47 protein-coding genes and 2 pseudogenes (2 of these 49 cut by a window edge) are annotated in these 57,325 nt (G+C 73.4%); 27 read left to right on the forward strand and 22 right to left on the reverse strand.

Going from position 1 to position 57,325, the window contains the following annotated elements; translation table 11 throughout:
- Both ACWDX7_RS19580 and ACWDX7_RS19585 read left to right on the forward strand, forming a co-directional pair.
- Positions 1-9: the 3' portion of a DUF5685 family protein gene (locus ACWDX7_RS19580; protein WP_451492291.1), read on the forward strand. 1,281 nt of this gene lie to the left of the window's left edge; only the last 9 of its 1,290 coding nucleotides appear in the window; the start codon falls outside the window, past its left edge; its stop codon occupies positions 7-9.
- Between the two features lie 495 nt (positions 10-504).
- Positions 505-1,389: a S1 family peptidase gene (locus ACWDX7_RS19585; protein ID WP_451492290.1), complete on the forward strand. Its 885-nt coding sequence runs from the start codon at positions 505-507 to the stop codon at positions 1,387-1,389.
- Positions 1,390-1,590: 201 nt separating this feature from the next.
- Here the strand turns inward: ACWDX7_RS19585 and ACWDX7_RS19590 are convergent, their stop codons facing one another.
- A complete protein-coding gene (locus ACWDX7_RS19590) occupies positions 1,591-2,727 on the reverse strand; it encodes a DUF3533 domain-containing protein (RefSeq protein ID WP_451492289.1) in 1,137 nt (378 codons plus the stop codon).
- A 179-nt stretch (positions 2,728-2,906) separates the two neighbouring features.
- Between ACWDX7_RS19590 and ACWDX7_RS19595 the strand changes: the two genes are divergently transcribed.
- From ACWDX7_RS19595 to ACWDX7_RS19605, 3 genes are all read left to right on the forward strand, one after another.
- The gene (locus ACWDX7_RS19595) at positions 2,907-6,656 is read left to right on the forward strand and encodes a DNA polymerase III subunit alpha (protein WP_451492288.1); all 3,750 of its coding nucleotides are present in this window, start codon (positions 2,907-2,909) and stop codon (positions 6,654-6,656) included.
- An 89-nt stretch (positions 6,657-6,745) separates the two neighbouring features.
- Complete coding sequence (locus ACWDX7_RS19600) at positions 6,746-7,753, forward strand: DNA polymerase Y family protein (protein WP_451492306.1); 1,008 nt, start codon at positions 6,746-6,748, stop codon at positions 7,751-7,753.
- Positions 7,754-7,917: 164 nt separating this feature from the next.
- Positions 7,918-8,811, forward strand: a complete 894-nt coding sequence (locus ACWDX7_RS19605) for an esterase/lipase family protein (protein ID WP_451492287.1) — start codon at positions 7,918-7,920, stop codon at positions 8,809-8,811.
- A gap of 65 nt (positions 8,812-8,876) precedes the next feature.
- Here the strand turns inward: ACWDX7_RS19605 and ACWDX7_RS19610 are convergent, their stop codons facing one another.
- From ACWDX7_RS19610 to ACWDX7_RS19620, 3 genes and pseudogenes are all read right to left on the reverse strand, one after another.
- A complete protein-coding gene (locus ACWDX7_RS19610; protein WP_451492286.1) occupies positions 8,877-9,941 on the reverse strand; it encodes a lytic polysaccharide monooxygenase auxiliary activity family 9 protein in 1,065 nt (354 codons plus the stop codon).
- Positions 9,942-10,111: 170 nt separating this feature from the next.
- Positions 10,112-10,621, reverse strand: a complete 510-nt coding sequence (locus tag ACWDX7_RS19615; protein ID WP_451751172.1) for a DUF402 domain-containing protein — start codon at positions 10,619-10,621, stop codon at positions 10,112-10,114.
- A gap of 75 nt (positions 10,622-10,696) precedes the next feature.
- A pseudogene (locus ACWDX7_RS19620) lies at positions 10,697-11,626 on the reverse strand (N-acetyltransferase family protein); the annotation flags it as partial.
- Positions 11,627-11,699: 73 nt separating this feature from the next.
- Between ACWDX7_RS19620 and ACWDX7_RS19625 the strand changes: the two are divergent.
- Positions 11,700-12,089: a GntR family transcriptional regulator gene (locus tag ACWDX7_RS19625; RefSeq protein WP_451492285.1), complete on the forward strand. Its 390-nt coding sequence runs from the start codon at positions 11,700-11,702 to the stop codon at positions 12,087-12,089.
- A gap of 153 nt (positions 12,090-12,242) precedes the next feature.
- Here the strand turns inward: ACWDX7_RS19625 and ACWDX7_RS19630 are convergent, their stop codons facing one another.
- A complete protein-coding gene (locus ACWDX7_RS19630; protein ID WP_451492284.1) occupies positions 12,243-13,340 on the reverse strand; it encodes a DUF5925 domain-containing protein in 1,098 nt (365 codons plus the stop codon).
- Between the two features lie 210 nt (positions 13,341-13,550).
- Between ACWDX7_RS19630 and ACWDX7_RS19635 the strand changes: the two genes are divergently transcribed.
- On the forward strand, positions 13,551-14,357 hold the full coding sequence (locus ACWDX7_RS19635) for an SGNH/GDSL hydrolase family protein (protein ID WP_451492304.1): 807 nt from the start codon (positions 13,551-13,553) through the stop codon (positions 14,355-14,357).
- A gap of 37 nt (positions 14,358-14,394) precedes the next feature.
- Here the strand turns inward: ACWDX7_RS19635 and ACWDX7_RS19640 are convergent, their stop codons facing one another.
- Positions 14,395-16,155: a protein kinase domain-containing protein gene (locus tag ACWDX7_RS19640; protein ID WP_451492303.1), complete on the reverse strand. Its 1,761-nt coding sequence runs from the start codon at positions 16,153-16,155 to the stop codon at positions 14,395-14,397.
- A gap of 322 nt (positions 16,156-16,477) precedes the next feature.
- Between ACWDX7_RS19640 and ACWDX7_RS19645 the strand changes: the two genes are divergently transcribed.
- Positions 16,478-16,747, forward strand: coding sequence for a hypothetical protein (locus ACWDX7_RS19645; RefSeq protein ID WP_451492283.1), 270 nt, complete (start codon positions 16,478-16,480; stop codon positions 16,745-16,747).
- Positions 16,748-16,829: 82 nt separating this feature from the next.
- Here ACWDX7_RS19645 and ACWDX7_RS19650 read toward each other — a convergent pair whose 3' ends face one another.
- The gene (locus ACWDX7_RS19650; protein ID WP_451492282.1) at positions 16,830-18,161 is read right to left on the reverse strand and encodes a CaiB/BaiF CoA transferase family protein; all 1,332 of its coding nucleotides are present in this window, start codon (positions 18,159-18,161) and stop codon (positions 16,830-16,832) included.
- 206 nt (positions 18,162-18,367) lie between these two features.
- A complete protein-coding gene (locus ACWDX7_RS19655; RefSeq protein ID WP_451492302.1) occupies positions 18,368-19,504 on the reverse strand; it encodes a type ISP restriction/modification enzyme in 1,137 nt (378 codons plus the stop codon).
- Positions 19,505-19,634: 130 nt separating this feature from the next.
- Here ACWDX7_RS19655 and ACWDX7_RS19660 point away from each other — a divergent pair, with 130 nt between their 5' ends.
- On the forward strand, positions 19,635-19,805 hold the full coding sequence (locus ACWDX7_RS19660) for a hypothetical protein (protein WP_451492281.1): 171 nt from the start codon (positions 19,635-19,637) through the stop codon (positions 19,803-19,805).
- 143 nt (positions 19,806-19,948) lie between these two features.
- Here ACWDX7_RS19660 and ACWDX7_RS19665 read toward each other — a convergent pair whose 3' ends face one another.
- On the reverse strand, positions 19,949-20,698 hold the full coding sequence (locus tag ACWDX7_RS19665) for a GntR family transcriptional regulator (RefSeq protein WP_451492280.1): 750 nt from the start codon (positions 20,696-20,698) through the stop codon (positions 19,949-19,951).
- A gap of 167 nt (positions 20,699-20,865) precedes the next feature.
- The gene (gene hmgA / locus ACWDX7_RS19670) at positions 20,866-22,203 is read right to left on the reverse strand and encodes a homogentisate 1,2-dioxygenase (protein ID WP_451492279.1); all 1,338 of its coding nucleotides are present in this window, start codon (positions 22,201-22,203) and stop codon (positions 20,866-20,868) included.
- 266 nt (positions 22,204-22,469) lie between these two features.
- On the opposite strand from hmgA, the gene ACWDX7_RS19675 reads away from it, so the two are divergent.
- The 8 genes from ACWDX7_RS19675 (at position 22,470) to ACWDX7_RS19710 (ending at position 34,888) form a co-directional block, all read left to right on the forward strand.
- The gene (locus ACWDX7_RS19675) at positions 22,470-24,590 is read left to right on the forward strand and encodes a right-handed parallel beta-helix repeat-containing protein (protein WP_451492278.1); all 2,121 of its coding nucleotides are present in this window, start codon (positions 22,470-22,472) and stop codon (positions 24,588-24,590) included.
- Positions 24,591-25,011: 421 nt separating this feature from the next.
- Positions 25,012-25,830 (forward strand): hypothetical protein, encoded by an 819-nt coding sequence (locus tag ACWDX7_RS19680; RefSeq protein WP_451492301.1) that lies wholly within the window; start codon positions 25,012-25,014, stop codon positions 25,828-25,830.
- Between the two features lie 199 nt (positions 25,831-26,029).
- Positions 26,030-27,331 (forward strand): hypothetical protein, encoded by a 1,302-nt coding sequence (locus ACWDX7_RS19685; protein WP_451492300.1) that lies wholly within the window; start codon positions 26,030-26,032, stop codon positions 27,329-27,331.
- Between the two features lie 33 nt (positions 27,332-27,364).
- Positions 27,365-27,985 carry a TetR family transcriptional regulator gene (locus ACWDX7_RS19690; RefSeq protein WP_451492299.1) on the forward strand — a complete coding sequence of 207 codons (621 nt, stop codon included), beginning with the start codon at positions 27,365-27,367 and terminating at the stop codon, positions 27,983-27,985.
- A gap of 203 nt (positions 27,986-28,188) precedes the next feature.
- Entirely contained in the window at positions 28,189-30,540 is a 2,352-nt protein-coding gene (locus ACWDX7_RS19695; protein ID WP_451492277.1) for a molybdopterin oxidoreductase family protein, read from the forward strand.
- A gap of 73 nt (positions 30,541-30,613) precedes the next feature.
- On the forward strand, positions 30,614-32,191 hold the full coding sequence (locus tag ACWDX7_RS19700; RefSeq protein ID WP_451492276.1) for a citrate:proton symporter: 1,578 nt from the start codon (positions 30,614-30,616) through the stop codon (positions 32,189-32,191).
- Between the two features lie 98 nt (positions 32,192-32,289).
- On the forward strand, positions 32,290-33,702 hold the full coding sequence (locus ACWDX7_RS19705) for an aldehyde dehydrogenase family protein (protein WP_451492275.1): 1,413 nt from the start codon (positions 32,290-32,292) through the stop codon (positions 33,700-33,702).
- Between the two features lie 94 nt (positions 33,703-33,796).
- Positions 33,797-34,888: a Zn-dependent alcohol dehydrogenase gene (locus ACWDX7_RS19710; RefSeq protein ID WP_451492274.1), complete on the forward strand. Its 1,092-nt coding sequence runs from the start codon at positions 33,797-33,799 to the stop codon at positions 34,886-34,888.
- A gap of 166 nt (positions 34,889-35,054) precedes the next feature.
- Here ACWDX7_RS19710 and ACWDX7_RS19715 read toward each other — a convergent pair whose 3' ends face one another.
- Positions 35,055-35,705 (reverse strand): TetR/AcrR family transcriptional regulator, encoded by a 651-nt coding sequence (locus ACWDX7_RS19715; protein ID WP_451492273.1) that lies wholly within the window; start codon positions 35,703-35,705, stop codon positions 35,055-35,057.
- A gap of 69 nt (positions 35,706-35,774) precedes the next feature.
- Here ACWDX7_RS19715 and ACWDX7_RS19720 point away from each other — a divergent pair, with 69 nt between their 5' ends.
- Positions 35,775-36,926: an acyl-CoA dehydrogenase family protein gene (locus tag ACWDX7_RS19720; protein ID WP_451492272.1), complete on the forward strand. Its 1,152-nt coding sequence runs from the start codon at positions 35,775-35,777 to the stop codon at positions 36,924-36,926.
- Between the two features lie 135 nt (positions 36,927-37,061).
- On the forward strand, positions 37,062-37,748 hold the full coding sequence (locus tag ACWDX7_RS19725) for a TetR/AcrR family transcriptional regulator (protein ID WP_451492271.1): 687 nt from the start codon (positions 37,062-37,064) through the stop codon (positions 37,746-37,748).
- 1 nt (position 37,749) lies between these two features.
- On the opposite strand, the gene ACWDX7_RS19730 is transcribed toward ACWDX7_RS19725, so the two are convergent.
- Entirely contained in the window at positions 37,750-38,211 is a 462-nt protein-coding gene (locus ACWDX7_RS19730) for a MaoC family dehydratase (protein WP_451492270.1), read from the reverse strand.
- Positions 38,212-38,323: 112 nt separating this feature from the next.
- Here ACWDX7_RS19730 and soxR point away from each other — a divergent pair, with 112 nt between their 5' ends.
- Positions 38,324-38,767, forward strand: coding sequence for a redox-sensitive transcriptional activator SoxR (gene soxR / locus ACWDX7_RS19735; RefSeq protein WP_451492269.1), 444 nt, complete (start codon positions 38,324-38,326; stop codon positions 38,765-38,767).
- 77 nt (positions 38,768-38,844) lie between these two features.
- Here the strand turns inward: soxR and ACWDX7_RS19740 are convergent, their stop codons facing one another.
- The 3 genes from ACWDX7_RS19740 to ACWDX7_RS19750 form a co-directional block, all read right to left on the reverse strand.
- Complete coding sequence (locus ACWDX7_RS19740) at positions 38,845-39,567, reverse strand: 3-keto-5-aminohexanoate cleavage protein (protein ID WP_451492298.1); 723 nt, start codon at positions 39,565-39,567, stop codon at positions 38,845-38,847.
- Positions 39,568-39,782: 215 nt separating this feature from the next.
- Positions 39,783-40,418 (reverse strand): hypothetical protein, encoded by a 636-nt coding sequence (locus ACWDX7_RS19745; RefSeq protein WP_451492268.1) that lies wholly within the window; start codon positions 40,416-40,418, stop codon positions 39,783-39,785.
- A gap of 139 nt (positions 40,419-40,557) precedes the next feature.
- Positions 40,558-41,844, reverse strand: a complete 1,287-nt coding sequence (locus ACWDX7_RS19750; protein ID WP_451492267.1) for a serine-threonine protein kinase — start codon at positions 41,842-41,844, stop codon at positions 40,558-40,560.
- Positions 41,845-42,142: 298 nt separating this feature from the next.
- Between ACWDX7_RS19750 and ACWDX7_RS19755 the strand changes: the two genes are divergently transcribed.
- The 3 genes from ACWDX7_RS19755 to ACWDX7_RS19765 all read left to right on the forward strand — a co-directional run bounded on the left by ACWDX7_RS19755 (position 42,143) and on the right by ACWDX7_RS19765 (position 45,505).
- Entirely contained in the window at positions 42,143-42,907 is a 765-nt protein-coding gene (locus ACWDX7_RS19755; RefSeq protein ID WP_451492266.1) for an SDR family oxidoreductase, read from the forward strand.
- Complete coding sequence (locus ACWDX7_RS19760) at positions 42,904-44,766, forward strand: class I adenylate-forming enzyme family protein (RefSeq protein WP_451492265.1); 1,863 nt, start codon at positions 42,904-42,906, stop codon at positions 44,764-44,766. Before ACWDX7_RS19755 ends, ACWDX7_RS19760 begins: the two co-directional genes overlap by 4 nt.
- A gap of 112 nt (positions 44,767-44,878) precedes the next feature.
- Entirely contained in the window at positions 44,879-45,505 is a 627-nt protein-coding gene (locus ACWDX7_RS19765; RefSeq protein WP_451492264.1) for a TetR/AcrR family transcriptional regulator, read from the forward strand.
- A gap of 30 nt (positions 45,506-45,535) precedes the next feature.
- On the opposite strand, the gene ACWDX7_RS19770 is transcribed toward ACWDX7_RS19765, so the two are convergent.
- From ACWDX7_RS19770 to ACWDX7_RS19795, 6 genes are all read right to left on the reverse strand, one after another.
- A complete protein-coding gene (locus ACWDX7_RS19770; RefSeq protein ID WP_451492263.1) occupies positions 45,536-46,789 on the reverse strand; it encodes an acyl-CoA dehydrogenase family protein in 1,254 nt (417 codons plus the stop codon).
- Positions 46,790-46,798: 9 nt separating this feature from the next.
- Positions 46,799-47,851, reverse strand: a complete 1,053-nt coding sequence (locus tag ACWDX7_RS19775; RefSeq protein WP_451492262.1) for a phosphotransferase family protein — start codon at positions 47,849-47,851, stop codon at positions 46,799-46,801.
- 197 nt (positions 47,852-48,048) lie between these two features.
- The gene (locus tag ACWDX7_RS19780; RefSeq protein ID WP_451492261.1) at positions 48,049-48,960 is read right to left on the reverse strand and encodes an MBL fold metallo-hydrolase; all 912 of its coding nucleotides are present in this window, start codon (positions 48,958-48,960) and stop codon (positions 48,049-48,051) included.
- A gap of 227 nt (positions 48,961-49,187) precedes the next feature.
- Complete coding sequence (locus ACWDX7_RS19785; RefSeq protein ID WP_451492260.1) at positions 49,188-49,526, reverse strand: DUF202 domain-containing protein; 339 nt, start codon at positions 49,524-49,526, stop codon at positions 49,188-49,190.
- The gene (locus tag ACWDX7_RS19790) at positions 49,523-49,936 is read right to left on the reverse strand and encodes a YidH family protein (protein ID WP_451492259.1); all 414 of its coding nucleotides are present in this window, start codon (positions 49,934-49,936) and stop codon (positions 49,523-49,525) included. Before ACWDX7_RS19790 ends, ACWDX7_RS19785 begins: the two co-directional genes overlap by 4 nt.
- Positions 49,937-49,945: 9 nt before the next feature.
- Complete coding sequence (locus ACWDX7_RS19795) at positions 49,946-50,482, reverse strand: NUDIX hydrolase (protein ID WP_451492258.1); 537 nt, start codon at positions 50,480-50,482, stop codon at positions 49,946-49,948.
- Positions 50,483-50,619: 137 nt separating this feature from the next.
- Here ACWDX7_RS19795 and ACWDX7_RS19800 point away from each other — a divergent pair.
- Positions 50,620-52,211: pseudogene (locus ACWDX7_RS19800) on the forward strand (FAD-binding dehydrogenase); the annotation flags it as partial.
- A gap of 100 nt (positions 52,212-52,311) precedes the next feature.
- Here the strand turns inward: ACWDX7_RS19800 and ACWDX7_RS19805 are convergent.
- Positions 52,312-52,743, reverse strand: coding sequence for an ASCH domain-containing protein (locus ACWDX7_RS19805; RefSeq protein WP_451492257.1), 432 nt, complete (start codon positions 52,741-52,743; stop codon positions 52,312-52,314).
- 393 nt (positions 52,744-53,136) lie between these two features.
- On the opposite strand from ACWDX7_RS19805, the gene ACWDX7_RS19810 reads away from it, so the two are divergent.
- The 3 genes from ACWDX7_RS19810 to ACWDX7_RS19820 form a co-directional block, all read left to right on the forward strand.
- Positions 53,137-54,084 carry a hypothetical protein gene (locus ACWDX7_RS19810; RefSeq protein WP_451492256.1) on the forward strand — a complete coding sequence of 316 codons (948 nt, stop codon included), beginning with the start codon at positions 53,137-53,139 and terminating at the stop codon, positions 54,082-54,084.
- Between the two features lie 201 nt (positions 54,085-54,285).
- On the forward strand, positions 54,286-55,830 hold the full coding sequence (locus ACWDX7_RS19815) for an APC family permease (RefSeq protein WP_451492255.1): 1,545 nt from the start codon (positions 54,286-54,288) through the stop codon (positions 55,828-55,830).
- Positions 55,831-56,046: 216 nt separating this feature from the next.
- Positions 56,047-57,325 carry the 5' portion of an amino acid permease gene (locus ACWDX7_RS19820; protein ID WP_451492254.1) on the forward strand. Its footprint extends 161 nt past the window's final position, so only the first 1,279 of its 1,440 coding nucleotides appear in the window; its start codon is at positions 56,047-56,049; the stop codon falls past the right edge of the window.

The following is a 57,325-nucleotide window of genomic DNA, read 5'->3' on the forward strand; positions in this document are numbered from 1 at the left end:
TGCTGCTGAGCCTCCCTCAGCCCCGCACAGGTCCGGACGGCGTACGGCACGATTCCCGTCCGGCCCGGTGTGGAAGGGGTGAGCGGCATGAGCGATCACACAGCGGATCCGGACGCGCCCTTGCCGAAAGGGCGCGAGCACCGGGTGGCTGCCGTCCCCGACCCCGGCGGGCCCCCAGGCCTCCACCGGCCCGTCGGCTACCCGGAAGGGCGAATTCTGGCCGTTCCGGGGCGCAGGCGTCCTATGGGGCTTCCGCCCCGCGCCTTCACAGGACACTTCATCCGCCCCTTCCCACCAGCCGGCAACACGCTGCCCCTCGCGGCGGCAGCACGTGAGCGGCGGCTGAAAGCCGCCCTTGCGACCGGTATCTGACACCCGCACACTCCCGACAGTGCTTGTCAGGTGCACGGCGGAAATTTATGCGCCTCGTGCACCCGGCTGCGCCTCACGGGCTACGGCACCCCCACGATCGCCGGGCCCCCGAACCTTTCCGGAGGACGAGAAGTGAGGATCAAGAGCATCACCCGTACCAAGCTGCTCGCGGTGGCCACCGGCCTGGCCGCCGTCGCAGCCCTCGCCGCACCCACCGTGGCGAACGCAGACGGCCAGGACGGCGGTTTCAGCGCCGACCGGCTCGCCGCGGCCGGGGCATCCGTCCTGCGCGCCGACGTAGCCGGCACCGCCTGGCACACCGACCCCGCCACCGGGACCCTCGTGGTCACCGCCGACTCCACCGTCTCCGCCGCCGACCTCGCGCGCATCAAGCGCGAAGCCGGAGCGGAAGCCGGAGCCCTGCGCATCGAGCGCACCCCGGGCAAACTGACCAAGCTGCTCTCCGGCGGCGACGCGATCTACGCGTCGAGCTGGCGCTGCTCGCTCGGCTTCAACGTGCGCAGCGGGTCCACGTACTACGCACTGACCGCCGGTCACTGCACCGACGGCGCGGGCACCTGGTGGAGCAACTCCGCCCGCACCACCGTGCTGGGCTCGACCGCCGGATCCAGCTTCCCCAACAACGACTACGGCCTCGTCAAGTACGCCAGCAACTCCCCGGTCCCGCCGGGGACCGTCGGCGGCCAGGACATCACCAGCGCCGTCAACGCCACCGTCGGGATGTCCGTCAAGCGCCGCGGCTCCACGACCGGCACCCACAGCGGCTCGGTGACCGGCCTCAACGCCACCGTCAACTACGGCGGCGGAGACATCGTCTACGGCATGATCCGGACCAACGTCTGCGCCGAACCCGGCGACAGCGGCGGCCCGCTCTACTCCGGCACCCGCGCGGTCGGTCTCACCTCCGGCGGCAGCGGCAACTGCTCCTCCGGCGGCACCACCTTCTTCCAGCCGGTGGTCGAGGCCCTCAACGCCTACGGAGTCAGCGTGTACTGACGCTCACTCACGCGCCTGCCCTTCTGACGCCCCTGGACTCCTCCCGCTTGCCGGGAGGACGTCCGGGGGCGCCCGTGTCCCCGGGCCGCCACCGCACGAGCGTACGACGGGGCACCGGCGGCACGAATCGCTGACGCCCGCGAGGCCACCGCCCGGCTGCGGCCGGCGGTGTCCGCCGGCAGGGGTTCCCTCCCTGGAGGATCAGCGCACCTCGGTCCCTCCGCCGGGGGCCGCCGGCGTACCCGCGGGCCCTGCGTCGGAGGGCGCGCCGTCGGGGAGCCCGCTGCCCGTGGCGGCCCCCGGGCGGCCCTTGCGGAACACCGCGCAGGCCAGCGTGACCGCCGAGCCGGCCACCGCCCAGGCGGCCAGTACCAGCATCGGCCCGCCCAGGTCGTTCCCCCGGAAGTACGCGATGGAGCGCGCGGCGTACGTACCGGCACCCGGCGGCAGGGCCGGGCCGATGGCCTTCCAGAACGGCGGCAGCAGCGGGTACGGGTAGGCGCCGCCCGCGCTCGGGTTGCCGAGCACCACCACGAGCAGGATCGCGAGTCCGATGCCGACCACGCCCGCCAGCCCCTGGAAGGCCAGCGTGATCGCGCCGACCGCGAAGACGACGAGGGTGCCCAGCCCCCACAGGCCCATGAGGGATCCGGGCAGCGCGCCCAGGACCGGACCCGCGATGACCGATCCGAGCAGCCCGGCGGTGAGCGCGTACGCGAGCAGCCCGCCGAGCCGGACGAGGGCGCGGGCGGAGTTCGCGGGCCGGGCGCCGGCACTGATGGCGAGGACCGCGGCGCACAGGTAGCCGCCCACGCACCAGCCGACGACCAGGTAGAAGGAGCTCAGGCCGCGCCCGTCGCCCACGGCGGCCGGGGCCACGTCGACGATCTTGAGGGTGCGTCCCTGGCTCTTCTCGACCAGGCCGACGACCTCCGCGAGGGCCTGCGAGAGCGCCGCCCCGGCGCCCCCCGCCACCAGCAGCCTGTCGGTCTTCCCGGCCGGGTTGATGATCAGCGCGCCGTCCACGTCCCGGTGCTGGATCTGTGCGATCGCGGCGGCCTCGTCCTTGACCGGCCGGGGGTCGAGCGGCTTGCCGGGCAGGGCGTCGAGCTGTTTCACGGTCTGCTCGGCTACCGGGGCCAGGGGCGCGGTCACCGCGAGGGGGATGTCGCGCGGCTTCGGATGGTGGAAGGCCCCGATGTAGGAGGTGATGAAGGCGAGCTGGAGTGCCAGCACCCCGAGGACCAGCAGGGCCGCACGGGTGGTCACGGCGTCTTTGATCTCGGCGAGGAAGCCGCCGGACGGTTCTGCGGCGTGGTCTGGACTGGGCTGGTTCATGTCCCCCACGCTCGGCGGGCGGGGGGCGGGCCGCAGCAGGGGAGGACCGAATGAGTGACCGGGTGAGTGGCCCGGTGAGTGACCGAACGGCGTTTCGCACGTGTATTCGAATTGCTCTATGGTGGAGACGGGGGAGGCCGTAGGAGCGTGGGCGCATCGAGTGAAGCAGGAGGCCGCGGATGCCTGGTTTTACGCATCTGCACACCGTTTCGGGGTTCTCCGTGCGCTATGGAGGCTCTCACCCCGAACGGCTGGCTGAAAGCGCTGCCGAGCGGGGCATGGACGCCCTCGCCCTGACCGACCGCGACACCCTCGCGGGCGCGGTGCGGTTCGCGAAGGCATGCGCGAAGGCCGGGATCAGGCCCCTGTTCGGAGCGGACCTGGCCGTGTCGCCTGCCGTGCCGCCTGCCGTGCCCCCCGCTGTCGGCTCGACCGGACCGGACCGCTCCGGCCGTACGGGTCCGGCCGGGCTGGCCGGACCCGGATCCGCGGGCGGCTGGGCCCGGACCGGTGGCGGCTGGGCCGGGGAGGCCTCGTACCGGCGGCGCAGCCCGGTCAAGGGCGGAGCCTTCGTGGACGAGTCCGCCCCGCGGGCCGTCTTCCTGGCCCGGGACGGGGCCGCGGGCTGGGCCGAGCTGTGCCGGATGGTCACCGCCGCGCACGCCGGAACCGGCGCCGCGGGCCTCGGCGCCGCCGGGGAAGCCGTGGGCGCCGTGGGCGCCGTGGACGAGGCCGGAGCCGCCGTCGCGGCGCGGGCCGGGGCCGGCGCGGACGGGCTCACCGCGCCCGCGCGCAGCGGCGGCCAGCCGCTGCTGCCCTGGGACGCCCTGCGCGGCGACGGCGTCTTCGTCCTGCTCGGGCCCGGCTCCGAGGTCGGGCGGGCGCTCGCCGCCGGACGCCCCGACCGGGCCGCCCGGCTGCTCGGGCCCTGGCGGGAGATCTACGGCGACTCCCTGCGCCTGGAGGCCGTCCACCACGGCCGCACCGGCACCGGGCCCGGCTCGCTCCGGCTGGCCGCCCGTACCGTCGGCTTCGCCGCCGACCAGGGCGTCCGGGCCGTCCTGACCAATGCCGTCCGGTACGCCGACCCCGGCCAGGGCCCGGTCGCCGACATCCTCGACGCGGCCCGCCGGCTGGTCCCCATCGACCCCCGCGGCCCCCTGGACAGCGGCGAGCGCTGGCTCAAGGGCCCCGACGCCATGGCCGAGAGCGCCGACCGGATCGCCCGGGCGGCCGGCCTGCGCCCGGCCGACGCGCGCCGGCTCCTCGCGGAGACCCGGCGTACCGCCGAAGCCTGCGCGGTGGACCCCGAGGAAGACCTCGGCATCGGCTCCGTGCACTTCCCCGAGGCCCGGCTCGTCGGCGCGGCCCACCGCAGCGCGCAGCGGGTCCTGGCCTCCCGGGCCTCGGCGGGCATGGTGCTGCGCGGCTACGCGCACGACCGCGCGTACTGGGACCGGATGCACCACGAGCTCGACATCATCGCCTACCACGGCTACGCCTCGTACTTTCTGACCGTCGCCCAAGTGGTGGACGACATCAAGGAGATGGGCATCCGCGTGGCCGCCCGCGGCTCCGGCGCCGGCTCCCTCGTCAACCACCTGCTCGGCATCGCGCACGCCGACCCCGTCGCCCACGGCCTGCTGATGGAGCGCTTCCTGTCCAAGCGCCGGCGCGTCCTGCCCGACATCGACATCGACGTGGAATCCGCCCGCCGGCTGGAGGTCTACCGGCGGATCATCGGCCGCTTCGGCGGCGAGCGCGTGGCCACCGTCGCCATGCCCGAGACCTACCGGGTCCGGCACGCCATCCGCGACGTCGGCGCCGCCCTGTCCATGGACCCGGCCGTCACCGACCGGCTCGCCAAGGCCTTCCCGCACATCCGGGCCCGCGACGCCCGCGCCGCGCTGGAGGAACTGCCGGAACTGCGGGACGTACGGGGCCAGTCGTACGGGCGGCTGTGGGAGCTCGTCGAATCGCTGGACGCGCTGCCGCGCGGAGTCGCCATGCACCCGTGCGGGGTCCTGCTCTCCGACGACTCGCTGCTCGCCCGTACCCCCGTGGTCCCCACCAGCGGCGAGGGCTTCCCCATGTCCCAGTTCGACAAGGACGACGTGGAGGAGCTCGGGCTGCTCAAGCTCGACGTGCTGGGCGTACGGATGCAGTCCGCGATGGCGCACGCGGTCGCGGAGATCCGGCGCGGCACGGGGCGGGAGCTCGACCTGGACGACCCGGCGCAGGTGCCGCCGGGCGACGGGGCTACGTACGAACTGATCCGCTCGGCCGAGACGCTGGGCTGCTTCCAGATCGAATCGCCGGGCCAGCGGGACCTGGTGGGGCGGCTCCAGCCGTCCTGCTTCGACGACCTGGTGGTCGACATCTCGCTGTTCCGGCCGGGACCGGTGGCCGCCGACATGGTCCGGCCGTTCATCGAGGCCCGGCACGGGCGGGCGCCGGCGCGCTTCCCGCACCCGGACCTGGCGCCGGCGCTGCGCGAGACGTACGGGGTAGTGGTCTTCCACGAGCAGATCATCGAAATCGTGCACGTCATGACCGGCTGCGGGCGCGACGAGGCGGACCGGGTGCGGCGCGGGCTGTCCGATCCGCAGTCGCAGGGCCGGATCAAGGCCTGGTTCGCGGCGCGGGCGGGTGAACGCGGCTATCCGGCGGAGGTGATCGGCCGGACCTGGGAGATCGTCGAGGCCTTCGGCAGTTACGGCTTCTGCAAGGCGCACGCGGTCGCCTTCGCGGTGCCCACCTACCAGTCGGCGTGGCTGAAGGCGCACCACCCGGCGGCCTTCTACGCGGGGCTGCTCATCCACGATCCGGGGATGTACCCGAAGCGGCTGCTGCTGGCGGACGCACGGCGCCGGGGCGTGCCCGTACTGCCGTTGGACGTGAACCGGTCGGCGGTCGCCCACCGTATCGAACTGGTGTCCGGTAATCCTCCGGTGTGGGGGCTCCGGCTCGCCCTGTCCGACGTCCACGGCATCAGCGCGGCCGAGGCGGGCCGGATCGAGGCCGGACAGCCGTACGCGTCCCTGCGCGACTTCTGGGACCGGGCGCACCCGGGGCGCCCGGTGGCGCAACGGCTGGCCCAGACCGGGGCGCTGGACGCCTTCGGCGCCAACCGGCGCGACCTGCTGCTGCACGTGTCGGAACTGCACGGCGCCCAGCGGGCGGCCGGGGCCCGGGGCGCGGGCGGCTCCCAACTCCCCCTGGAGGGCGGCCGGTCCACGGCCTCCGTCGGGCTGCCCGATCTGACCGACGCGGAACGGCTCAGTGCCGAGCTGGGTGTCCTCGGGATGGACGCCTCCCGGCACCTGATGGAGGATCACCACGCCTTCCTGGCCGAGCTGGGAGTGGTCCCTGCGCGGCGGCTGCGGGACATCGGCCACGGGCAGACGGTCCTGGTCGCCGGGGCCAAGGCGGCCACCCAGACCCCGCCGGTCCGCTCCGGGAGGCGGGTCATCTTCACCACGCTGGACGACGGGACGGGCCTGGTCGACCTGGCCTTCTTCGACGACAGCCACGAGGCGTGCGCGCACACCGTCTTCCATTCCTTCCTGCTGCTGGTACGAGGCGTCGTGCAGCGGCGGGGCCCGCAGAGCCTGAGCGTGGTCGGCGCCGCGGCGTGGGACCTGGCGGAGCTGGTGGAACTGCGGGCGGCGGGCGGCCTGGACGCGGTCGCGGCCCGTCTGGCCTCCGGTGCCGGAGGCGTGGGTGGCGGCGGCGGTGGGGCGGGCGACGGTGACGGCGGTGGTGCGGGCGACGGCGGTGGGGCGGGCGGCAGGAGTCCCGGCGCCGGCCGGCGGATCCACCTGCCCACGGGGTACGAGATGAATCCCTGGGCTGACCTCCAGCCGCCCGGTTCCGGCCCCGCCACCGGCCGCAAGCTGTGGCACTCCAGCCAGGGGAGCGCGGGATGAGCACCGGACCGGGTGGTAAGGGCGCGGGCGCCGGGGCGGGTGCCGGTGCGGGCGCTGGCGTGGGCGTGAGTGCTGGCGTGGGCGCTGGCATGGGCGCCGCCGCGGGTGCCGGTGTGATGTGCCTGCGGCTGCACCCCGCGGACGGCGGCCCGCTCGGCGCGCAGGCGTACGCCGGGGTGCTCGCGCTGCTCGGCGGGCTCACCCCTGCCGTGCAGGCCCTGCCGCCCGACACCGCCCTCGCCGACATCCGCGGCGCGCTGCGGTACTTCGGGTGGGACGCCGCCCGGCTCGCCGCCGTCATCCGGGTCCGTGCCCTCGCGCTGTACGGCGTGGACTGCGCCGTCGGCGTGGCCGGCAACCCGATGCTGGCCCGCATGGCCGTCCGGGAAGCCGGGCCCGGGGGGACCCTGGTGGTGCCCGACGAGCCCGCCGCCGTCTTCGGCTTCCTGGCGGGCAAGCCCGTCGCCGCCCTCGACGGCGTCGGCCCCAAGACCGCGCACACCCTGTGCTCGTACGGCCTCGACTCCGTCGGCCGGATCGCCGCCGCCCCACCCGCCGCCCTGCGGCGGATCCTCGGCGCCCGGCTCGGCCGCGAGGTGTACGAGCGCGCCCTCGGGGTCGACCGGACCCCCGTCCAGCCCGGCGCGGCCGCCCGCTCCATCGCCGCGGAACGGCCTTTCGACCGGGACGAGCTGGATCCCGTACGGCACCGGCGGGCTCTGCTCTCGCTGACGGAGGAGCTCGGTGCCAGGCTTCGTACACAAGGGCAGGAGCAGGTCTGCCGCGCCCTCTCGCTCACCGTCCGCTGCGCCGACCGCACCACGCTCACCCGGACGCGCACACTGGCCGAACCCACCGCGCACACCGCGGCCCTGACCGCCACGGCCTACGCCCTGTACGCCGGGCTGGGCCTCCAGCGGGCCCGGGTCCGCGCGCTGTCCCTGCGGGCCGAGGACCTGGTCCCGGCCGAACGGGCCGCGCGGCAGCTCAGTTTCGACCCGCAGGACGAGAAGGCCCGCCGCCTGGAAGCCGTCACGGACCAGGTCCGCGCCCGCTTCGGGCCGCACGTCATCGCACGCGGCACGCTCGCGGCCTGACCGGGTCACGGCTCGGCACCCGAGTTTTTACCGACGCGTAACTTCCCACTTCCGCTACCCGCCCGTAGCTTGACGGCAGCAGCGCCCCCTTGTGATCCGGATCACGGGACGAACCCCCCACGCCCCCACGTTCTTTCCCCTTGACCCCGCAAGGAGATCACTCGATGCTGCCCTGGAGACGCCTGCTCCGCCCGCTGGCCGTCCTCACCCTCACCGCCGCCGCGCTCGTCGCCCCCAGTGGCGCCGCGCAGGCCGCGACAACCGCCCCCAGCAGCGCCGCGCAGAGCGCGACCGCGCCCAGCAGAGGCTGGAACGACTGGTCCTGCAAGCCGTCCGCCGCCCACCCGCGCCCCGTCGTCCTCGTCCACGGCACCTTCGGGAACTCCGTCGACAACTGGCTCGGCTTCGCCCCCTACCTCGTCCACCGCGGCTACTGCGTCTACTCCCTCGACTACGGCCAACTGCCCGGCGTGCCCTTCTTCCACGGGCTCGGCCCCATCGAGAAGTCCGCCGGCCAGCTCGACGTCTTCGTCGACAAGGTCCTCGCCGCCACCGGAGCCACCGAGACGGACATCGTCGGCCACTCCCAGGGCGGCATGATGCCGCGCTACTACCTCAAGTACCTGGGCGGCGCCGACAAGGTCAACGCCCTGGTCGGGCTCGCCCCCGACAACCACGGGACCACGCTGCTCGGCCTCACCCAGCTGCTCCCGTACTTCCCCGGGGCCGAGGACCTGATCAGCTCCGCGACACCGGGCCTCGCAGACCAGATCGCCGGATCCGCCTTCCTGGCCGAGCTGAACGAGGGCGGGGACACCGTGCCCGGAGTGACGTACACGGTGATCGCGACCAAGTACGACCAGGTCGTCACCCCGTACCGGAGCCAGTTCCTCGACGGCGCCCACGTACGGAACGTCCTGCTCCAGGAGCTGTGTCCGGTGGACCTCTCCGAGCACGTCACCATCGGGCTCACGGACCGCATCGCCTGGCACGAGGCCCTCAACGCCCTCGACCCCGCACACGCCGAACGGACCACCTGCGCGTCGGTCTTCGACTGACGCGCAGGCGGTCCGGACGGTGTGACGAGCCTCTGCGGTGACGGCCGCCGGCCAGCGGCCGTCAATCAGCGGCCGTGGCGGCCCGCCGTCGTCGCACGGCGGCGGGCCAGCCCGAACAGCACGGCCGCGCCGACGGCCAGAGCGCCGGCCCCGGCGATCGCGATCGTCGGGGTGCTGCCGCCGCCACCCGTCTCCGCCAGGTTCTGGGACGGGGAGGGGGCCGGGGAGGAGGGCGAGGACGGGATCGGGGAGTGGGCCGAGCCGTTGGTCTTCGGGTCGTTGTCCCCGTGGCCCTTGTGCTCCACGGTGGACTTGTCCGCCCCGTCGGCGATCTGCTGGTCCGTCGGGGCCTTGGCCGGCGGCGCGGAGGAGGCGGCCTGATCGGCGGGCTGCTGATCGGCGGGCTGCGTGCTCGGCTTCGCGCTCGGCCGCGAACCCGGCTGCGTACCGGGCTTGGTGGCGCCCGCGCCGCCGTTTGCGCCGCTGCCGCCGTTGTCCTTGCCGAAGACCACGTCCGAGCAGGTGTAGAAGGCCTCGGGGCTGTCCGAGCGCTGCCAGATGCTGTAGATCAGGTGGCGGCCGGACTTGTTCGGGACCGTGCCGGAGAAGACGTAGTCGCCGTTCTGCATGCTGGGGTCGGTGGCCTTCGCGAAGGGCGCGGGCTCCAGATCGGACCACTTCAGCGGCTTCGTCGGGTCGTACCCGTCCTTCGTCACGTACAGCTCGAAGGAGCCCCGGTGGGGCGCGGTCCCCTTGTAGCGGAAGGTGTGCGCGCCCGCCGTCATGGGGCTCGACGGCCAGTCGGCGCGGGCCAGGTCGAGGCCCTTGTACTTGCCGTTGCCCGCCGAGCACAGCTGCCCGTCCGGGATCAGGGACTTGCTCTTACCGGCCGCGTTGGCGATGTTCACCGCGTTCCAGTCGTAGAAGGCCTGCACCCCACTGGCCGCGACCGCCGCCTTGCAGGCCGCCGAATCCGGGGACTCCGGACCCTCCGCGTAGCAGGCCGCCACCCGGCTGACCGGGTCCGTCATCGATCCGTGGGCGGTCGCGGGAGCGGCGGCGTAGGCGGCCACCGCGAGCGGGGCGAGGGCGACGGCGGTGATGCGGGCTGCGGTGCGGCGTGCGGGCATGGGTGGATCTCCTTCGGGCGCAGTACAGGGGCACGCCAGCGACATAGGAGCCGTGCGGCGCCGCCCCCCGGCGGCGCCGTTCCTGGCTCAGCCAAGCTAGCCGCCCCGACCTCGGCTTCCGCCGCGTTCGGGCCCCTCGGGGCGATCCTTAGGGTCCCGTTAAGGAAGCCCTAAGCGGGCCCACAGAAAGAGGCCCCTCCGGGGCCGCCCGGTGGCAGGAGCGCGGGCAGGCCCGCCGGCGTCCTGGCCTGCTCGGCCAGCGCGTCGAGGGCCCGTACGGCCTGCGCGGCCGCCTCCGGGTCGCTCGCCGCCAGCCCGCTCGCGGCGAACTCGTCCTCGTCCAGCCTCAGTACGCTGCTCCCGTCGGCCGAGACCCACAGGTCGAGGTCCAGGTCCTCCACCACGATCTCCCCGTCCCGCACCACGGCCGGGCGCGTGACATCGCAGTACCAGCCCTTGAGGACGCCGTCGCCGGTCCACACCTCCTTGACCGCGTACCAGCGCGTCCGCCAGAAGTGCTCGACGAACACGTCGCCCGGCTCGAAGCGCACGAAGCCGAAGTCCCGTACGCCCTCGGCGGCCCAGGGGGCGCGTACGGAGATCCGGTCGCCGTCATCGGACACCGGCGTCGCGGGGTAGCGGATCTTGACGCGTCCCGCCTTCACCAGCGTCACCCGCACGCGCCCGGCCTCCCCGGTTTCCCCTGTATCCCCTGTATCCCCGACCTCCCCGGGTGCCCCGTCCGGGCCGGGCCGCAGTCGCTTCGCGAACCGCGTCTCGGTCGCGCAGATCTCGTACCCGAGCCCCCTGTTGATGGCCAGCATCGGCTCGTTCCCCGCGTCGTTGCCGGTGAACGCCTCCCTGTACCCGGCCGCGCGCGCCCGGTGCAGGGACGCGGTCTTGGCGAGCCTGGCCAGGCCCCGGCCGCGGTAGGCGCGCAGCGTGCCCGTCATCGCCGAGGCGTAGCGGGCGGCGCCATCGGTGTGCGCGGCGGAGAAGGCGGCCACCGCGCCGTCCACCAGGACGACGGTCGTCAGGTCCTTGTCGAGGGCAGGGTCGTTCCAGGTGCGGGCCAGCCAGTCCTCGTAGTCGTCGAGGTCGGCGCTCACGTCGCCCGGTTCGTCGGCGGTGGTCTCCGCGTCGGCCTCGAAGAGCGGACGCGGATCGGCGGCGAAGGCGGATGCGGGGCGCAGTTCGACGCCGGGCGGCAGGACGTCCGGCAACGGCGGCAGACCGGCCGACGCCAGGTCCAGGCGCAGGAAGTGCGCGGACCGGCTGGGCCGGTAGCCCCGCCGCTCGGCGAAGGCGCGGTGGGCGGGCTCGTCGAGGACCCAGGCGTACGCCTCCACCGCGCCCTCGGCCGCGAGGTGCTCCTCGGCCACGCGCAGCAGCAGCCGGCCGGCGCCGAGGCCGCGGTGCGCGGGGTCCACGTACGCGTTGACGAACGACCGTCCCGGCTGCGGACTGTCGTAGGCGATGCCCACCTGGGCGGTGCCGATGACGAGGCCGTCCCGCGTCTCGGCGACGAGCAGGCGGTAGCGCTTGTCCGGGTGCGCGGAGGCGAGTTCAAAGCCGACCCCCTCGACCGTGGTGATCATGAAGGGAAGGGCGGCGCGGCGCACCCGCACGACGGCCCGCGCGTCCGAGGGATCGTGCGGGCGCAGGTCACGGATGAGAACGGTCATGGGGGCTTACGCTACGGGCGGCCGCGTGGCCGGCGCCTCCGAATTTCCGGAGCCGTGGGGGACAATCGGCCACGTGACCTCGACGAACCTGAAGATCGCCATCGACGCCTCGGCCGGCTCAGCCGCCCCGTACGAACAACTGCGCGCGCAGATCGCGGAGCGGGCCCGGTCGGGGGAGCTCCCGGCGGGATTCAAACTGCCCACGGTGCGGGGGCTGGCGCAGGAGCTCGGGCTCGCCGCCAATACCGTCGCGAAGGCGTACCGGGCGCTGGAGGCGGACGGGGTGGTCGAGACGCGGGGCCGGAACGGGACCTTCGTCGCGGCGGCCGGTGACGCGGCCTCCCGCGAAGCCGCGGCGGCGGCCCAGGCGTATGCGGATCGCGTGCGCAGGCTGGGGCTGACGGAGGCGCAGGCGGTGACCGCCGCGACCGATGCGCTGCGGGCGCGGTACGCGGCCGAGTAGCGCGGCCGAGTAGCGCGGCCGGGCCCGCCGGTCCTCCGGCCCGCCGGCTCCCGCGCCTGAGCCCTGCCCGCGCGCGGCCGAGCCCCCGCGCGCGTGCCTCCGCGCGGCCGCGCGCTGCGCGCCGCCCCGACCCGCGTGCCACCCTGACACGCCCTAGAGGTAGAGGCCGGCCTCGGAGCTGTGCGGCTGCGGCGGGAGCATCGCCGCAGGCCCCGTACCGCGCCGGAGAGCGAACAGTTCCGCCAGCGTGGCACCCTCCCGGGGGACGTCCTCGTCCGTGCCCAGCCAGTCCGCCGCCTCACGATGGGTCAGGCGGCCGACCTCGATGCGGGCCAGGCACCGCCCCGGGCGGACGACCGCGGGGTGGAGGCGTTCCAGGTCCTCGTTGGTGGTCACACCGACCAGGACGTTGCGCCCCTGGCCGAGCAGGCCGTCCGTGAGGTTCAGCAGCCGGGACAGCGCCTGTCCGGCGGTGTGCCGGGCCTCGCCGCGGATGAGCTCGTCGCAGTCCTCCAGCAGCAGCAGCCGCCAACGGCCCTTCGCCGTACCCTCGTCCTCGCCGATCGCGATGTCCATCAGGTACCCCACGTCGTTGAACAGCCGCTCGGGGTCCAGGACGCAGTCCACCTGGCACCAGTCCCGCCAGGAGCGGGCCAGCGTGCGCAGGGCGGAGGTCTTGCCCGTGCCCGGCGGGCCGTGCAGCAGGAGCAGCCGGCCCGCGATGTCGTCCGGGGTCACCTTCATCAGCCGGTCCATCGCCCCGGCCACCGGCGCGGTGTAGTTGGGCCGCACCTCCGCCCAGGTGCCGGCCGCGATCTGGCGGGTCGTCCGGTACGGGCCGCGGCGCGGGGAGACGTACCAGAAGCCCATGGTGACGTTCTCCGGCTGCGGCTCCGGCTCGTCCTGCACCCCGTCGGTGGCCTTCTCCAGGATGCCCGAGGCGAGTTCGTCGCTCACCGCCGTCACGGTGACGTCCGCGCCGCGGCTCCAGCGGGAGACCAGCACGGTCCAGCCCTCGCCCTCGGCGAGCGTGGCGCTGCGGTCGCTGTCGCGCGCGGAGCGCAACACGGTGGCCCCGGGCGGCAGGAGGCTCGCCCCCGCCTTCACCCGCTCGATCGACACGCTGTGCGAGTAGGGCTGCTCGCCGGACGCGAACCGGCCGAGGAACAGCGCGTCGACGACGTCCGACGGTGAATCGCTGTCATCGACGTTGAGCCGGATCGGCAGCGCGTCATGCGGGTTGGCTGGCATGGCGCCCATGATCCGGCACGCGATGTGCCGCCGCACCCGTGTTTCGCCGGATCGGTGGCCGAATGGCCTCCTCAAACGCAATGGGGGTGAAGATTCGGCCAGTAACCCCACTCCGAATATTCTTGGCATGGACACTTCCAGAAACCCGCGGCTCCTTGTACCACGGACTCAGGAGTAACCCCCCCCACAAGGAGCCGCACACACATGAGCATGAGACTGGCGCGTTTCGCTGCCTTGACCTCCACCCTGTTACTCGCCGCGGGCGCCGCCCTGTTGGGCGCTGGCCAGGCGGCCGCCGCCCCCCGGGCCGACTTCGGCTACGTCGCCCTCGGCGACTCGTACTCCTCCGGCGTCGGCGCCGGCGGCTACGACGGCGCCAGCGGCGCCTGCAAGCGAACTCCCCGCGCCTATCCGGCCCTCTGGGCCGCCGCCCACTCCCCGCAGACCTTCTCCTTCACCGCCTGCGCGGGTGCTCGAACGGGTGATGTCCTCTCCGGCCAGCTCGCCCCGCTGAACTCCGGCACCGACCTGGTCAGCATCACCGTCGGCGGCAACGACGCCGGATTCTCCGACGTCATGACGACCTGTGTGCTCCAGTCCGAGTCCACCTGCGTCAACCGGGTCAACCAGGCCAAGGCGTACGTCGACTCCACCCTCCCCGGCCAGCTCGACCAGGTCTACGACGCCATCGACAGCCGCTCGCCGAACGCCCGCGTCGTCGTCATCGGCTACCCCCGGTTCTACAAACTGAACGGCACCTGCACCTCCGGCCTGACCGAAGGCGAACGCGCCGCCATCAACGGCGCGGCCGACCACCTCAACGCCGCCATCGCCAAACGCGCCGCCGACCACGGCTTCACCTACGCCTCGGTCGTCGGCTCCTTCACGGGACACGAGATCTGCTCCGGCAGCGCGTGGCTGCACAGCGTCAACTGGGTCAACATCGGTGAGTCGTACCACCCCACGGCCGCCGGACAGTCCAGCGGCTACCTGCCCGTCTTCACCAGGACGGCCTGACGGCAGGCAGCGCCGAAGGGCTCCCAGGGTTCATGGCTCACAGGGCGCCCGGCGGGGCCCCGTTCGGACGCGCGTCCGGACGCGCGTCCGGGCTCGGACCGGGACTGGTGTCAGGGCTCGCGTCGGGACTGGCGTCCGGGCTCGGATCCGGGGCCGTCGTCGCCGGGTCCGGTGAGCCGGTCGCACCAGGGGAGGAGGCCCCGTCCGTCGGGGTCTCCTCCTCGCACGTCACGGAGATGTCCATCCAGTCCGAGGCCGCCTGCCCGGGCGCCCGCACCTCCAGCCGGACGGCGTCGCGGAAGACCGCGCCCGCGTGGTGCGTGAGCTCGGTGTGGTCCAGCCGCACGCTCCGCGGGCCGTCCGCCGCCAAGCTGACGGACTGCCAGCCCGGGCCCGAGCCCACCCCGCCGCGCGTGGCCCAGCGGTACTCCAGCACGGCGGGGATACGGGCCACCCCCACAGTGGCGGTGAAGGCGGGGGCGCGCTCGGCGGGCGGCGGGCAGCTCCCGCGGTAGGCGGTGCGCAGGGCTTCGACGGCCACGGTGACCTCCTGCGCGGGCGTGGCGGACGGTGACGCGGACGGGCTCGCGGAAGGTGCCGTGGTCCCGGGCGGCGCGGCCGTCGGCGCACCCGTCGGGCGGTCGCCGTCGCCGCCGCCCGCCCCTTGACGGTCCCTCAGCAGCAGCCACCCCAGCACGGCCAGCGCCAGCAGGAGCACCACGATCCCGGCGGTCAGCAGCAGCCCCGCCCGCCCGCGGGGCCCCGGCTCGGGCGCGGCGGCCCCGTGCCCGCCGGACGCCGGCGCGGGCGGAGTCGGCGCCCCGTACGGCCAGGCCCCCCGCGGACCCCGCGATCCCTGCGGCTCCTGCGGCTCGTGCCGGATGCCGCGGGTGGGGGCCGTCGGGGTGTCCGGCGCCGGGGTCCGCCCGCCCGCCGGCCCCGACACCGGTCCGCCCGAGTCCCGTACGGCCCCGCCCGCCGCCACCACGCGCAGCATCCGGGCCGCCTCCGCCGCGGGGAGCCGCTCAGCCGGATGCTTGCGCAGCAGCCCTTCCAGTACGGGCTCCAGCGGTCCGGCCCGGCGCGCGGGCGGCAACGGCTCGTCCGCCACGGCCCGCAGCGTGGCCAGGGCGCTGTCCCGGCGGAAGGGCGAGACCCCTTCGACGGCCGCGTACAGCAGCACACCGAGCGACCACAGGTCGGATTCGGGGCCGGGGGCACGGCCCGACGCCCGCTCGGGCGCCAGGAATTCGGGTGAGCCGATCACCTCCCCGGTCATGGTGATCGCGGAAGAGCCCTCCAGGCTGGCGATCCCGAAGTCGCTCAGCAGGACCCGGCCGTCATTGCCGATCAGTACGTTTCCGGGCTTGACGTCCCGGTGCAGTACGCCCGACTCGTGCGCGGCGCGCAGCGCGGCCAGGACCTGCTCCCCGATGTGCGCGGCCCGCTGCGGGCTCATCGGCCCCTCGGCTTCCAGTACGTCGGCCAGGGAGAGCCCGCGCACCAGCTCCATCACGATCCAGGGCCGGCCGCCGTCGGTGGCCACGTCGTAGACGGTGACGACCCCGCGGTGCGAGACGCGGGCCGCCGCCCAGGCCTCCCGTTCCAGCCGCCGGTACATGCGCTCCAGTTCGGCCCGGTCCAGTCCGGCCGGCGCCCGTACCTCCTTGACGGCGACCTCGCGTGCCAGTACCTCGTCGCGGGCCCGCCACACGATGCCCATGCCGCCCCGGCCGAGCGGATCCAACAGCCGGTACCGGCCCGAGATGACACGGTCGGCGCCCGATTCAGAGCCCAGATCGTGTCCGCCGTCACGGCCTTCACCGCCGTCACCCACGTTCCCACTCACGCGAGGCCCCCAAATGCGTCCATGTGTCACCGGGTGATCACTTCAAGTTAGCGCAGCGGGCGCGAAGTGGCCCGCGTCCTGACGCGACGCGCGGCGCTACCTTCGGCGGCCGGCCCCTCTGTGCGGAGAGTGACGGTCGACTCCGCTGAGTAACCGTCAACTCCCGCTCCACACAGGGGTAATTCACACCACCGGGATACCCGGGCGCGACGCCGGGGCGATAGGGTTAACCTGCCCGGGCCGGGTGCCCTCGTACGGGTGGGGAGAGATCATGGAACAGATAGCTATGCGCAGCAGGCCGCCTCGCGTGCCTGCCATCACGTGCGGTGGCAACGCGACCAGTTCGCGCCTCGACCGCCATCTCGCCGTGCTGGGAGGGCCCGCCCTCCCGCACCGTGAGACCGCCGAGGCGACGCTGCTGATGCGGGAGCTCACCTCCCGCGACCACACGCACCGCCTGCGGAGCCGGAGCGCGCGCGTCTCGCTCTTCGCGCCGCTGCGCCGCCTGCGTCGCACGCTCTTCGGCAGCCGCCGCTCGTAATCGCCCCCGCACCCGACGCCGTTCGCCCTCCGGCCCTCCAGCTCTCTGGCTTCCCGGCCTTCCGGCTTCCGGCTTTCCGGCCCTACGCGACCACACCGTCCCGCCGCAGTGCCGTGATCTGCGCGTCCGTCATCCCCAGGGCGCGCAGCAGGGCTCCGGTGTGCTCGCCGAGCGCGGGCACCGCACCCATGTGCGGTGCCGCGCCACCCGGCAGCCCGATCGGCGGCAGCAGGGCCCGCAGCGGACCGGCCGGTGACCCCACCTTCCGCCAGCGGTCCCGGGCCGCCAGCTGGGGATGAGCCGCCAGCTGGGCCACCGAGTTCAGCCGTGCGCAGGCGATGCCCGCCGCCTCCAGCCGCCAGATCGCCTCCTCCGCGTCCAGCCGGGCCAGTGCCCCGGCGACCACCGCATCGGTCTTCGTGCGGTTCGCGGTACGTGCCGCGTTGGTCGCGTACGCCGGATCCTCGGCCAGTTCCGGCCGTCCCAGCACCTGCTGCGCGAGCCGCCGCCATTCGCGGTCGTTCTGCACCGACAGCAGCACCCGGTCGCCGTCGGCCGTCGCGTAGGCGTCGTAGGGCGCGATCACGGCATGCGCCAGGCCGGTGCGCGCGGGCTGTCGCCCGTCGTGCATCGTGTGGTGCAGCGGGTGCCCCATCCATTCGGCGAGCGCGTCCAGCATGGAGACCTCCACCCTGCCCCCGCGTCCGGTCGTGCCGCGGCGCAGCAGGGCGGCGAGGACCCCCGAGAAGGCGTACATGGCCGCCGCGATGTCCGCCGCCGGGATGCCCGCCTTGACGGGCTGCTCCGGGGTGCCCGTCACCGAGACGAGCCCCGCCTCGCACTGCACGAGCATGTCGTAGGCGCGCTTGTGGGCGTACGGGCCCTCGGCGCCGTAGCCGGACACGTCCACGGCGACGAGCCGCGGGTAACGGGCGCACAGCGCGGCCGAGTCGAGGCCGAGCCGGGCGGCCGCTCCCTGGGCGAGGTTCTGTACGAAGACGTCGGCCTCCGCCAGCAGGCCGTGCAGGATCTCCCGGCCGCGCGGGTCCTTGAGGTCCAGCGCGATCGACTCCTTGCCGCGGTTGGCCCACACGAAATGCGAGGCGAGGCCCTGGGCGGCGGTGTCGTAGGCGCGGGCGAAGTCGCCGCCGTCGGGGCGCTCGACCTTGATCACCCGGGCACCGAGGTCGGCGAGCTGGCGGGTGGCGAAGGGGGCCGAGACGGCCTGTTCGACGGCCACGACCGTGATGCCGTCGAGGGGGAGCGGGTCGGTCTGGTGCGCGTCGGCCCGGTGGGTGTCGGCCTGGGGGGTGTCGGCCCGGTCGGTGTCGGCCCGGTCCGGGTCGCGGTGGCCCTGGTCATGGTGGTGCGGGTCGCGGTGGCCCTGGTCGTGGTGGTGCGTGTCGGAGCTCATGACAGGCGTGCCTACCTGCTCGGGCCGGTTCTGTCACCAGGGGAAAGCGGAAATCTCACTATTGCCCTGTTTGTGGCCGCCCCCGCGGTTCGCTGCCCGTGGTCTCGGCGGCAGGGCGCCCGGCGCGGCCCGCGAGGCGGTACCGGACACGGCGCGGCGTGTGGCGGGTGCCGGGAGGTTTCGGCGCGGGGCCGGCCGTCCGGGCCTCAGAGCAGGGCGAACTGCCCGCCGGGGCCCTCCTCCTGGTGGTCCAGCACCGAGGCCGGGCGCCGGGTCCAGCGGGGCGGCGGCAGCACACCCGCCGCCCGGAGCTCCGTCGCGGACAGCCCCGGGCCCGGCTCGAACGCCGCCCGCTCCGGCGCCAGGTCGGCCAGCAGCGCCAAGGTCGTGATGAGGGCCAGGAGTTCGGACGTCCAGCTCTGCGGCCACTCGGCCGGGCCCAGCGCCTCCAGCCCGTCGGCGTCCGGGCCGCGGTGGGCGGTACGGGCGGCGAACCAGGCCTCCAGTACCCGCGCACCCTGTACCTCGTACGCCCAGGCGCCCGGCGGCACGGGGGACACGGTCCCGCTCCCGCAGCCAGGTGTCCGCAGGCTCAGCGTCTCGCTCTCGGCGTCGTACGCGAGCTCGTGCGGCCAGGCCGGGACCGCGAAGCGGACGTACGGGCGGCGCCCGCCGGGCAGCCGGGGCGCCTCGGCGCCGCGGGTCCCGCGCAGCTGGACGGTGAGCAGGCGGCGCCCCAGCTCCAGCCCCGCACGCCAGCGCCCGGGGTCGGCGGCGAGCGGCACCTCGTACCCCCGCGGCCCGGGGTGGCCGGCCGCGAGGATCCAGCACAGCACGTCCTCGGGGGTGACCGGGCCGTCGTAGCGCTCGCCCAGCAGCGACAGCAGGCCGGGAGCCAGATTCGGCTCGGCGCCGCCCGGACGCCGGTGCAGGGGGCGGATGCGGCCGAGCCGGCCGGCCGGGAGGTGCGCGGTGACGAGGAGGTCCGGGGTCTCGACCGTGAACATCTGGTGATCGTCCCGGACCCGCCAGAGCTCCGGCCGCGCCATGTCGATGAGCCGCTGGTCCGGCAGGAGCCACTGCTCGTCGAAGGGGTCGCGCAGCACCCTTACGGGATCGGGGCAGGGGCCGGGGGCCTCGGAGAAGCGGGCGGTACCCGAGCGCTGCCCGGGCAGCGCGGCCGCCCCGGCGGCGGGCGTCCGGCTCCGGCTGGGGCGGAACAGCCGCTCCCGCTCGGCTCCTTCGGCTCCGGTCAGGGCCGCCCAGCGGGCGCGCAGGGTGGCGGGATCGGGCGCGGCCACCCAGTCCCGACCCAGGCGCAGGCCGCCCACGGACCAGGGCATCAGATCGTCCAGCAGCGGTACGTCTTCGCTCACCCGGCAGATGGTAGCGACGGACCCGGCGGCCGGGCTGCGTCCAGGCCGAAGCGCTACGCTCCTTATGTACGCATACGTACCGGCTGAGGAGAGGGCCATGAGCCAATACGACGAGTACTCGACGCCGTCGCAGGCGGAGGGTGAGCGGCTCGACGAGGACATGGATGAGGTCCAGAGGAGGCAGCGGCACGCCGAGACGATGCGGACCACGCCGTCCCAGGCGGAGGGCGAGCGCGGCGCGGAGGACGAGAAGAACGAGAAGCGGTAGGACGCCGCGGACGCCGGCCCGCCCGTGCGCCACGTGGGCCCCTCGAACCGCAGGCCCTGACCCCTCCGGTCGTCCGGATGCTTGGTGACCCGGCTTCCGGACGCCCGGTGGTCCGCATGGCCGGCGGCCTGGACGCGCCCGGATCAGTGCGCGTCGACCGTCACCGTGAAGGAGAACCGGTCCCCGCGGTAGCGGATCCGCGCCACGTCCACCACGCGGCCGCCCTCGTCGTACGTCACGCCCGTGTAGTGCAGGATCGGGCTCAGCAGCGGTACCTGGAGCAGCTCGGCCGTCTCCGGGTCCGCGAGGCGGGCCTCGACGGTGTCCGTGATCCGGCTGATGCGCACGCCCGCGATGTCCCGCAGCACCTTGGTCATCGGCCAGCGTTCGAGGTCGGCCAGGTCCACCGCCGCGGCGAGCTCCGGCAGGACGGCGTTCTCCGCCCAGTTCGTCGGCTCGCCGCTCTCACGGTCCTGGCGCAGCCGGCGGTACGTGACCACCTCGGCCGTGTCGGGGAAGTGCTCCAGCAGCTCCCCGGACACGGCCGTCCGCGCGTGGCCGAGAATCGTCGTACGGTCGCCCGACTGCTGGGCCACGATGGCGTCCACCGAGCCCAGCAGTCGGACGGGGGCACCCCTCAGCGCGCCCGGTTCGATGAAGGTGCCGCGCCTCCGGTGCCGGCTGATCAGGCCCTCGCCCTCCAGCTCCTTCAGCGCCTGCCGCATGGTCAGCACGCTCACCCCGTAGTGCTCGGCGAGCTGCTCCTCGGTGGGCAGGCGCAGAGAGGCGTCGGGGGTGCGCCCGAGTATGGAGGCGCGGAGCGACTGCGACACCTGATACCAGAGCGGCAGCTTCCGGTTCAACACCAGAGAGTCGGGGGCGAAGGCGGTCACGGTCGGTTCTCCGAACGGCTGGACAGGGGTGGTGGCGTGCGGCGGCTGCGGCCCGTGCAGGGTATGCGGCACGTCCCGGGTCGGGCCAGGTCGGGCCAAGTCTGGCCACGCCTGGGCAGGTGGGGTCGCACCAGGCCAGGGTCGGCTCGGGCCAGGCCCGGGTCGGGTCAGGCGCGGAAGTGGCGCTGTAGACCCTGCCACACGTCGTCGTAACCGGCCTGGAGGTGACCGGCGCCCGCGGCCTGGGCGGTGGCCGTGATCGGCCAGCGGGTCTCGAACATGAAGGCCAGACCGTCCGCGATCTTCTGCGGCTTCAGCTCGGCGGCGCTCGCCCGGTCGAAGGTCTCCCGGTCCGGCCCGTGCGCGGACATCATGTTGTGCAGCGAGCCGCCGCCGGGGATGAACCCTCCCGGGCCCGCAGTCTTGGCGTCGTAGGCGCCCTCGATCAGGCCCATGTACTCGCTCATCACGTTGCGGTGGAAGTACGGCGGCCGGAAGGTGTCCTCGCCGACCAGCCAGCGCGGGGCGAAGACGACGAAGTCCACGCCCGCCAGCCCCGGGGTGTCCGAGGGCGAGGTCAGGACGGTGAAGATGGACGGGTCGGGGTGGTCGTAGCTGATGGAGCCGAGGACGTTGAAGCGGCGCAGGTCGTAGACGTACGGGACGTGGGTGCCGTGCCAGGCCACCACATCGAGCGGGGAGTGGTCGTAGGTGGCCGCCCAGAGGTTGCCGCAGAACTTGTTGACCACCTCGGTCGGACGCTCGATGTCCTCGTAACCCGCGACCGGGGCCCGGAAGTCCCGTGCGGCGGCGAGGCCGTTGGCGCCGATCGGACCGAGGTCCGGCAGCTCGAAGGGGCGGCCGTAGTTCTCGCAGACGTAACCGCGGGCGTCGGAGTCGAGCAGCTCGACGCGGAAGCGGACGCCGCGCGGGATGAGCGCCACCTCGCCGGGGCGGGCGGCGAGCAGGCCGAGCTCGGTGCGCAGGAGCAGCCCGCCGCGCTCGGGGACGATCAGGAGCTCGCCGTCCGAGTCACTGAACACCCGGTCGACCATGGGGGAGTCGGCGAAGTAGAGGTGGACGGCCATGCCGGTGCGCTGGGTGGCGTCGCCGTTGCCGCCGAGCGTCCAGAGGCCGTCCAGGAAGTCGGTGCCGGGCGCAGGGTCGGGCAGGGGGTCCCAGCGCAGCCGGTTGGGGTCGGCGGAGGCCTCGGTGAAGGGCGCGCTGCGCAACTGGCCATTGTCGGTCCGCGTGAAGGGCGGGTGCGCGGCCGAGGGGCGGATCCGGTAGAGCCAGGAGCGGCGGTTGTGGCGGCGCGGCTCGGTGAAGGCGCTGCCGCTGAGCTGCTCGGCGTACAGACCGAGGGGCGCGCGCTGGGGCGAGTTCCGGCCGAGCGGCAGCGCGCCGGGGACGGCCTCCGAGCTGTGCTCGTTGCCGAAGCCGGTGAGGTACTCCAGCGCCTCTGCCGTCTTCCTGGCCTGCTCGCTGCCGGGCTGCTCACTCATGGGCTGCTTCCGATCGGTCGAAGGAATCCTATGGTCGACAGTAGGATTATGCGGGCCGCGCGTCAACGCCGGCTCGGGGTGATCCCGGCGATCCGGGCGGGGGGGCCATGCGCAAGGGGGGTCCAGGTGCAACGGGTCTATGGGCGAGGGGATCCCGCACGACGGGATCCCTGCGCGGTCGGATCCCTGCGCGGTCGGATCCATGCGCGAGGGGATCCATGCGGGAGGGGATCCGAAAAGATGAACAATGCTCTACTCTCTCGCGCATGTCGTGGACCCGCAGGTTCCCTGCCGCGCCGGCGGTGCTCCTCGCCGCCCTCCTCGCACTCCTGTCCCTCCTCGTCGCCGCCCCCGCCGCCCGCGCGCACGAGGAGCGGCCCGTCACCTTCCCGGACGGTTCCGGATCCGTGCCCCTCTATCGCGACGCCGAGCCGGATCTGGTGGTCTGCAAGACCGACCGGGCCGCCTTCGAACGCCGGATATCCGGCTTCCCGGAGGAGCTCAGACAGCGCAACCTCGCCCTGTACGAACGGTGCGAGAAGAGTGGCTACCGGCACCTCCAGGAAGCCGTCGACGCCGTCGACCGCCCGGGTATGAACATCGTGATCCTCCCCGGCCTGTACGAGGAGGAGCCCTCGCTGCCCCTCCCGGCCGGGGAATGCGCAGCTCTGAAGGCCCCCAGTTCCGCGCTCGGCTACCAGATCCTCTCCTACGAGCAGCAGGTGCGATGCCGCCACAACCAGAACCTCGTGGCGATCCTCGGCAAGACCAACCTGCAGATCGAAGGCACGGGAGCCTCGCGGCTGGACGTGATCATCGACGCCAAGTACCAGAAACTGAACGGAATCCGGGCCGACCAGTCCAACGGCATCTACTTCCGCAACTTCACCGCCCAGCGCACCACCTTCAACTCGCTGTACGTGCTCGCGGCCGACGGTTTCGTCATCGACGACGTGCTGACCCGGTGGAACGACGAGTACGGCTTCCTGACCTTCGCCAGCGATCACGGGCTCTACAAGAACTGCGAGTCGTACGGGAACGGCGACTCCGGCATCTACCCCGGCAGCGCCTCCGACATCAACAACGGCCGCGGCTACGAGGTGCCGCGCTACTCCATCGAGATCACCGGCTGCCGCAGCCACCACAACATGGTCGGCTACTCCGGCACCGCCGGAGACTCCGTATGGGTGCACGACAACGAGTTCGACCACAACATGGGCGGCGCCTCGATGGACAGCGCCTTCCCCGGCCACCCCGGACTCCCGCAGAACCATGCCAAGTTCGAGCGGAACCTGATCCACGACAACAACCAGGACTACTACCACTACGTCGCCGACGGCACCTGCGCCAAGCCGCCCGTCGAACGCGGCTACGAGCGGGGCGTGGTCTGCCCGCAGATCTCCATGCCACCGGGCACCGGCATCATCACCGCGGGCGGCAACTGGAACCTGTACGAGGACAACTGGGTGTACGGACACCGGCGCGCGGGCTTCTTCCTCAGCGCCGTCCCCGCCTTCATCCGGGGCGAGGAGGAGTGGTCCAAGCAGGCCGACACCTCCCACCACAACCGGTACGCAGGAAACATCATGGGCAAGGACAAGTCCGGCGCCGCCCGCCCCAACGGGATGGACGTGTGGTGGGACGGGCAAGGGCGCGGCAACTGCTGGCAGGACGGCCCCGACGGTTCCACTCCCGGCACGCTCCCGCAGTGCGGTGACACGCGCGGCGCGGTCTCGGGCGCCTCGGCCCGTCTGGTCGGCGAACCGGCGAAGCTGGTCCACCTCCTCGTCTGCGCGGACTACAACGTCCAGGCCCGCAAACTCCCGGCCGGCTGCGACTGGTACGGCGCGCGCGGCCTGGAGCGGGTGGAGACGCAGATCGCGCTGGCCACCGCGGGGGTGCTGCTCCTGGTCGGGGGCGTGCTGTGGTGGCGCCGCCTGCGCGGCTCACGCCTGGGCACGGCCGCCTCACTGCTGGGCCTGGCCGGTCTCGTCCTGGACGTGGCGGGCTCCACGGCCGGGCTGGTCGCCTCCTTCGTGCCGGCGCTGTCGCTCCTCCTCCTCGGGCTGTGGTGGACGGGCGTCGGCCTGGTCCTGCGCCCCGCCCGCCCGTGGCTGGCGCGCCTCACCCTGCTGCTGGCCGGGCTGACCCTGCTGGACGCCTTCGACAAGGCGGTCCTGATGATCCCCTGGACCCCCCTGAGTCCCGCCTGGGCGCGGGCCTTGGTGGCCGTCGTCTGGATCCTCTGGGCGGTCATCGCCTCGGCCCGCCCCGTCCCGCCGGGCGGTGACCCGGCACCCGACCGCACCCCGGTCCCAGCCGCCCCCTCCCCGGCCCTGAGCACAACGGCCCCGCAGCCCCCGCCGACCCCCGGTACCCCGGCATGACCCCCGGCCGCCACTCCTCCGGGCCCAGCCCGCGCCGCTGCCCCGGCGCGGCCACACCTCCCGCGTGCGGGATCGCCGCCGCCCCCTGCCCGGAAGCCGCCGGGGCGCGGCAGGCCCCGATCGCCGGAGGGGAGGGCGTACCGCACCGGCCGTGCGGCAGCCGAACCCGCCCTGACGGGCCGTCCCGGCCGGCCCGTCAGGGCGTACCGACCACAGGAGGCACGCTGTGACCGACCGGCCCGACGACCACGACCGGCCCGACGACCACGACCGGCCCGACGACCGCGCCCGGCCCGACGACCGCGCCCGGCCCGACGACCGCACCCCGTGCGACGACCGCGCCCGGTGCGATGGCTGCGCCCCGCCGCCCCCCGCAGGCCGCAGGCCCCGCGCGCCCCGCACCGTCACCCGCACCGCGGCACTGCTCACCCTCGTCCTGCTCCTGGCGGCCGGCGCGGCGACGGGCTGCGGTGGGCGGGCCACCACCCACCACAAGCCCGGCACCACCCATGAACAGGCCACCGGCGACGTGGGCACCCTGCTCACCACCGACGACGGCTCCGGCCACCGGCTCCGCGAGGTCCCGGCCAACGGCGCGCCGCAGGTGCGGCTCACCGCCCGCCCGGACTCCGAGGACGGCTGGAACCTCCAACTGGCGGTGGACAACTTCCGTTTCACTCCCGACAGCGCCGGCGGCGGCGCCCTCCCGGGCGCCGGTCACGCCCACCTGGAGCTCGACGGCCGCAAACTGGCCCGGCTGTACGGCCCCTGGTTCCACCTGCCCGCGGCGCAGGTCCCCGAGGGCGCACACACCCTGACCGTCCGCCTCTACGCCGACGACCACACTGCCTGGGCGGTAGCCGGCAAGCCGGTCGAGGCCACCGCCCCGCTCACCGCCGCCGCCCCGGGCCAGGCCGGCGGCCACCGACACACCCCGCCCGCCTCGCCCGGACCGCAGGCCCAGCAGCCGGACCAAGCCGACCGGACCGTCACCGTGACCGTCCGGGACGGCAAGGTCAGCCCGCCACCCGCCCGCACCGAGCTCAAGCGCGGCGAACGCGTCGCCCTGCGCGTCACCAGTGACCGTGCGGACACCCTGCACGTCCACGGCTACGACAAGGAACTCGCCCTGCCGCCGGGCCAGGAGGCCACCCTGACCCTGACGGTCGACCGCACCGGTCTCTTCGAGGTCGAGACTCACGAGTCCGGCCTCGTCGTGACCCAGCTCCTCGTCCGATGACTGGGCCCGAACCGGCCACCCCAACGGCCCGGCCGGCCGCCGTGAGCCCCCGGCCCCCCGGACTCGGGCCCGAGTCCGGGACGCCGGGCCAAGGCCGCGGCGGGATACCGAGCTCGGAGGGCCGGCGGTGAGCCCCTTCGAGCAGTGGCCCGCGCCGGGCACCGACGGTGGCGGGGACGGTGGCGCCGGCGGCCAGGGCGTGGTCCCGTACCCGGCCGATCCGCTCACCGCTCTCGCGCACGGGATCGGGTCCCAGCACGATCTGCCGATCTCTCCCTTCTATGCCTTCGCCGGTGCTTTCACCGCGCTGTTCGTCTCCTTCCTCGCACTCGGCCTGCTCTGGTCCACCTCCCGCTTCCGCGGCGAGCGTTCCGGGCGCGCCCTGCCCGCCGCCCTCCAGCGGGCCGCCGACGCTCCGGTCACCCGCACCGCTCTGCGCGGGCTCGCGCTCGCCGCCGCCCTGGCGGTCCTGCTCCACCTCCTCCTCGGTCCCGACGACCCCGCACGCAACCCCGCTCCGGGCGCCGTCTACGTCCTCCTCTGGGTCGGGCTCATCCCCGCCTCCCTCCTCCTGGGCCCCGTCTGGCGCCTGCTCAATCCGCTCCGCACCCTGCACCGCCTGCTCTCCCGAGCGCTGCGCCGACACGACCCCGACCGTCTCCCGCCGGCCCGGCTGGGCCAATGGCCCGCCGCCGCGGCACTGTTCGCCTTCACCTGGCTCGAACTCGTCGCTCCAGAACCGGCATCCACCACCACCCTCCTCATCGCCCTGACCACTTACACCACTGCCCAGCTGCTGCTCGCCGCCCGCTTCGGAGAGCGCTGGTTCGCCGACGGAGACGCCTTCGAGGCGTACTCCGAACTCCTGGGCAGGCTTTCCCCCCTCGGCCGTCGCAGCGACGGCCGCCTGGTCCTGCGTAACCCCTTCCACGGACTCGACGCGACGCCCGAGCGGCCCGGACTCGTCGCCACCGTCTGCGTCCTGCTCGGCTCCACCGCCTACGACGGCTTCTCCGACAACCCCTCATGGATCAACGCGATACAGACCTCCCCCCTCGGCCGCACCCCCACGGCCACACTCGGACTCCTGGGCTCCGTCGCCCTCGTCGCCACTCTCTATTGCCTCTGCGCGGCGGCCACCCGCCTCACCTGCGGCCCGCACCCCGGCCCGCTGACCGCATTCGCGCACTCACTCGTACCGATCGCACTCGGCTATCTCGGCGCCCACTACTTCTCCCTCCTCGTAACCGAAGGACCACGCACAGTAAGCATGGCACTCGGCACTGACAATGCCCCCGAATCCGCCCCACCACTGGGCTCCGGGGCCCTCGCCGCCCTCCAGGTCATCGCCGTCGTCACGGGGCACGTGCTCGGCGTCGTGGCCGCCCACGACCGTTCCGTACGTCTCTTCCCACCCGCGAAAGCGGTGGCCGGCCAACTCCCGCTGCTCGCCCTGATGATCACGTACACCATCGGCGGGCTGAGCCTCCTGCTGAACTGAGGCCCCTGCCGGCCGTAAAACGGGAGCGGCATGATGGACCCCGTGCCTCCCGCCCACCCCATGCGCCGTACGCCCATCCAGCAGCGCAGCGCCGACCGGCTCGCCCGGATCCTCGACGCCTGCGCCGAACTCCTGGACGAAACCGGGTACGAGGACCTGAGCACCCGCGCCGTCGCCCAGCGCGCGGGCGTGCCGATCGGCTCCGTCTACCGCTTCTTCGGCAACAAGCGGGCCATGGCCGTCGCACTGGCCCACCGCAATCTCGACCGTTACGCCGAAAGCATCGCGGACCGGCTGACCAGGCTTCCGGCCACCGCCTGGCGGCCCGTCGTGGACGCCGTACTGGACGAGTACCTGGCCATGAAGCGCGACGTCCCCGGCTTCGCGCTCGTCGATTTCGGGGTGCCCGCGCCGCCACCCGATGGCCCGGAGGACGACCCGAACCACCTGGTCGCCGCCCGTCTCACCGAGCTCCTCTGCGCGCATCTCGGTCTGACGCCCGACGTCGCCCTCCGCCGGGCGGTCCTCGTGGCCGTCGAGGCCACCGACGCGCTGCTCCAGCTCGCCTTCCGGGCCGATCCGGCGGGTGATCCCGGCATCATCACCGAAACCCGGGCCATGATGCACGCCTACCTCGCACGAGTCCTCGACTGACCCCGCCTCCGACACCCCTTTGTTCCCGCGTCCCCGGCCCCGCGTTCCCTAGCTGGCCCCCGCCGTGCCCCCGTCCGTGGCACAACGCCGTCGCCTCCCCAGTCACCGGTCCCGTCCGCGCAGACCCTCCCCTCCGTCCCTACCGGTCGGTATGCTCGGTCCACCCGCGTGTCCGTGCCGCAGCCCGTCGCCCTGGAGGGCCCATGCCCCGCACCGCTCTGCGCATCTGTCCCCTGTGTGAAGCCACCTGCGGCCTCACCCTCACCGTCGAGGGCACGGCCGTCACCGGCGCCCGCGGTGACCGCGACGACGTCTTCAGCAGCGGCTTCATCTGTCCCAAGGGCGCCGCCTTCGGCGCGCTCGACGCCGACCCGGACCGGCTGCGCACGCCCCTCGTGCGCCGCGACGGCCAGCTCCGGGAAGCCACCTGGGACGAGGCCTACGGGGCCATCGCCGAGGCGATCCCCGACCTCGTCCGGGAGTACGGACCCCAGTCGGTCGGCGTCGTCCTCGGGAACCCGAACGTCCACACCATGGCCGGCGCCCTCTATCCGCCGCTGCTCCTCAAGGCCCTCGGCACCCGGAACCTCTTCACCGCCAGCACGCTCGACCAGATGCCCAAGCACGTGTCCAGCGGACTCCTCTTCGGTGATCCCTTCGCCATCCCGGTCCCCGATCTCGACCGCACCGACTTCCTGCTGCTCCTGGGGGCCAACCCGGTGGAGTCCAACGGCTCCTTGTGCACCGCGCCCGACTTCCCCGGCCGGCTCAAGGCCTTGCGTGCCCGCGGCGGGACGCTGGTCGTCGTCGACCCCCGCCGCACCCGTACGGCCCGGCTCGCCGACCGGCACCTCGCGCCGCGCCCCGGCAGCGACGCGCTGCTCCTCGCCGCCCTCGCCCACACGCTGCTCACCGAGAAGCTCGCCGCCCCGGGCTCGCTGGACGAGCAGATCGAGGGCCTCGGGGAACTCGCGGCGGCCCTCGGGAGTTTCACTCCTGAGACCGTAGCCCCCGCCTGCGATCTCCCGGCCGCCGAGATCCGCGCCCTCGCCCGCGAGCTCGCGGCCGCGCCCACCGCCGCCGTCTACGGACGGATCGGTAGCTGCACCGTCGAGTACGGCACCCTCACCAGCTGGCTGGTCGACGTACTCAACATCCTCACCGGCAATCTCGACCGACCGGGCGGAGCCCTCTTCCCGCTCTCCGCGACGGCTCGCGCACCCCAGCCGGCCGGTCCCGGCAAGGGATTCACCCTCGGCCGCTGGTCGAGCCGGGTCTCCGGCCACCCGGAGGCCAAGGGCGAACTGCCCACCGCCGCCCTCGCGGAGGAGATGGAGACCCGGGGGGAGGGGCGGATCCGCGCCCTGATCGCCATCGCCGCGAACCCGGTGCTGTCCGCGCCCGACGGCGACCGGCTCGACCGGGCGCTGACCGGCCTCGACTTCATGGTCTCCGTCGACCCGTACCTGAACGAGACCTCACGCCACGCCCACGTGGTACTGCCCCCGCCGCCGCCCTCGCAGAGCGCGCATTTCGACTTCGCGTTCAACGGCTTCGCCGTACGCAACCAGGTTCGCTGGACCCCTGCCGCCATCCCGCTGGAGGCGGGGCTGATGGACGAGTGCGAGATCCAAGCGCGCCTGATCCTCGCCGTTTGCGGCATGTACGGTTCGGCCGGCCCGGACGCTGTCGATGAACTGGCCATTCACGCCGCGCTGACCAAGGAGACCGCCGATCCCCGGTCCCCGCTGCACGGCCGGGACCCGGCGGACCTGGCCGGACTGCTGACCGGGCAGAGCGGACCGGAACGCCGCCTCGACCTGATGCTCCGGCTCGGGCCGTACGGAGACCGGTTCGGCGCGCGCGGCAGCGCCGGGCTGCCCAGTGCCGACGGCAGCACCAGCCCCGGCCTCGATGCCGGGCTCGGCACCGGCCACGGGCTCGCAACCGACGGCGGAGGCGCCGTGGGCAGGGACCCGGCCGAGCCCGAGGGGGAGCTCAGCCTGGAGCGGCTGCTCGCGCACCCGCACGGCATCGACCTGGGGCCGCTGCGGCCCCGGCTTCCGGGCGTGCTGAGGACACGCAGCGGCAGGATCGAGCTGTTCCCGGACCCGATCGCGGCCGAGCTCCCCAGACTGCGCGAGGCGCTCGCCGACCGCCCCGCCGCCCTGGTGCTCGTGGGCCGCCGCCATCTGCGGTCCAACAACAGCTGGTTGCACAACGTTCCGGCCCTCATCGGAGGTTCCAACCGGTGCACCCTCCAGATCCACCCGCAGGACGCCGACCGGCTGGGCCTCGTAGACGGCGGCAGGGCCAGGGTCACCGCCGACGGCGGAAGCCTGGAGGTCCCCGTCGAGATCACCGATGCCGTGCGCACCGGCGTGGTGAGCCTTCCGCACGGCTGGGGGCACGACCGCGCGGGGACCCGGCTCTCGGCGGCCTCGGGGCAGCCCGGGGTCAACGTCAATCAGCTGCTCGACGGCAGCCGGCTCGACCCGCTGTCCGGTACGGCGGTGCTCAACGGTTTTCCCGTCGAGCTAGCACCCCTGCCCTGAGCTGGGGTTTTGCTCGTATGGCTCACACGTAGACGTCTTGTTGGCATAAGGAGGCGGCGCCTACGTTCCCTCCATGCTGACCTTCCTCGGCTTCGCAATGATCGCGACCTTCCTGGTCCTGATCATGATGAAGAAAATGTCGCCCATCGCGGCCCTCGTCCTCATCCCCGCGCTCTTCTGCGTGTTCGCCGGACACGGCGCGCAGCTGGGCGACTACGTCATCGACGGGGTCGGCAAACTCGCGCCGACCGCCGCCATGCTCATGTTCGCCATCGTCTACTTCGGCGTGATGATCGACGTCGGCCTCTTCGACCCGATCGTGCGCGGCATCCTGCGCTTCTGCAAGGCCGACCCGATGCGGGTCGTGGTCGGTACCGCCGTGCTCGCCGCGATCGTCTCGCTCGACGGGGACGGGTCCACCACCTTCATGATCACCGTTTCGGCCATGTATCCGCTGTACAAGCGGCTCGGTATGAGCCTCGTGGTGATGACCGGAATCGCCGCCACCGCCAACGGTGTGATGAACACGCTGCCCTGGGGCGGCCCCACGGCCCGGGCCGCCACCGCCCTCAAGCTCGACGCCGCGGACGTCTTCGTCCCGATGATCCCGGCCCTCGCGGTGGGCCTGCTCTTCGTCTTCGTCTTCGCCTACGTCCTCGGCCTCAAGGAGCGGCGCCGGGTCGGCCTCCTGGTGCTGCCCGGCCAGGAGGAGTCGGCGGTGGAAGCGGATGGTGCACGGAAGGACCTGGTCGCGGTCGCGCCGGGCGCGGGTGCGGAGGCCTCCGGCGGGCACGCCGCCACCGGGGGCGGCGTGCCCGCCGGCCCCTCCTCCGCCCGCCTCGAAGGCCCGGCCGCCGCGTCCCCCGGAGCCACCGGCCCAGCCGGGACGCCCGATGGCCCGGGTTCCGCCGCGGTCTCCCATGCCCCCGGCCACGCCGGATCCGTAGCCACCCCGGGAACCGCCACCGCCCGGCAGGGGGCCGCCGCCGAGCCGCCGCAGGCGGACGACTTCCAGGTGCTCGACCCCCACCGCGCCACCCTGCGTCCGCGCCTCTACTGGTTCAACGCCGCCCTCACCCTCGCCCTCCTCACCGCGATGATCATGCAGGTCCTGCCCATTCCCGTGCTGTTCCTGCTCGGCGCCGCCCTCGCCCTGACCGTCAACTTCCCCCACATGCCCGACCAGAAGGCCCGGATCGCCGCCCACGCGGACAACGTCCTGAACGTCGCAGGCATGGTCTTCGCCGCCGCCGTCTTCACCGGCGTCCTCACCGGCACCGGGATGGTCAAGCACATGGCCGACTGGCTCGTCGGCGCCATCCCCGAGGGCATGGGCCCGCACATGGCCCTCGTCACCGGGCTGCTGAGCCTGCCGCTGACCTACTTCATGTCCAACGACGGCTTCTACTTCGGCGTCCTGCCCGTCCTGGCCGAGGCCGGTGCGGCGCACGGGGTCTCCCCGCTCGAAATCGCCCGCGCGTCCCTGGTCGGCCAGGCCCTGCACATGTCCAGCCCGCTGGTTCCGGCCGTCTACGTCCTCGTCGGCATGGCCAAGGTCGAATTCGCCGACCACACCCGCTTCACCGTGAAATGGGCCGCTCTCACCTCCCTGGTCGTTCTCGCGGCAGGGATGCTTTTCGGCATCATCTGATCCACGCCCCACCTGGCTGGCCGAAAACTACCGGCGCTAGTTTGTAGGGTGTCCGCGAGGTCAGGTCTACGCGCTGGTGCGTGCTCGGGAGGAATGCCATGAAGGCCCACGACGGGATGTACATCGGCGGAGAATGGCGGCCCGCCGCCGGTCGCGACCGGATAGAGGTCGTCAATCCGGCCGACGAGCACGTCATCGCCGCGGTGCCGGCCGGCACCGCCGAGGACGTGGACGCGGCCGTACGGGCGGCACGCGCCGCCCTTCCCGGCTGGGCGGCCACGGCTCCGGCCGAGCGGGCGGCCCTGATCGGCGTGCTCCGTGACGTGCTCGTCGCCCGGAAGGGCGAGATCGCCGAGACCATCACCGCCGAACTCGGCTCCCCGGTGGGATTCACGCAGATGGTCCAGGTCGGCGCGCCGATCGCGGTCGCCTCCTCCTTCGCCGAGCTCGGGGCCTCGTACGCCTTCGAGGAGCGGATCGGGACCTCGACCGTGCTGCTGGAGCCGGTCGGTGTCGTCGGAGCCATCACGCCGTGGAACTATCCGCTGCACCAAGTCGTTGCAAAGGTGGCGCCCGCTCTCGCCGCCGGCTGCACCGTCGTCCTCAAACCGGCCGAGGACACCCCGCTGACCGCACAGCTCTTCGCCGAGGCCGTGCACGAGGCGGGCATCCCGGCCGGAGTCTTCAACCTGGTGACCGGGACCGGCCCGGTCGCCGGGCAGGCACTGGCCGCGCACGAGGGAGTCGACCTCGTCTCCTTCACCGGCTCGACCGCGGTCGGCCGCCTGATCGGCGCCACGGCCGGCGCCGCCGTCAAGCGGGTCGCCCTCGAACTGGGCGGCAAATCGGCCAATGTCATCCTGCCCGGAGCCGACCTGGCCAAGGCCGTCGCCACAGGCGTCGGCCACGTCATGAACAACTCCGGACAGAGCTGCAACGCGCTCACCCGGATGCTGGTCCACCGCGACCAGTACGAAGAGGCCGTCTCCCTGGCGGCCGCAGCCGTCGCCACATATGCCACCGGCGACCCCCGCGACGCCGCCACCCGCCTGGGCCCGGTGGTCAACGCCAAGCAGCACGAGCGTGTCCGCGGATACATCGCCAAGGGCATCGAGGAAGGCGCGCGCCTGGTCGCCGGCGGCCCGGAAGCGCCGTACGAGAAGGGGTACTTCGTCGCCCCGACGGTCTTCGCCGATGTCACACCCGAGATGACCATCGCCCAGGAGGAGATCTTCGGCCCCGTGCTGTCGATCCTCGCCTACGAGAACGAGGAGGAGGCGCTGCGCATCGCCAACGGCACCGTCTACGGCCTGGGCGGCGCGGTCTGGGCGGCGGACGACGAGACGGCCGTGGCCTTCGCACGCCGTATGGACACCGGGCAGGTGGACATCAACGGCGGCCGTTTCAACGTGCTCGCGCCCTTCGGTGGCTACAAGCAGTCGGGCGTCGGCCGCGAGCTGGGCCGCCACGGGCTGGCCGAGTACGTGCAGACCAAGTCCCTGCAGTTCTGAGCAGTCGCCACAGTCGCCACCAACCGATGGGCACTCAGCCCACGGCCTTGAGCAGCCCACCGCCTCAGCATCGGAAAAGACGGAGACGACGACCATGGTCCGCGCCGCCATCCTGCCCGCCGTCGGAGCCCCGCTGGAGATACGGGAGATCGTGCTGCCCGATCCCGGCCCCGGGCAGGTCCGCGTGCGGCTCGCCGCAGCCGGGGTCTGCCACTCGGACCTCTCCCTCACCAACGGCACCATGCGGGTGCCCCTCCCGGCCGTCCTCGGCCACGAGGGCGCCGGTACGGTCGTCGCCGTCGGGGAGGGCGTGACCCATGTCGCCCCCGGCGACGGCGTGGTGCTCAACTGGGCGCCCTCCTGCGGGGAGTGCCACCACTGCACGATCGGCGAGGTCTGGCTCTGCGCCAAGGCGCTCGCCGGGGTCGGCGCCGTCTACGCGCATGACGCGCGGGGAGCCGAGCTGCACCCCGGACTGAATGTGGCGGCCTTCGCGGAGGAGACGGTGGTAGCGGGCGAGTGCGTGCTGCCCGCGCCCGCCGGGATCCCGCTCGCCGAGGCCGCCCTACTCGGCTGCGCCGTGCTCACCGGCTACGGCGCCGTCCACCACAGCGCCCAGGTCCGCCCCGGCGAGTCCGTCGCCGTCTTCGGCGTCGGCGGGGTGGGACTGGCCGCCCTCCAGGCCGCCCGCATCGCCCAAGCCGACCCGATCGTGGCCGTCGACGTCTCCCCGGCCAAGGAGGAACTCGCGCGCGCGGCCGGGGCCACCGACTTCGTGCTCGCCTGCGACACCACCGCCAAGCAGATCCGGGCCCTCACCGCCGGCCAGGGCGTGGACGTCGCCGTCGAGTGCGTGGGACGGGCGCAAACCATCCGCGGAGCCTGGGAATCCACCCGGCGTGGCGGCCGCACCACGGTCGTCGGCATCGGCGGCAAGGAACAGCAGGTCACCTTCCACGCCCTGGAGATCTTCCACTTCGCCCGCACACTCACCGGCTGCGTCTACGGCAACAGCGACCCTGCCCGTGACCTGCCGCTCATCGCCGAACACGTCCGCGCCGGCCGCCTCGACCTCGGCGCGATGGTGACCGACCGCATCACCCTGGACGGCATCCCGGCCGCTTTCGACGCGATGCTGGCGGGGAAGGGCGGCCGCTCCCTCGTCGTCTTCCAGCACCGCTCATGAGGCACCGCTCAAGCGAGAGCGGCCCGGCGGGGTGAGGCCCGCGGGGTGAGGTGCGGCGGTGTGAGGCCCGCGGTGTGAGGCCCGCGGTGTGAGGCCCGCGGTGTGAGGCCCGCGGGGTGGGGCGCGGCGGGGTGGGGCGCGGCGGGTCTGGTGGGCCCGCCGCGCCTCACGCCTTCTCGCGCAGTGCCTCGTACTGGAGGGCCAGCCCGTCCAGCAGGGCCGTCAGGCCCGTCTCGAAGGCGCCCTCGTCCACCTCGTGCTGCCGCTCGGCCAGCAGGTGCGCCCGCCCCAGGTGCGGATAGTCCGCCGGGTCGTATGCCGTCTCGTCGTCCACGAAACCGCGGGCGAAGGAGCCCACCGCCGAGCCCAGGATGAAGTACCGCATCAGCGCGCCGATCCGCGTCGCCTGCGCCTCGGGCCAGCCCGCCGCCGTCATGGCGCCGAAGACCGCGTCCGCCAGCCGCAGACCGGCCGGCCGGCGGCCCGGCCCCCGCGCGAGCACCGGCACGATGTTCGGGTGGTCCAACAGGGCGCGCCGGTACGAGTGCGCCCAGTCGTACAGCGCCCCGCGCCACTCCCGGCCGTCCTCGAACATCGACAGGTCGACCCGTGCGCTCACCGCGTCCGCCACCGCCTCCAGGATCTCGTCCTTGGTGCGGAAATGGTTGTACAGCGACGGCCCGCTGACCCCGAGGGCGGCCGCCAGCCGCCGCGTCGACACCGCCTCCAGCCCCTCCGCGTCCACCATCGCCCCCGCCGCCTCGACGATGACGGCTCTGCTGAGGAGGGGCTTGCGCGGTCTGGCCATGCGGCACATAGTAGGGCCTGCCCGCCATAAACTACCGGCGCTAGTTAACGGCGCCGGACGGCCTCCCGGAGGTGCCCGGTGAATCTGGAGCCGAGCGAGGAACAGGCTGCCGCCCGCCGGCTCGCCCGCGAGTTCACCGAGCGCGAGGTCGTCCCGTACGCCGCCGCGTGGGACCGCGCCGAGAGCGTCGACCGGGCCATCGTGAAGAAGCTGGGCGCGCTCGGCTTCCTGGGCCTCACCGTCCCCGAGGAGTACGGCGGCTCCGGCGGCGACCACCTCGCCTACGTCCTGGTCACCGAGGAGCTCGGCCGCGGCGACTCAGCCGTGCGCGGCATCGTCTCCGTCTCCCTCGGCCTGGTCGCCAAGACCATCGCGGCCTGGGGTACCGAGGAGCAGAAGCGCGCCTGGCTGCCCCGCCTGTGCTCCGGCGACGCGCTCGGCTGCTTCGGGCTGACCGAGCCCGGCACCGGCTCCGACGCGGGCAGCCTCACCACCCGCGCCGTGCGCGAGGGGGGCTCCTACGTCATCAGCGGCACCAAGACGTTCATCACCAACGGCACCTGGGCCGACGTGGTGCTGCTCTTCGCCCGTACCAACGACGAGCCCGGCCACCGCGGGGTCTCCGCCTTCCTCGTCCCCGCCGACGCCGCCGGCCTCACCCGCCACGAGATCCACGGCAAGCTCGGCCTGCGCGGCCAGGCCACCGCCGAGCTCGCCTTCGACGGCGTGCGCGTGCCGGCGTCCGCGATGGTCGGCCGCGAGGGCAAGGGCTTCCCGGTCGCCATGTCGGCACTGGCCAAGGGTCGGATGTCCGTCGCCGCGGGCTGTGTCGGCATCGCGCAGGCGGCGCTGGACGCGGCAGTCTCGTACGCCGCCCAGCGCGAGCAGTTCGGCAAGCCCATCGCACAGCACCAACTGGTCCAGGAGCTGATCGCGGACATCTCCGTGGACGTGGACGCGGCCCGCATGCTGACCTGGCGGGTCGCCGACCTCATCGACCGCGGCCGGCCCTTCGCCACCGAATCCTCCACCGCCAAGCTCTTCGCCTCCGAGGCCGCCGTCCGCGCCGCGAGCAACGCCCTCCAGGTGCACGGCGGTTACGGATACATCGACGAGTATCCGGCGGGCAAGCTGCTGCGCGACGCCCGCGTGATGACCCTGTACGAGGGCACCAGCCAGATCCAGAAGCTGCTCATCGGCCGCGCCCTCACCGGAGTCTCCGCCTTCTGACGCCCCGCCCCTCGTCCACGTGGACGGTTCGCGTCCCGGGGGACGGCCAGCGGAGCTAAGCGCTTGCTCACCCTCCGGTAGGGTGTTCCTTTCGTAGGGTGTTCCTTCCTACACGGCGAAGAGGGTGAGTGAGCGATGGACAGCGCGGCGGAGACGGCCGACGGCTACCAGCCGTGGTCCGAGGTCACCCCCGACGCGGCGCGGCGGCTGCTCATCGCGGCGGTCGACGCCTTCGCGGAACGCGGTTACCACGCCACCACCACACGTGACATCGCAGGGCGGGCCGGTATGAGTCCGGCCGCCCTCTACATCCACTACAAGACCAAGGAAGAGCTGCTCCACCGGATCAGCCGGATCGGTCACGACAAGGCGCTGGAGATCCTGACGACGGCCGCCGACCGGCCCGGCTCGGCCGCGGAGCGGCTCGACGCAGCCGTACGGTCCTTCGTACGGTGGCACGCCGCGCACCACACCACCGCGCGCGTGGTCCAGTACGAACTCGACGCGCTCGCCCCGGAGCACCGCGCCGAGATCGTGGCCCTGCGCCGGCAGAGCGACGCGGCCGTACGCCGCATCCTCGCCGACGGGGTCGCGGCAGGGGAGTTCGACGTCCCGGACGTCCCCGGCACCACCCTCGCCGTGCTGTCGCTCTGCATCGACGTGGCCCGGTGGTTCAGCGTGGCCGGGCGCCGTACGCCCGACGAGGTCGGCGCACTCTACGCCGACCTCGTCCTGCGTATGGTGGGATCCCGGCCCGCCGGCGCGGCTCGGGAGCCTGAAAAGCCTGAGAACGCTCAGAACGCTGAGAACGGTCAGACGTAGTTCAGAAGTAGTAGCGGGACACCGACTCCGCCACGCACACCGGCTTGTCACCGCCCTCGCGCTCGACCGTGACGGTGGCCGTGACCTGTACGCCGCCGCCCGCCTCCACCACCTCGGTGATCACGGCGGTGCAGCGCAGCCGCGAGCCGACCGGCACCGGCGCCGGGAAACGGACCTTGTTGGCCCCGTAGTTGAGGCCCATCTTCATGCCCTGGACCCGCATGACCTGCGGCACCAGGGTGGGCAGCAGTGAGAGTGTCAGATAGCCGTGCGCGATGGTGCGGCCGAAGGGCCCGGCGGCCGCCCGCTCGGGGTCGACGTGGATCCACTGGTGGTCGTCGGTGGCGTCCGCGAAGAGGTCGATCCGCTTCTGGTCCACCTCCAGCCACCCGCTGGGGCCGAGCGGTTCGCCGATCCCGGCGCGCAGCTCCTCGGCGGATGTGAAGACCCTCGGCTCGGCCATGCCCTGCCCCTGCCTCTCACGTGATGCACGTCAGCACTGGTTGAATAAGCGCTTGCTCAGCATGCTGGGGCCTCCCGCGTATGTCAACGGACCTGCGACTACCCTCGGTGCGGTGCCGCAGATTCCCGAGAAAGTCCACGAGCTCACCGTCGGCCAGCTGTCCGCCCGCAGTGGCGCGGCCGTCTCCGCCCTCCACTTCTACGAAGCCAAGGGCCTGATCAGCAGCCGCCGCACCTCCGGCAACCAGCGCCGCTACACCCGCGACACGTTGCGCCGCGTGGCCTTCGTACGCGCTGCCCAGCGCGTGGGCATCCCGCTGGCCAGCATCCGCGAGGCGCTCGCCCAGCTCCCCGAGGAGCGCACCCCCAACCGGGCCGACTGGGCCCGCCTCTCCGAGGCCTGGCGTGCCGAACTCGATCACCGGATCAGCCAGTTGGGGCGCCTGCGGGATCATTTGACCGACTGCATCGGCTGCGGCTGCCTCTCGCTGGAGAACTGCGCCCTCTCCAACCCGGACGACGTCTTCGGCGAACGGCTCACCGGCTCGCGGCTGTAGCGCCCGGCGTCCCCGCGTCCGCGTCACCCCACCCGCCGTTCACGGTGTCGGAGCGGGGAGGGGCTGGCATGCCCTGTTCACGCCCCCGCCGGGCCCCGTGCCGACCGGGCCCACGCCGCCCGCGCCGCCGCAACCAATTCGGCATTCGACCGCGCCGTCCGCCCGTCCGGCAGGTGCAGTACGTCTCCTACGCCGATCCGCGCGGCGGTGCCGCACCGCGCGGCCAGTCGCAGCACCGGCCAGGCGGCGGCTTCCCGCCCGTACAGCAGCAGCGCCACGGGCGGCAGCCGGCGCAGCCCGGCCACCAGGCCCGGATCGGCCGACGCGAGTTCGGCCGCGAGCCGGACCCGCCCGGGCTCCCGCACCGGCCACGCCAGGAACCGCGCCAGCGGCTCCGGCCCGGCCGGTCCGCCCAGCGGCACGACGGCGTCCACGGCGATCCCGCGTGCCAGCAGGACCTCCGCCAGCTCCCGCGCCCCCGGCTCCGCGAAGTACACCGCGGCCCGGTCGGGCAGCACCGTCCAGGACAGCACCCGCTCCCGCCGCCGGGCGGGGTCGGGCTCGGCCCCGGGGGTCGCACACACCGTCAGCGGTACGCCGGCCCCCGCGCGGCGCACCGCCTCCAGCAGCGGGCCGACCACGCGGGGCGAGAGGCTCTCCCGCCCGCACGGGGTCCGCGGATGCATCAGCACCTCCCGTGCCCCGGCGGCGACCGCCCCCAGCGCCGCATCCGCCAGATCGCCGGGGGACAACGGCACGGCCGGGCCGTCGGCGGCGCCCCGGGAGCCGTTCAAGGACACCTGCACCGGGAGCGCCGCGGGTAGCTGCCCGGGCCCCGGCGACGGCCCCGGCTCCGGCAACGGCCCCCGCCCCGAGCCCGGGCCCCGCCCCGGCTCCGGTAGCAACACCGCCACGGGCCCTCGTACCGGCGCCCCCTGCGCCCCGCCCCCGGGCGCGGCCCCCGACCCCTCGCCAGGCCCGCTCCTTGCCCCGCTCCCGTCCCCGCCCCCGGAGTTCACGCCGCGCCCGCCGAGGGCACATCCGCCAGCGCCGGTCTGGGCACCACGATCCCGCAGCCCGCGCACACCGGCCCGTCCCACGCCCAGGCCCCCTCCCAGGGCCCATGCCCATGCCCCTGCCGGGGCACGCGATCGCGCCGCCCCGCCCCCGTACGCATCCCCGCAACCGGCGCCGGCCAGCGCAGTTCCCCGTCCCCGCACACCGGGCACACCGTCCCCGGCTCCGATTCCAGCGCCTTCACCAGCCGCCGCAGCACCTCGCCCAGCGTCCCCTCCGGCCGCACTCCGGGATCGGCGCACCGCACCACCGCGTCCCCGCTGCCGCCCCACGCCCACTCCGGCCGGCGCAGTCCGTGGTGCTTCTCCCGTCGCCGCCGCTCCGCGAAGTGCCGCTCGTACTCCAGCCAGACGGCCCGCGCCTCCTCCAGCTCCTCCAGCGCGGCGACCAGCCGCTGCGGGTCGGCCGCCCGGTCCTCCGGTGCGATGCCGTGCCGGTCGCACAGGTGCCACCAGGTCGCCCGGTGCCCGTAGGGCGCGAACCGCTCCAGGCAGCGGCGCAGCGAATGGCGCCGCAGGGCCCGGTCGTTGCGCGCGTCGCGTACCTGGTAGGCCAGACTCCGGAATCCCGCCATCACACCTTCACCCTCACCTCCGCCGCGCGCCAGGCCGGCACTCCGGCATTCCGGCACCACACGATGTGCCCAACATGCCCGGCCGGACGTGGGCGCATGCGGGGGCGGTCGAGGCGTACGGGTGGCACATGGCCGGATGTCACCGCCCCATGCGTCCCGCGGCGACCACGACCCGGGCCAGTTCCTCGTGGCAGATGTCGCTGTGCGCCCCCGAGGGAGCGCCGCCGCGCCGGACCACGGATCCCGCGTCCACGCTGACGCATCCGGCTGCCGGCAGCCCCTCGCGCAGGACCGCTTCGAGGCTCAGCCGCGGTGTCCCCGCAACCGCGTGCACCCCGTCGTGCCCGATCGCGCCCCACCGCTCGTCGAAGCCCAGCAGACCGGCCGAATCCCCTGCTGTCCGGGAGGCCAGCGGATAGAACACCCTGAGGGCCGTGTCGTGCGCGGAGTGGCAGGCCGTCACGGGCCCCGCGACCCTGCGCTGGAGGCCGCGCAGGGCGCCGCCGCGGCCCTTGTCGTGGGGCAGGCGGTCGGCGAACGCGTAGTGCGAGAAGGCACCCTGGAGCAAGGTGAGCGAAGCGATGTACCGGGCTCCGTCCGGCACCGCGCGCAGCGAGAAGGACACCATGCGCGCCCCGAAGCTGTGCCCGATCAGATGGATCCGCAGCGCCGGGCGGCGCGCCGCGAGCTCCGCCAGGACCGGGCCCAGACCGCGCTCGCCGACCACCCCGGCCCGCTTCTTCATCCGGTAGTACGTGGCCTGCCGCAGCAGCTCCTTCGCTCCGTTCCACAGCGGCCGCAGCCCGCCGCCGGCGGTGAGGGCGTGCCCGTCCGCGTCTGGGGGCAGCGCGCCGACGCCGACCAGCCCGAGGGTGAAGGCACGGCACACCTCAAGCACGTCGGCGACGAAGATGGCCGGCACCGCCGGCGCGGCCGCGGTGTGTACGGCGTCCGCGCCGGCCAGCTCCCGTACGAGCGCGCCGAACTCGATGAACGCCGCCTCCGACTCCGGCCGCTCGGCCAGCAGTTCGGCCACCCGGTCCAGCTCCGGCTGCCGCCCCGGCCAGAACTCCCCGAGCGCGCGCCGGGTGGCGCCGTCCAGTGCCGTCCCGGAGCCGGGTGCCGTCAGCAGGCCGGGCGGGTCGAAGTCCGGGATCGGCTCGTCCGAGAAGCGCATGGCGGGCCACACGACACCCACGTACCCCAGCCGCACGCCCGGCCCCACCAGCCCCGGGAAGGGGGCGAAGAACCGGTCGTACAGCCGGGTGGCGGTGGACCGGTCGCTGTTCCAGCCGTGCGCGAAGACCAGCAGGTCCGTGGCCTCCAGCCGTTCCACCGCGCCGCGCGTGGCCTCGTCCACGTCGCCCTCGGCGTCGAAGGTCAGCTCCGCGTACGGACCCACCCCGATGCCCGTGCCACCCGCCATGACGTCCCCCTTCGCACCGCGACCGGAGACCAGCATCCTGCTGCCGGGGCCGCCCGGCCAGATGCCGTTCCCGCCGGATTCCTGCGGTCCCGCGCTCGTGCCCCGGGCCGCGGGCGGCGCCGGGGGATTTCGACGCAAAAACCGCCAGGTGACCACCCGTCGGCCCGATGGCCGCCCTGTGACGGGCGCATCCGGGCGAGGCTACGAGGCCGCCCCCTTCCGCGAGCACATACCGACTGGTTAGTCTGCCGGGAACCCGGTGTCCGGCAGCCGGCAGTCGCGATGAAAGGGTGACCCCGTGAGCGAGTACCAGGACCAGCGAGTCGTCGTCACCGGCGCGGGCGGCGGCATCGGAGCCGCACTCGCCCAGCGCTTCGCCGCCCAGGGCGCCACGGTGGTGGTCAACGACCTCGACGCTGCCAAGGCCGCCGCGGTCGCGGGCGGGATCGGGTCACGTGCCATCCCGGTGCCCGGCGACGCCTCCGCGATCGTGGCCGAAGCGCGCGAGGCCCTCGGCGGATCGATCGACGTCTACTGCGCCAACGCCGGACTGGCCTCGGGCGGGGACGCGTTCGCCGACGAGGCCGTCTGGGAGGCGGCCTGGGACGTCAACGTCATGGCCCACGTGCGCGCGGCCAGGCTGCTCCTGCCGGACTGGCTGGAGCGGGAGAGCGGCCGCTTCGTGTCCACCGTCTCCGCCGCCGGACTGCTGACCATGATCGGAGCGGCGCCGTACAGTGTCACCAAGCACGGTGCGCTCGCCTTCGCCGAATGGCTGTCGCTGACCTACCGCCACCGCGGTGTGAAGGTGCACTCCATCTGCCCGCAGGGGGTGCGTACGGACATGCTGACCGCCGCGGGCTCGGCGGGCGAACTCGTCCTGGAGCCGACCGCGATCGAGCCGGAAGCGGTCGCGGACGCGTTGTTCGACGGCATGGAGAAGGGCCGGTTCTTGATCCTCCCGCACCCCGAGGTCGCGGACTACTACGCCGCCCGCGCCACCGAACCGGACCGCTGGCTGAGCGCCATGAACCACCTCCAGCAGAAGTGGGAGACACCATGACGCCCGCGGCCCCCGCGGCCCCCGCCGACCCGGCTCTCGCCTCGGCCCCGGGTCCCGCCTCGGACCCGGCTCTCGCCTCGGCCCCGGGTCCCGCCTCGGACCCGGCCCAGGCCCACGCCGTCGTCGCCCACGCCGCCGCACAGGGCGCCGCCTCCGGCGCCGACGGGCGCGGCCGAGGCTCCCGGTACGCCGCCCAGCCCTGGCTCCGGCTGCTCAGCCCGGCGCAGCGGGCACCCGTCGCACCGAGGCCCACCGTGCTGCACGCCTTCCGCGACGCCGTCGCCCGGGCCCCCGAGCGCACCGCCCTCGCCTACTTCGACGGCCGCATCGGCTACGCCGAGGCCGACGCGCTCTCCGACTCCGTCGCCGGCCACCTCGCGGCCCACGGCATCCGCCGCGGGGACCGCGTCGCCGTCATGCTCCAGAACACCCCGCACTTCGTGCTCGCCGTCCTGGCCGCCTGGAAGGCCGGGGCGGTCGTCGTCCCGCTCAACCCGATGTACAAGTCCGGCGAGGTCGGGCACATCCTGCGCGACTCGGGGGCCGCCGCGCTGGTCTGCGAGGGCCGAGCCTGGACGGCGTACCTGCGCGAAGCCGTGCAGGAAAGCGCCGTACGGACCGTCCTGACCGCCCGCGACCGGGACTTCCAGACCCGCGACGACCCGCGCGTCTTCCCCGCCGAGCCCGACCCGCGACCGACCGCCCCCAGCGCCCCCTCCGCCTCCTCCGCCCACGAGGCGGCGGACCTCACCTCCGTGGCGCACCGCGGCCACCCCGCCCCGGACGACCCGCAGCTCACCGCCGCCGAAGCCGCCCTCATCAGCTACACCTCCGGCACCAGCGGCACGCCCAAGGGGGCGGTGAACCCGCACGGCGCGCTCACGTACAACGCCATCCGGCAGGTCACCGGCCACCCCCTCCCCGCGGGCGCCCCGTACTTCGCCCTCGCGCCCCTCTTCCACATCACCGGCATGGTCTGCGAGCTCGCCGCCTGCTTCACCAACGCGGGCACCCTCGTCCTCGCCCACCGCTTCGACGCTGGCGTCGTCCTCGACGCCTTCCTCGAACACCGGCCCGCCTACACCGTCGGCCCCGCCACCGCATTCATGGCCCTCGCCGCCCACCCCGACGCCGCCCCGGACCACTTCGCCTCCTTCCAGGTCGTCTCCTCGGGCGGCGCCCCACTGCCGCCCGCCCTCGTAGAACGCCTGCGCACCGCCTTCGGCTTCTACCTCCGCAACGGCTACGGCCTCACCGAGTGCACCGCCCCCTGCGCCTCCGTCCCCGCGCACCGCGAAGCCCCCGTCGACCCCGCCTCCGGCACCCTCTCGGTCGGCGTCCCGGGCGCCGACACGGTCGTCCGCATCCTCGACGAACACGGCGCGGAGGTCCCCTTCGGCGAGACCGGCGAGATCGCGGTGCGCGGCCCCCAGGTCGTACCCGGCTACTGGGGCCTGCCAGCCGACACCGCCGAGGCCTTCCCGGGCGGAGAACTGCGCACCGGCGACGTCGGTTTCATGGACGCGGACGGCTGGCTGTACGTGGTCGACCGCAAGAAGGACATGATCAACGCATCCGGCTTCAAGGTCTGGCCGCGCGAGGTCGAGGACGTGCTCTACACCCACCCCGCCGTGCGCGAGGCGGCCGTGGTCGGCCTCCCCGACCCCTACCGCGGGGAGAGCGTGAAGGCGTACGTGAGCCTCCGCCCCGGCACCTCGGCCGAACCGGCGGAGCTCTCCGCGTACTGCGCGGCGCGCATAGCCGCGTACAAATACCCGCGTCACGTGGAGATCCTGCCTGTCCTTCCGAAGACGACCAGTGGCAAGATCCTCCGACGGGAGCTGCGCGACCGCGGCTGAAAACAGCCGGATCGCACCGACCGCACCGACCGCTCGCGAAGCACGACCGTGCGGGACGGTCGCCCGCCCGCCCGCCCGACGGTCGTACGCACGGCGGGGCACGACGAAGGACATGGAAGGGAAGGTCAGCGCCATGGCGGCCAGGACCACCGAGCCCGAAGGCACGCACGAAGCCCCGGTACCGCAGCGGCTGCTGGCCGTCGCCACCCGGCTGTTCGCCGAACGCGGCTACGACCGCACCTCCGTCCAGGAGATCGTCGAGGCGGCCGGGGTCACCAAGGGCGCGCTCTACCACTACTTCGGGTCCAAGGACGATCTGCTGCACGAGGTGTACGCGCGCATGCTGCGCCTCCAGCAGCAGCGGCTCGACGCGGTCGCCGCCTCCGACGCACCCGTCGAGGAGCGGCTGCGGGCGGCGGCGGCCGACGTGGTCGTCACCACCATCGAGAACCTTGACGACGCGATGATCTTCTTCCGGTCGATGCATCAGCTCAGCCCGGAGAAGTTCAAGCAGGTGCGGGCGGAGCGCCGGCGCTACCACGAACGCTTCCGGGCCCTGGTCGAGGAGGGCCAGCGCACGGGCGTGTTCTCCACCGCCACGCCCGCCGACCTGGTGGTGGACTACCACTTCGGGTCCGTGCACCACCTGTCCACCTGGTACCGCGAGGACGGCCCGCTCACGCCGCAGCAGGTCGCCGACCACCTCGCGGACCTGCTGCTGCGCGCGCTCCGCCCGTAACGGGCGGGGCTGACCCCGGCGCCGCCGGGTTCAGCCCCGGTAGCGCTGGAGCTCCCGGCGCGCCAGCGAGCGCTGGTGCACCTCGTCGGGCCCGTCGGCCAGCCGCAGCGTCCGCGCCGCCGCCCACAGCTCCGCCAGCGGGAAGTCCTGGCTCACGCCGCCCGCGCCGTGCAACTGCACCGCCTGGTCCAGGATCTCCACCACGGCCCGAGGGGTCGCGATCTTGATGGCCTGGATCTCGGTGTGGGCGCCCCGGTTTCCGACGGTGTCCATCAGCCAGGCGGTCTTCAGGACCAGCAGCCGCAGCTGTTCCACCGTGACCCGGGCATCCGCGATCCAGTTCCGTACGACCCCCTGCGCGGCCAGTTCCTTGCCGAAGGCCGTACGTCCCACCGCGCGCCGGCACATCAGCTCGATGGCCCGCTCCGCCATGCCGATCAGCCGCATGCAGTGGTGGATCCGGCCCGGTCCCAGCCGGGCCTGGGCGATGGCGAAGCCGCTGCCCTCCTCGCCGATCAGGTTGGCCGCGGGCACCCGCGCCCCGTCGAAGACCACCTCGGCGTGACCGCCGTGGTCGTGGTCCGCGTACCCGTACACCGTCATCGCCCGGCGCACGTGGACCCCGGGCGTGTCCCGGGGGACGAGGATCATCGACTGCTGGCGGCGCGGATCGGAGCCGTCCGGGTCGGTCTTGCCCATCACGATGAAGATCTTGCAATCCGGGTTCATGGCCCCGGAGATGAACCACTTGCGGCCGGTGACCACATACTCGTCGCCGCCACCGTCGCCGCTCGTGGACCGCTCGATCCGGGTCTCGATGTTCGTCGCGTCCGAGGAGGCCACCTCCGGCTCGGTCATCGCGAAGGCGGAGCGGATCTCCCCGGCGAGCAGCGGCTCCAGCCACTGCTTCCGCTGCTGCTCGGTCCCGAACTGCGCCAGCAGCTCCATGTTCCCGGTGTCCGGGGCCGCGCAGTTGGTGGCCATCGGCGCCAGGTGCGGGCTGCGTCCGGTGATCTCGGCGAGCGGCGCGTACTGCAGGTTGGTCAACCCGGGGCCGTACGGGGTCCCGGACGAGCCGTGCCGGTCGACGAAGAACAGGTTCCACAACCCCTGACGGCGTGCCTCGGCCTTCAGCTCACCGAAGACGGCCGGGGTGTCCCAGGGCGAGGCCAGCCGCGCGCGCTGCTCGGCGGCGACCGGTTCCGCCGGGTAGACGTACTCCTCCATGAACGCGAGCAGCCGCTCGCGGAGTTCCTCGGTCCGGGCGTCGAATGCGAAGTCCATGAGTGTGCCTCAGCCTTCCTGGGGTTCCTGGAGGGTGGTCAGACCGTGCTCGATGAAGACCGGGACCAGCTCGCCGATCCGGTCGAAACCCGCTCCGACGGTCTGCCCGAGCGTGAACCGGTAGTGGATCCCTTCGAGGATCACCGCGAGCTTGAACCAGGCGAAGGCCGTGTACCAGGCGATGGCGCCGGTGTCCCGGCCGGAGCGGGCCGCGTACCGCTCGATCAGTTCGGCGGGCGTCGGATGCCCCGGCGCCGCGCTCGTCGTACTGACGGGGGACGCGGCCAGACCCAGGTCAGAGCTGTACATCACCAGCAGTCCGAGATCGGTCAGCGGGTCGCCGAGCGTGGACATCTCCCAGTCCAGCACCGCCCGGATGGTGTCGTTCGGACCGCCGATGAGGACGTTGTCGAGGCGGAAGTCCCCGTGCACCACCGTCGGAGCGGGGGAGTCGGGCAGGGTCCGGCCGAGCGCGCCGTGCAACGCGTCGATACCGGCGAGCTCCCGGCCCCGGGATGCGGCGAGTTGCTTGCCCCAGCGGCGCAGCTGCCGGTCGAGGAAGCCCTCCGGCCGGCCGAAGTCGCCCAGCCCCACCGCCTGCGGTTCGACCGCGTGCAGCTCGACCAGCGTGTCCACCAGGGCCAGCACCGCCCGCCGGGTGCGTTCGGGGCCGAGCGCGGCGAGCTGGCCGGCCGTCCGGTACGGCACCCCGTCCACGTACTCCATGACGTAGAAGGGAGCCCCGAGCACGGATTCGTCCTCGCACAGCAGCAACGGCTCGGGCACCGGCACGGCCGTGCCGTGCAGCGCTTCGATGACCCGGTGCTCCCGCCGCATGTCGTGCGCGGTGGCCAGTACGTGTCCCAGCGGCGGCCGGCGCACCACCCAGCGGGCGGTTCCGTCGGTGATCTCGTACGTGAGGTTCGAGCGGCCGCCTTCGATCAGCCGGCCGCGCAGCGGCCCGGCCACCAGTCCGGGCCGTGCCCGGTCGAGATGACCGCGCAACCGCTCCAGATCGAGGCCCCTGGGGCCGGCTGAGGCCGAATCCGGGCGTGGGGTCATGTGGGCACCTCCGCAGGGCACGGGACGACGGGACGAGCGGGCAACGGGACGGGCGGGGAACGGCCGAGCGGGCAACGGGACGAGCGGGGAACGGACGAGGCGGCCGCGAGGGAACGCGCTGCCGCTCCGCTCATCATGCCGACCAGTCGGTATGCCGTCCAGAGTGTGGGCGGAAAGTGCCCCCCATGCCCGCAATGTCATGCGTGGCAGAGGATGGGCGTGCCCCCGTTCATGACCGTCATGTCCTTCAGGACCGTCAGGATGTCCAGCGGCGCCCCCTCCGGCTCCCCGGCGAGCTCCGCGTAGGCGCGGTGCAGATTCGCCACCAGGCGCTCGCTCTCCCGCCAGGCGGCGAACTCGCCCAGATCGGCCTGCCGGGCCGTCTCCAGCGGCGTCAGCCCCTTCTCCCGGCCTTCCCGGGCGAGTTCGGCCACGTACCGCAGATAGCGTTCGGTGGCCTCGTAGGCCGAGGAGTCGGTGAGCGGCCCGTGGCCCGGCACGACCGTCCGCGCGTCGAGCGAGCGCAGCAGCTCCAGTGCCCGCAGCGAGCCGCAGAGCGAGCCCATCGCCAGGAACGGCGTCCCCTCGGCGAAGACCAGGTCGCCGGTGAAGACGACCCGCTGCCGGGGCAGCCACACGATCGAGTCCCCGGTGGTGTGCGCGACACCGGGGTGGATGATCCGCACCTCCGTCTCGCCGACGTGCAGGGTCATCCGTTCGCTGTAGGTGAGATCGGGCGCGGTGATCTCTATCGCGCCGAAGTCCGTCCCCGGCCAGATCATCTCCAGCTGGCGTCCGGCCGCGAGCTGCTCGGCCCGCGAGCTGTCGTGCGCGAGGATCAGCGCCTCGGGGGCGAACAGGCTGTTGCCGTAGGTGTGGTCGCCGTGGTGGTGGGTGTTGACCACCGTGCGGGGGAGCGGCGCCCCGGCCGCCGCGACGGCCTCCCGCAGGGCCAGCGCCCGGCGCTGGGTCGCGGCCGTGTCGATGAGCAGGGTCCGGCCGCCGTCGGTCACGAAACCGGCGTTGTTGAGGCACCAGCCGCCGTCCGGCTGGACGTACGCGTACACCCCGGTCGCGGGCTGGACGAGATACGGCTCTGCGACGGTCATGTGGGCGCTCCTCGGGCCGGCGTGACAGGAGGTCAGCATCCTGCCAGCCGTCGGGGCGCCGGCGGAGGCCGGGGGTGGATGGTGGCCGGAAAGCGGGCGCCGTGCGCGGCGGGCGGGCGCCGTGCGCGCGGGGGGACCGGGGCGTGCGCGGACGAGCGGGCGGCACAGCGACGGCAGGCGACGAGTGGGATACGAGTGGGGTTCCGTGCGTGGCCGGCCGTAATGGCTCAGAGGATCATCGCCGCCGCGAACACGGCCAGCGCCACCGTGCACCCCACCACCGCCACAGCGGCCCGTGGGACCAGTCCCGGCGGCCGGACCACCGCCAGCTCCCGCAGCCTGCGGTGCGCCACCCCGAGGAAGACCAGCCAGATCAGCGCGATGACCGCCGCTCCCGCCAGCTCCACCGGAGAAGCGGACCCGCGCAGTGCCTGCCGCAGCGCCAGCACCGCGACGACCGATGACGCCAGCGTCGTACGCCGCCACGCGAGCCGGGTCCGCTCCGGCTGCAGCCCGGCGTCCCGGGGCGCCGGCCCGCCGCCCGCGTCCGATGCGGCTCCGCTCACCGCCCCGTCGTCCAGCCCATGAGCACGACCGCCACCATCGTCACCGCGACCAGGCCCACCCCCGCGCTCAGCACCACCGGGAAGCGGGACAGCGGCAGATCCTCGCCCCGGCGCATCGCCCGCTCGCACCGCATCCAGTGGTTCACCGCCCGCAGCGCGCAGGCCGCGCCCACGGCGAGCAGCGCGAAGGCCATCCCGGCGCGCACCGCCCACCGCAGGTCCGGCAGGAACTGGTCGACCGCGAAACCACCGCCCACCAGGGCCAGGGCTGTACGGATCCAGGCCAGGAAGGTCCGCTCATTGGCCAGAGAGAAGCGGTAATCAGGCGTCCGGCCCTCGTCCTTGAGCCGCTCCGGCGCGAACCAGAGGCGCACGTCGCTCAGGAAGCCGCCCTTCGGGGTATCGGTCACCCCCGCAATTTACGCTTCCGGCGCGCGGAACTCCCGCAGCCGCCGGTACGCCTCCAGCCCGTCCGGCACCCACGCCCGCTCGCCGCTCGCGATCTGCCGGGCCAGCTCGTCCTCACCGACGAACCCGTACCAGGCCACCTCCGACACCTGGGGCCGCACCGGCGGCTCGCACCGGACCTCGTGCACGTACGACCACCAGGCCCCGCCCGGGCCCTCGTACAGGAACTTGAACAGCGGCACGGGGCGCGGCAGGCCCCGGACCCCGAGCTCCTCCTCGGCCTCCCGCAGGGCGGCCTTCGCGTAGCTCTCCCCGGCGCCCACCACCCCGCCCACGAACATGTCGTAGTACGAGGGGAACAGCAGCTTGGTGGCCGTCCGCCGGTGTACGAAGATCCGCCCCTGCGCATCCCTGGCCAGGACGAACACACACCGGTGGATCAGCCCGCGACCGTAGACCTGCCCGCGCGGGGCCTGTCCCGTCACCCGGTCGTCCCGGTCCACCACGTCCAGCACTTCATCAGCGTCAGCGGTACTCACACGATTCATCCAACCACCGCTGTTGACTGGTTACCGCTCCGTAGCCAAGGATCGCCCCACCCACCACGGAGGACGGTTGACGCATGACGTACGACGCGGACGTGATCGTGATCGGGGCCGGGCTCGCGGGCCTCGCGGCCACCGCCGAACTCATCGACGCGGGGCGCAAGGTCATCCTGCTCGACCAGGAACCGGAGCAATCCCTCGGCGGCCAGGCGCACTGGTCCTTCGGCGGGCTGTTCTTCGTGGACTCGCCCGAGCAGCGGCGGATGCGGATCAAGGACAGTCGTGAGCTCGCTCTCCAGGACTGGCTGGGCACGGCGGGTTTCGACCGTGAGGAGGACGCCTGGCCGCGCCGCTGGGCCGAGGCCTACGTCGACTTCGCGGCCGGCGAGAAACGGCCCTGGCTGCACGCGCGGGGCGTCCGCTTCTTCCCGGTGGTGGGCTGGGCCGAGCGCGGCGGCTACGACGCCGGCGGACACGGCAACTCCGTCCCCCGCTTCCACATCACCTGGGCACGGGCCCGGGCCTGGTGGAGCCCTTCGAGCGGCGCGTCCGGGCCGGGGTGGCGCGGAGCCTGGTCCAGTTGAGGTTCCGCCACCGGGTCACCGGGCTGTCCCGTACGGCCGGCGCGGTGGACACCGTGACCGGCGAGGTCCTTCAGCCGTCCCACGCCGTACGGGGCGCGGCGAGCAGCCGCGAGAGCGCCGGGGCCTTCTCCCTGCGGGCCCAGGCCGTGATCGTCACCTCGGGCGGCATCGGCGGCAACCACGACCTCGTGCGCGAGCAGTGGCCGGCGCGGCTCGGCTCCCCGCCGGAGCGGATGCTCTCCGGGGTCCCGGCGCACGTGGACGGCCTGATGCTCGGCATCGCGGAGGCGGCGGGGGCGAGCCACATCAACAAGGACCGGATGTGGCACTACACCGAGGGCATCCAGAACTGGAACCCGGTCTGGCGCAGGCACGGCATCCGCATCCTGCCCGGCCCCTCCTCGCTCTGGCTGGACGCGACCGGCAAGCGGCTGCCGGTGCCGCTCTTCCCGGGCTTCGACACCCTCGGCACCCTCGACCACATCATGCGGACCGGACACGACCACACCTGGTTCGTGCTCGACCGGCGCATCATCGGCAAGGAGTTCGGCCTCTCCGGCTCCGAGCAGAACCCGGACCTCACGGGAAGGTCCGTCCGGGGTGTCATCGACCGGGCGCGGCAGGCCGTACCGGGGCCCGTCCAGGCCTTCATGGACAACGGCGCGGACTTCGTCGTGGAGCGCGACCTGTCCGCCCTCGTGCGCGGGATGAACGCCGTGACCAAGGAGGACCTGATCGACGAGGCCGCGCTGCGCGGCGTGATCACGGCCCGGGACCGGGAGGTCGCCAACCCCTTCACCAAGGACCTGCAGGTGACGGCCATCCACGGCGCGCGCAGGTACCTCGGCGACAAGCTCATCCGGACGGCCGCCCCGCACCGGATCCTGGACCCCGGGGCGGGCCCGCTCATCGCGGTCCGGCTCTCGATCCTGACCCGCAAGTCCCTGGGCGGCCTGGAGACCGACCTCTCCTCGCGCGTGCTCACGGAGAGCGGCGAGGCGCTGCCCGGTGTATACGCAGCGGGTGAGGCGGCCGGTTTCGGGGGCGGCGGCGTCCACGGCTACCGCGCGCTGGAGGGCACCTTCCTCGGGGGCTGCCTCTTCTCGGGGCGCGCGGCGGGCCGCGCGGCGGCGCGGGCGGTGGGCTGAGCCGGGGTCATGGCGCTCCGGGGTCCTCTCCCGCCCGGCCGGCGGATCCCGGTGGGCTGCTGCGGGTGGGCCCGATCCGCCCGGCCGGCGCCTCCGCCGCTCAGGGCCGGCGCAGGATCTCGGCGATCCGGAAGCGCTCCAGGACGACCAGGGTGTCGTCGCGGACCGTGAACCCAGGGTCCCCGAGGAGCCGGCGCAGCTGCGCCCCCTGCCAGAAGGTCTCGTGCGAGGATCGCCATTCGGCCACTGACGCACACCCTTCGCCCTCGTCCCGTACGTGCCCCAGCTCCACCTCGCCGAGCGGCAGGACCCGTACGTCCGTCACCTCCAGGACGGCCACCGGGCGGTCCTCGGAGTCCATGAGCGCCGTCCGCTGCCCCACCTCCGGGAGCGGCTCGTCCTCTGCCTCGTAGGCCGCGAGCAGCCCGGTCGTCGTCGTTTTGGCCCCGCTCAGCACAGCCTCCACCAGGTGGTCGCGCAGCGGCCCGGGGAAGCCCAGCAGGTACGGAGGGAGATCGTGGTACGCGGTCATGCCCCTCACCCTAGGGCGGCGTCGGGCCGATTTCGCGAACCGGAACGAATGGCCCAACTCTGCCCCCGAGCGGAGCAGTTGAAACTCGCCACGCGCTGGACTGGACCTTGACGCGGAGCTGTGCCTGCCGGTTTGCTGTGCGTGATCATCCGGATCGCTCACCGGTATGGTCCGCGCGCCACCGGCCGCACCGCACGCGTGCATCGTGCACACGTTCGGTCACGCTCGTGCCCGCCCGTCCGCCGTTCATGTCCACCGTTCATGTCCACCGCTCACGCTCGTCCGCTCAGTCGATCAATCTGCTCAGTCCGCTCACGCTCACTGCTCCCGTTTGACCGCTTCATGTCTGTCCGCTCACGCTCGATCGCCCGCGTTCTGGAGGGAAAACCGCGGATGTCCCCGCCTCCGCCGCCCCTCGGCCGCACCCGCAAGCGGGACGCCCAGTTCTTCGACCCGGCTCTCTGCGACGCCGAACTGGTCGATGTGCGCGGCCAGTTCGCGCAGGGCCGCTGGTCCAAGGCCCGCTCCCTCCTCGTCGGCACCGGTGACGACTGGGACCGCCGCGGCCACCGCGTCGTGGTCCTCGCCGAGACCCCGGCGGCCGGCGCCTGGGCCCGCGAATGGCTGCTCGCCGAACCGGAAAGCGCCGACGCCGCCACCCTCCTCGCCTGCGCCGCCGTCTTCTCCGCCCTGCGGTGCAAGGGCACACCCGAGGCGGCCGAGGAAGCCTGCCGCCGCGCCGCCGCCCTGCTCCCCGCGGACCCGACGCCCTGGCTCGGCCTGCTGCTCCTCTCCGGTGCCTTCGGCACCGAGGAGGAGTTCAGCCGCCACTTCGACCAGGTCCGGGCCCGCCACCGCGAGCACCACCACGCCCACCACCTGATGGTCGCCAAGCTGGCCGAGCGCACCCCTGCCTCCGGCCACGACCCGCTCCACGAGGTGTACGACTTCGCCGCCTGGGCCGCGGAGGAGTCCCCGGCCGACTCACCGCTCGCCGTGCTCCCCGTCATCGCGCACGCCGAGCGCTACCGGGTGCTGGCCGCCACCCACGGCCACACCTTCGACAGTGCCACCCAGCACTGGTCCGGCCGCCGTGCCCGCCAGGTCCTGCGGGCCGCCTTCGACTGGTGGCTGGAGTGGGAGCGCGAGGACCACCCCCGCAACCGGGTCGACCTCAACTTCCTCGCGCACGCCAAGCTCTGCGAAGGCCGCCCGGCCGAGGCCGCCGCCCTCTTCCACCGCATCGGAAGCCACGCCACCCGGGCCCCTTGGTCGTACCCGGACCTGGACCCGCACAAAGCCTTCCTCGCCGCGCGCAGCGCCGCCCTGGGCACCGCTTGACCCCGTAGCCGCACCCGCCGCCCCGCCGGCCATCCCGCAGCACGCTGCGCGCCACCCCCCCGGCGCGACCGCACCCCGACCGCACCACCACGCACGGCATCTCCACCGCACCTCCCGCCCCGAAACACCTCCCGCCCCGAAACAGCTCCGCCCCGAAAGACCTCCACCCGGAAAGACCTCCACCGGAAAGGACGCGCCGCCATGCCGACGGGCAGCTCCACCACCCTCCAAGACCCGCCCGAGATCCGTACGTACAAGGGCCAGGACCGCGCCCTGCGCGCCGACCGCCTCGGCACCGCCGGGCTGCTGCTCTCCGTGCTCGCCGCCAGCGCGCCCCTGATGGTCGTGGCCGGTGTGATGCCCACGACCTTCGGTGTCATGGGCATCGTCGGCCAGCCGCTGCTCTTCGTCATCCTCGGCGCCGTCCTCGCCCTCTTCAGCATCGGCTACGCCGAGATGAGCCGGCACGTCCACAACGCCGGCGCCTTCTACGCGTACATCGCCCGCGGCCTCGGCCCCACCGCGGGCGCCGGTGCCTCGCTCGTCGCCCTCGTCGCCTACAGCGCCATGCAGGTCGGCGTCTACGGCATCCTCGGCTTCGAGATCTCCGGTCTCTTCGCGACCTACCTGGGAACCGAGCTGGCCTGGTGGATACCGGCCCTGGCTGCGGTCGCCGCCACCGGGGCGCTCGGCTGGCTCAAGATCGACCTCAACGCCAAGGTCCTCGGTGTGCTGCTCCTCATCGAGTGCGCCCTCGTCGTCGTCTTCGACCTCGCCGCGCTCACCGACCCGGGCCCCGAAGGCCTCTCGCTCCACGCCTTCAACCCCGAGACCCTCAGCGGAGCCGGCCTCGGCACGGCGCTCTGCTTCTGCATCGCCGCCTTCGTCGGCTTCGAGCAGTCGCCGGTCTACGCGGAGGAGACCAGCAAGCCGCACATCGTCGTCTCCCGCGTGATGTTCCTCGCCGTCGGCTTCGTCGCCCTCTTCTTCGCCTTCAGCGCCTGGGCCCTGACCGTCGCCACCGGCCCCGCCGAAGTGGTCAAGACCTCCGCCGAGGCCGGTCCCGGCCTGCTCTTCCAGCTCACCGCCGAGCGCCTCGGCGACAGCTTCACCGACGTCCTGCACGTCCTCTTCGTGACCGGCATGTTCGCCGCCATGCTGAGCTTCCACAACGTGGTCGCCCGCTACGCCTTCGCCATGGGCCGCGAGGGCCTGCTCCCCGCCGCCTTCGGCCGGACCAACGCCGGCACCGGCGCCCCCGGCACCGGGTCCCTCCTGCAGACCGCGGTCGCCACCCTCGTCGTCCTCGCCTTCGCCTTCACCGACGACATGCCGACCGGTGACCCCACCGCTCCCGTCCTGCACCTGTTCACCTGGATGGGCAGCGTCGGGGCCCTCGGCGTGACACTGTTGATGGCCACCGCCTCCTTCGCCGTCATCGCCTTCTTCGTTCGCCGCGGTACCGCCGGCGCCCAGGTCTGGCGGCTCCTCGCGGCCGGCGTGGCCGGTCTCGCCCTGCTCGCCATCGCCGTCTACACCGTCAAGGACTTCGGCGTCCTGGTCGGCGCCGAGGCGGGCTCCGCCCTCAGCTGGGCCCTGCCCGGCATCATCGGCGCGGCCATCGCGGCCGGCCTGCTCTACGGAGTGGTGCTGCGCCGCCGGCGCCCCGAGGTGCACGCCCGCATCGGCCTGGGGAACGAGGCCTTCCGCCTCGAACAGGTGGCGGGGGCCACGCCGACCGGCTGAGCAGCCGCCTCGCTTTCCATCTCCCGCGAAGCCCCCGACGACCGTTTCCAAGGTCGTCGGGGGCTTCGCCGCTCGGGACAGATTTTGGCGGGTAGCGGAGGCTCATGGTCTCCTGGGTCGACAAAATCACCGGACCCGCCGCCGAGGGGTACCACCCAGCCGCCCGGCGCGGCGGTCCGGACCTGCTGTCCGACCCCCACGAAGGCGAACCCGTACATGAGTGACCGCACCTTGACCGAGGCTCCCGCCCCGGCGTCGCCCCGCCATCTCGACGCCGGCGACGAGGGCTACAGCAAGGACCTCAAGTCCCGCCACATCAACATGATCGCGATCGGCGGGGCGATAGGCACCGGCCTGTTCCTGGGCGCGGGCGGCCGCCTCGCGGGCGCCGGACCCTCCCTCGCGATCGCCTACGCGGTGTGCGGAGTCTTCGCCTTCTTCGTCGTCCGGGCCCTCGGCGAGCTCGTCCTCTACCGGCCCTCCTCCGGCGCCTTCGTCTCCTACGCGCGCGAGTTCATGGGGGAGAAGGGCGCCTACACGGCCGGCTGGCTGTACTTCCTGAACTGGTCCACGACCACCGTCGCCGACATCACCGCGGCCGCCACCTACGCGCACTTCTGGTCGATGTTCACCAGCGTCCCGCAGTGGGTCCTCGCGCTGATCGCCCTCGCCGTCGTCCTCACCGCGAACCTGATCTCGGTGAAGTACTTCGGCGAGATGGAGTTCTGGTTCTCCATCGTCAAGGTCGGCGCCCTGGTCGTCTTCCTGCTCGTCGGCATCTACCTCGTGGCCACCAGCCACCAGATCGACGGCCACACCCCCGGCCTCGCCACGATCACCGACAACGGCGGCCTCTTCCCCGCCGGCGTGCTCCCGATGCTCCTGGTCGTCCAGGGCGTCGTCTTCGCGTACGCCTCCGTCGAGCTCTGCGGAGTCGCCGCCGGTGAGACCGAGAACCCCGAGAAGATCATGCCGAAGGCGATCAACTCGATCATGTGGCGCGTCGGCATCTTCTACGTCGGCTCCGTGGTCCTGCTCGCGCTGCTGCTGCCGTACACCGCGTACTCCTCCGGCCAGAGCCCCTTCGTCACCGTCTTCGACAAGCTGGGCATTCCCGGCACCGCCGGCATCATGAACCTGGTCGTCCTGACCGCGGCGCTCTCCAGCCTGAACTCCGGCCTCTACTCCACCGGCCGCATCCTGCGCTCGATGGCCATGTCCGGCTCCGCACCGAAGTTCACCGCCCGCATGAACAAGGGCAAGGTCCCCTACGGCGGGGTCCTCTTCACCGCCGCCTTCGGCATCGCGGGCGTCGTCCTCAACTGGTTCATGCCCAAGGACGCCTTCGAGATCGTCCTGAACTTCGCCTCCCTCGGCATCCTCGGCACGTGGGCGATGGTCATGCTCTGCTCGCTCCACTTCTGGCGCAACGCACGCGAGGGCAAGCTGGAACGCCCGGCCTACCGCCTGCCCTGGGCCCCGTACACCCAGATCA

It is taken from the genome of Streptomyces sp. NPDC003034 (genome assembly GCF_053591375.1).

What these genes read in the sequence shown, in the direction of transcription:
- ACWDX7_RS19590 (WP_451492289.1), bottom strand. Translation starts at nt 2,727, where the DNA reads ATGAACCAGCCCAGTCCAGACCACGCCGCAGAACCGTCCGGCGGCTTC.
- ACWDX7_RS19595 (WP_451492288.1), top strand. Translation starts at nt 2,907, where the DNA reads ATGCCTGGTTTTACGCATCTGCACACCGTTTCGGGGTTCTCCGTGCGC.
- ACWDX7_RS19600 (WP_451492306.1), top strand. Translation starts at nt 6,746, where the DNA reads ATGGGCGCCGCCGCGGGTGCCGGTGTGATGTGCCTGCGGCTGCACCCC.
- ACWDX7_RS19605 (WP_451492287.1), top strand. Translation starts at nt 7,918, where the DNA reads ATGCTGCCCTGGAGACGCCTGCTCCGCCCGCTGGCCGTCCTCACCCTC.
- ACWDX7_RS19610 (WP_451492286.1), bottom strand. Translation starts at nt 9,941, where the DNA reads ATGCCCGCACGCCGCACCGCAGCCCGCATCACCGCCGTCGCCCTCGCC.
- ACWDX7_RS19630 (WP_451492284.1), bottom strand. Translation starts at nt 13,340, where the DNA reads ATGCCAGCCAACCCGCATGACGCGCTGCCGATCCGGCTCAACGTCGAT.
- ACWDX7_RS19635 (WP_451492304.1), top strand. Translation starts at nt 13,551, where the DNA reads ATGAGACTGGCGCGTTTCGCTGCCTTGACCTCCACCCTGTTACTCGCC.
- ACWDX7_RS19645 (WP_451492283.1), top strand. Translation starts at nt 16,478, where the DNA reads ATGGAACAGATAGCTATGCGCAGCAGGCCGCCTCGCGTGCCTGCCATC.
- ACWDX7_RS19650 (WP_451492282.1), bottom strand. Translation starts at nt 18,161, where the DNA reads ATGAGCTCCGACACGCACCACCACGACCAGGGCCACCGCGACCCGCAC.
- ACWDX7_RS19655 (WP_451492302.1), bottom strand. Translation starts at nt 19,504, where the DNA reads ATGCCCTGGTCCGTGGGCGGCCTGCGCCTGGGTCGGGACTGGGTGGCC.
- ACWDX7_RS19660 (WP_451492281.1), top strand. Translation starts at nt 19,635, where the DNA reads ATGAGCCAATACGACGAGTACTCGACGCCGTCGCAGGCGGAGGGTGAG.
- hmgA (WP_451492279.1), bottom strand. Translation starts at nt 22,203, where the DNA reads ATGAGTGAGCAGCCCGGCAGCGAGCAGGCCAGGAAGACGGCAGAGGCG.
- ACWDX7_RS19675 (WP_451492278.1), top strand. Translation starts at nt 22,470, where the DNA reads ATGTCGTGGACCCGCAGGTTCCCTGCCGCGCCGGCGGTGCTCCTCGCC.
- ACWDX7_RS19690 (WP_451492299.1), top strand. Translation starts at nt 27,365, where the DNA reads ATGGACCCCGTGCCTCCCGCCCACCCCATGCGCCGTACGCCCATCCAG.
- ACWDX7_RS19695 (WP_451492277.1), top strand. Translation starts at nt 28,189, where the DNA reads ATGCCCCGCACCGCTCTGCGCATCTGTCCCCTGTGTGAAGCCACCTGC.
- ACWDX7_RS19700 (WP_451492276.1), top strand. Translation starts at nt 30,614, where the DNA reads ATGCTGACCTTCCTCGGCTTCGCAATGATCGCGACCTTCCTGGTCCTG.
- ACWDX7_RS19705 (WP_451492275.1), top strand. Translation starts at nt 32,290, where the DNA reads ATGAAGGCCCACGACGGGATGTACATCGGCGGAGAATGGCGGCCCGCC.
- ACWDX7_RS19710 (WP_451492274.1), top strand. Translation starts at nt 33,797, where the DNA reads ATGGTCCGCGCCGCCATCCTGCCCGCCGTCGGAGCCCCGCTGGAGATA.
- ACWDX7_RS19715 (WP_451492273.1), bottom strand. Translation starts at nt 35,705, where the DNA reads ATGTGCCGCATGGCCAGACCGCGCAAGCCCCTCCTCAGCAGAGCCGTC.
- ACWDX7_RS19725 (WP_451492271.1), top strand. Translation starts at nt 37,062, where the DNA reads ATGGACAGCGCGGCGGAGACGGCCGACGGCTACCAGCCGTGGTCCGAG.
- ACWDX7_RS19730 (WP_451492270.1), bottom strand. Translation starts at nt 38,211, where the DNA reads ATGGCCGAGCCGAGGGTCTTCACATCCGCCGAGGAGCTGCGCGCCGGG.
- ACWDX7_RS19745 (WP_451492268.1), bottom strand. Translation starts at nt 40,418, where the DNA reads ATGGCGGGATTCCGGAGTCTGGCCTACCAGGTACGCGACGCGCGCAAC.
- ACWDX7_RS19750 (WP_451492267.1), bottom strand. Translation starts at nt 41,844, where the DNA reads ATGGCGGGTGGCACGGGCATCGGGGTGGGTCCGTACGCGGAGCTGACC.
- ACWDX7_RS19760 (WP_451492265.1), top strand. Translation starts at nt 42,904, where the DNA reads ATGACGCCCGCGGCCCCCGCGGCCCCCGCCGACCCGGCTCTCGCCTCG.
- ACWDX7_RS19765 (WP_451492264.1), top strand. Translation starts at nt 44,879, where the DNA reads ATGGAAGGGAAGGTCAGCGCCATGGCGGCCAGGACCACCGAGCCCGAA.
- ACWDX7_RS19770 (WP_451492263.1), bottom strand. Translation starts at nt 46,789, where the DNA reads ATGGACTTCGCATTCGACGCCCGGACCGAGGAACTCCGCGAGCGGCTG.
- ACWDX7_RS19775 (WP_451492262.1), bottom strand. Translation starts at nt 47,851, where the DNA reads ATGACCCCACGCCCGGATTCGGCCTCAGCCGGCCCCAGGGGCCTCGAT.
- ACWDX7_RS19780 (WP_451492261.1), bottom strand. Translation starts at nt 48,960, where the DNA reads ATGACCGTCGCAGAGCCGTATCTCGTCCAGCCCGCGACCGGGGTGTAC.
- ACWDX7_RS19795 (WP_451492258.1), bottom strand. Translation starts at nt 50,482, where the DNA reads ATGAATCGTGTGAGTACCGCTGACGCTGATGAAGTGCTGGACGTGGTG.
- ACWDX7_RS19805 (WP_451492257.1), bottom strand. Translation starts at nt 52,743, where the DNA reads ATGACCGCGTACCACGATCTCCCTCCGTACCTGCTGGGCTTCCCCGGG.
- ACWDX7_RS19810 (WP_451492256.1), top strand. Translation starts at nt 53,137, where the DNA reads ATGTCCCCGCCTCCGCCGCCCCTCGGCCGCACCCGCAAGCGGGACGCC.
- ACWDX7_RS19815 (WP_451492255.1), top strand. Translation starts at nt 54,286, where the DNA reads ATGCCGACGGGCAGCTCCACCACCCTCCAAGACCCGCCCGAGATCCGT.